Raw genomic sequence first — 57,671 nt, 5'->3', positions numbered from 1 at the left:
AAGCAAGGGCGTTGGCACAGGTGCGAAAAAAATATCCTGTTGAAGTATTGCTTCGCCTCGAGGGGCAAATGCAATCACCATCCTTTACATTCGATATCGTTGCACCGAATCTGCCGCAGAACATTGCAAACACGGAAGGCAACCCTGTGAACCTTAACCTTGCATTTACGGTATTTAAAAACAAACTCGATGAGCAAGAACTCTATCGACAAGTTTTTTCATTGATCGTACTACAGAAGTTTTCTCCGCCCGATGCTTTCGACGCTAGTGGTTCTGTGAGTAATAGCGTGAGCGAATTGCTCTCGAATCAGCTTAGTCACTGGATAAGTCAAGTGGATGAAAATCTAGAAGTAGATCTTGATCTTGGATCCTTTGATGAAAACGCGTTCAATACATTCCAGCTTCGGTTGTCGTATCCATTCGGAAGATTTAGGGTGACTGCCGATGGTACCTTTAACAACACCACCAGCACACCCACCAACAACGCAAATCCACAACGAAGTCCATCGAGTGTTGCGGGGGATATCACCATCGAGTACATGCTCACGCCTGACGGAAAGCTACGCGCGAAGATGTATAGTCGCGCGAATCAAAATTCAGTATTGAGTTCTGTGAACAATCAATCGACGATCACGACTGGAGCCAGCCTAACGCATACACAAAGCTTTAACGAGTTGAAGGACCTTTGGAAGCGCAGCCGAGAGAAGAAGCTAAAAGCAGAAGAAAAGAAAGCGCTGGAAGACGCGTCGGAAGAAAAACCTGCGGAAGAACAGAACCCAGGTGCGAACAAGGATGCAAAAAAGGAAGATGACGATGGCGGCAGCGAGTAAGTCTTTCATACTTTCCTTAATACTCTTTTCATCGTTTGCACTTACTGCGCAGCCTGTCGATACGGCATCCCATGTGAACAAGAAACGCCTCAAGCGACTTGTTTGGACATCGTCTGCTGCTTATGGCGTTACGCTCGTGGGACTTCACCAGTTGTGGTACAAGAACGCTGAACAACAATCGTTTCAATTCTTCAACGATAACCCTGAGTGGAAACAGGTAGACAAGCTTGGTCATTTTTTTTCAACATTCTATTTTAGTTACGGCACCGCGAAGGCATTGAAGTGGTGCAATGTGCCTGATAGAAAAGCAGACCTTGCAGGTGCGCTTACGGGTTTTACAGTTATGATACCCATTGAAATCATGGATGGATTTTCTGACGCTTATGGCGCATCGACGGGCGACCTGTTGGCGAATGCTTCCGGATCGTTGTTGTATTTTGGGCAATCGCGTTTATGGAATGAGATCAGAATTTATCCGAAATATTCTTTTCGGCCTACGGATTTCGCCAGAGAGCGTCCGAATGTTTTAGGTGATGGATTTTTTAGTGAAGCCTTAAAAGACTATAACGGGCAAACCTATTGGCTATCCATTGATGTGGACAAGTTTACAAAATTTCCGAAGTGGCTCAATATCGCTGTAGGCTATGGGGCGGAAGGAATGGTATACGCGCGCGATCAGCAAAACATCGAGCAAGGGTTTGGTGATCCATATCGCCAATATTATTTAGGTATTGACTTCGACCTCACGGCGATCCATACCCGATCGAAATTTTTAAAGACCGTATTGTTTCTCGTAAACATGTTAAAACTTCCATCCCCTGCTGTCGAGTACTCAAAAGGTAATTTTCGTTTTCGCCCGTTGGCATTCTGATTTTTTTAAGCTAACGTTTTGCGTAATTTCCCGCCCAATTTTTATAACTTGAATATGCCTAACAAATTAAAGGACCCTATGAGCATCATGAAACATATTCAGCAGTACGCTGATCAAATTGGTGGTCAGTTTACAGACTACGACCATACGCGTTCTGTAGTGGTGGTTCCAATCAATGGAAGCCGCTTTCAAACGGTTCTCGCCAGCACGCAAAAGAGTCCAGTCTCTGGACGTGACCAAGCGATCTTCTCTTCAAAAGTTTGTGAATTTAAAGATGGTCTTGATCTTAAAAATCTTCTCGAACAAAATGCTCACTTCGACTATAGCAAGTTTGTACTCGAAGACGGCTATCTAAAAGTTGAAGCATCATGCTTGGCCAATTCTGTATCGGAAGATCAAGTAAAAGAAATGATCCAAGAAGTAGCCCAGCTCGCTGATCATTACGAAGACAAACTTACCGGGAAAGATATTCATTAGGAGTGTTGACGTGTTGGGGTTAATACAAGTGTTCGAGTGTTCAAGTGTTCGAGTGTTCAAGTGTTCGAGTGTTCGAGGGAATGCAGGGAAAGCAACAGATAACAGATAACTTCTTCTCATAACCAGTTTCACCGGGTTTAAACCCGGTGAAACTGGGCAGTAACAGATAACTTCTCGTAACTCGTAGCTCGAAACTCGCAGCTATTTCCCGCACCTGTTTCCAGAACCAAAAAAGAATTAGCTTTGCAAGAGTAAGCCGTCTTATCGCCGTGAGTAATCAAGGAGGAAAGTCCGGGCAGCGTAGAGCAGTGTACTTCCTAACGGGAAGGCTTTCCTGAGTAATCGGGAAAGACAGAAAGTGCCACAGAAAACAAACTACCTCTGATCATATCGGAGGAAAAGGTGAAAAGGCGAGGTAAGAGCTCACCGGCTTGGTAGTGATACTGAGTGCATGGTAAACCTTACACGCTGAAAGGTCAAATAGGCCACGTTCTCTTCGGAGGTTTGCGGCTCGTGAATTGTTCCGGCTAGCTGGAACAGGCGTGGCGGGTAGACTGATTGATCCCATTAGTGATGATGGGGCTAGATAAATGATAAGAGTCCTTCGAGCAATCGCAGGAAACAGAACCCGGCTTATAGGCTTACTATTTTTAAACCTGATCGTTAGTGAAAGCGATCAGGTTTTTTTTATTTTTAGCGGTTAACAATTCCAAGCATGGCTAAGATACTCATCATCGAAGATGACAATAAAATCAGAGCAATCTTAAAAGAGATTCTCGAAGAAAAAGATCACGACGTTCAAGAAGCGGCAGACGGACAAGAAGGGTTCAAAAAACTTGAGCAAGGTGCATTCGACCTATGTCTTTGCGATATCAAGATGCCAAAAATGGATGGCCTTGAAGTGCTCGAAAAGTCGAAACAAGCTGAGATTCCCACCAACTTCATCATTATTTCTGCACATGGAACAATTGATGTCGCCGTAGAAGCCGTGAAGAAAGGGGCATTCGATTTCCTTCAAAAACCATTCGATCTTGGGCGCTTGGAAATAACGCTTCGAAACGCGCTCGAAAAAACAACGCTCGTTAAAGAAACAAAAACACTTCGTAAGAAGGTCTCTAAAAAATTCGATATGGTGGGTGAATCTGAACCCATCAAACAAATCAAAGAGATGATCGACAAAGTTGCCCCTACTGATGCACGCGTATTGGTCACAGGGCCTAATGGATCAGGAAAAGAACTTGTTGCGCGATGGGTTCACGAAAAAAGTAAACGTGCTGAGGGACCATTAGTCGAAGTAAACTGCGCGGCAATTCCTTCTGAACTTATCGAAAGCGAATTATTTGGACACGAGAAGGGTTCGTTCACATCGGCCATTAAACAGCGACTAGGAAAATTTGAACTAGCAGAAGGGGGCACTTTGTTCTTGGATGAAATTGGTGACATGAGTTTGTCCGCCCAAGCAAAAGTACTTCGCGCACTGCAAGAAAATAAAATTACGCGTGTTGGCGGAGACAAAGAGATCAGTGTAAATGTTCGCGTTGTCGCGGCTACCAACAAAGATTTGAAGAAAGAGATAGAAGAAAATAGATTTCGTGAAGACCTTTACCACAGGCTTAGTGTTATCGTCGTGAAGGTTCCGGCGCTAAATGACAGGAAAGACGACATCGGTCTTCTGAGCGACAAATTCTTAAATGATATCGCCGAAGAGTATGGCGCGAAAAAGAAAACGCTGCATACAAAAGCACTTACTGCTTTGAAAGAACACAACTGGACGGGTAACATCCGTGAACTTCGTAACGTTATTGAACGCCTGGTGATTATGAGTGGCGACGAAATTACGGGAGATGATGTAAAACGATATCTTTAATTATCTCAAGTTGATTTCGCTGTCATGATAAATAGCTTTGGGTAGTCTGTAACTAATCCGAAGTCGTCGACCTGGATATCGGCATCGAAGTCGTTCGGAATGTTTTCATAGTGATACACATGGTTCGAAGATCGTTTGTACTTCTGCTTGACAGCGCGGACTTCCTGGGCTAGCAAATCAAGGTATAGTACGTCAATCTCGGCCTCTTCACCATCCTTGAGTTCAAGTCTATTAATCGGCAATGTATTGGTGAAAGGCGTAAGCGGAATATCTATATCAACACAACCTTTGAATTGATCTAATGAATGATCGCGATCGTTCCAATTCCCTTTACCGTCTGAATAGAAAGAATATTCAGTAAGAACATTCTTTAGACTACTATTTATCTTGATTGATAATGTTTCCCAACGCTCATTCAACTCTAGATGATAATCCACTTTATAGATCGTATTCTGATAATAACCAACAATGGTTGAAGAAACTTCGAAGCCATCTTCGACCGATTGCAACGAGCAGTGCTCTATGGAATGATATTCCCTACCTGTCCAAAGGATATTTGTACGCATGATTATTCTAGTAGAAAAAAAAGGTACCAATACCGAACGAATTTTCGTCCTACTTGGCTAGCGAACAATACGCTTGCGCAGGACTAGCACGGACTATCGATACCCATCTGCCTAAAGTAACACGCATAGGTCATTTTATGAAAGCGCTCTATAACATGTTTATAAAATTCCTCGCGTAGGCCGGGCGGCAAGTCTCTACCGTGTTCATTAAGAAAAATCAACTCTGCCGAAATATAACGAGCGGCTTCATCGATCGACGTGTACGGGCTAAGTGCGGCAAATGCTTTCACTTTGAATACACGCAAAACAGTCCGCAATTCGTCATCCGTTCGTTCTTTGTCGATACAACTCAGTAGATACTTTTTAGCAGAATCAAGTTTCAAATTGCGTTCATAAAAATCCCTAAGAAAATGATCGTCGCTACATTCTGCATAAGACCTAAGTCGCTGCAATGTTAAAGCCATTTCATCAGCCATTTCTTCGTTACCATAGCGAAGTTCGCTTTCAACAGCAAGCCACTTTGATTCTGATTGACATCCTGTAATCACGATCGTAACAAGAACGCACCGTGAGATTTCACGCGTTTTGATGATTACAGCTTTCAAGATCATAAATCAGATTTGAGGCACTTGGTAATAAGACGTTACCGACTCCTGTCCTGTATAATTCGGACCATATGTATCGTCAGCGCCTAGATAACGAAGATCAAATTTAATGATTGCCTTCCCATTCTTCTTGACGATATGTGTACGCTGATCAAACTCAATTTTATTCTTCTTGAATTCCCTTTTAATAACAGAATCACCTTTTCGACCATTTACTGCAAAGTTGTTCAAGTCGAGATTACCGATAAAAAGACCATCGGGCATCAGAAAAGAAATTGCATTACTGATTACCTGAAGCTTATCACCTAAATAGTGCAGCCCATGAACGCAAGTGATCAGATCAAATCTCTCTTGCGTTTGAAATTCTAATATCGGCAAAACTTCATAGTGGAGGCATGTTATCTCTTGGCTTACATTTAAATCATTGGCCAAAAGATCAACACCAATAAGTCTAGCTTTATTCTGAATTTCCATGGTGCAGAATAATGAGGCTACTTGGGCAAGCGCTTTACCCTGTCCGCTGCACAGATCCAACCAAGAAGCGAAGCCCCGCTGCTGGATTCTTTCCTGAAGAAAATCTTGTGGTCTAAATCCAAACTCTTGTTCATAGCTATTCACACCGCTCGCGTTGCGCTCCCGGTTCATCCGAGTATTTGCAACAACCGGTGACCAAACTAATTTCTCTTCTGGAATCAAATTCATCGATGAATCGGTCTTAAATATATCAATAACGATCCAACGTATTCCACTAATAACTTAACGCCAACCAGCTTCTATTCTGCTCATAGGCATCAACAAAATCTCGCTTGAACAAATGGATTTGGTTGTGCCCCGATGGAGGAAATACTCTATTTTCAACACAACTCAAAGCATATTCAAAATCGTCGCGCGTTGTAAAATTGTATACGTCATCCGACATGAATCTTTTCCAGAATTTATCAGGCCTCATGCCTTTTCTTTGATAGCCAACCTCTAGGGAATAGAACCCGAATTTTGACTCATGATCATATAGATCAAACTGTGTCCAACCTAGCATATCGAAACGGTGACGCAGCAAATGACTCAAATGATTACGCTCAACGAACGCCTCCAATCTATCAACCATTTCGATTTCGTTTGGCACCAAAAGAATTTCACATTTATCGTCAATAAGAACAGATTTCTTTATCATATCCGCATAACGTGCACTTTTTGGAAAATAAATGGTCTTGCCAATCCTAGGCACGTCGATCATTTGACTAAATGGTGCGAAGTAATGAAAGTCGACATCGAAATAAGAATAATCTTCTTCAAGTATGTAAGCATCTCCAGCAAACAACGCACTTTCTTCTGGACGCTCTAAGGATGCTTTACAGTGATAAATATCTAGTCCCATATTCAAAAACGCTAACGTGCGTCTTTCTAAAAGTTATCCCATAATTTATCAGCATTATATCTGATCTGTCCATTTACTACCTCTAAAGGTGACGCGATATTGTTTTCATAGATTGCTCCCGTTCCAAGTCCTTGCGGAATGTTTGTGACATAATTGGCCGTAAACTGACAAATTGCGTTCAAACCAATATTAGATTCCAATGCAGATGTAATCCACCATCCTATTCCTAGGTGTTCGGCAATGGAAATCCATTCGGCACTTCCGCTTAAGCCACCATGAAGCGATGGTTTTAAAATGATGTACTGTGGCTTCAGTCGGTGTAGCAGTGAAATGCGTGCGGATGATTTTACGCCAATCAATTCTTCATCCAACGCGATGGCTATGGGCGACGTCCTACACAACACTTCCATTTCCGGCAAGCCAGGCTTAATTGGTTGTTCAATGGAATGTATATCGAACTTGCTCAGCGCCTTTAACTTGAGGAGCGCATCATCGACAGTGAACGCGCCATTAGCATCCAGCCTGAGCGTTATTTTGTGATTGGCATATTGCTTTCGAATGTAGGCCAATACGCCACACTCCTTGTCAAAATCAAGTCCACCAACCTTCAATTTAATGCAGGAGAATCCTTGCTGTACTTTCTTATCGATTTGACTAATTGTAAAATCCAGATCACCCATCCAGATGAGGCCGTTGATAGCGATGGGCGTACCACGATGAAAATCATTGTTAAAGATTGTACGTTGACCGCCGTTGACGAGATCAAGCCATGCTGTTTCAATGGCAAATCGAATAGAAGGAAATTCCTCCGGCAACAACGACATTACATCGTCCAATGTAGTTTGTTCAAAAGCACGACCTTCAAATTGCAATAACGTATTTCGTAGTATGCTATCAAGATCAGGTCTATCATCGACGCTTAGCCCCTGTAGCGGACCACATTCACCGATGCCGATTACATGATCTGCCGCGTCATCCCACAACTTGACAAACCACGAGACCTTTTCTTGCATTGCACCGCGCGACGTCCGTGCATTGAAATTGAAATGGAAGACCCTTTTATCAAGTGATGTTTGAAGCGCCATGGAATTAAAAAGAACGAAAATAATGTTTTCGCATTAACTTTGGAGCAAAGATTAAGAATCATATCGTCAGCCAAACATGAAGCCGCAGCTTTTCATAAAAGATTATACTTACGATCTACCACACGAGCGTATCGCCAAATTTCCGCTTGAAAAAAGAGATGATTCAAAGTTATTGGTATATCAGGCTGGACAAATTGAGCATGCTGCTTTCCGAAACATCCTAGACTTTTTACCGTCCAATAGTTTCCTTGTCTTTAATGATACAAAAGTGATCCCGGCGCGCTTACATTTCACAAAAGAGACAGGTGCGTCGATCGAAACTTTTCTGTTGCACCCGTTACTTCCGTCAACACTAGTCGTTGAAGCGATGATAGCACATCCATCGGCAACATGGCAATGCACGATTGGCAACTTAAAGAAATGGACAACAGGAACTATTCTTCAAAAGAAGTTGGGCAGTACGACACTTGAAGCACATTTGATCGATCGTGAAAAAGGTGTTGTTGAGTTTCGATGGAATAGCTCGCAGTCGTTCGCCGAGATTGTGTCGTTATCAGGAGAAACACCTCTCCCACCCTATTTAAAGCGTGATGTTGAGAGCAGCGATAAAGAGCGCTACCAGACTGTGTACGCGCATCACGACGGCGCTGTTGCTGCCCCGACGGCAGGCCTACACTTCACGGACAAAATTCTCTCCGCGATTCAGCAGCAAAAAATGAGTACAGACTTCGTCACGTTGCACGTAAGCGCCGGAACTTTCCAACCCGTTAAAGCTGAAGTTGCTTCTGAACATACGATGCACGAAGAGCAAATCATTGTGCGCAGAGAAACGATCATAAATTTGTTAAAGGCGAATCATTTTATTGTCCCAGTAGGAACAACGGCTATGCGCACGCTGGAAAGTTTATACTGGTTTGGTGTGAGGTTATTAAACGATCCCGCCGCTTCGTTTTCGATTCATCAAGATGAACCCTACACCATTAAACAAAGTGCGACTCGCACCCAAATACTAGAAAGAATTTTACAGCAAATGGACAAAAAAGGTATTGACATGCTCACAGGTGAGACATCCATTTTTATCATGCCGGGCTATCAATTCCGAATGTGTGATGGATTGATCACAAACTTTCACCAACCCGGATCTACATTGATATTGTTGGTAGCTGCGCTCGTCGGTGACGATTGGAAAAAAATATACCATGAAGCCATGACAAACGACTATCGTTTTTTGAGTTATGGCGACAGTTCTCTGTTACTCCCCAGCATATCCTCATAGTTTTGCGCAGCAACCCGAAGTTGGCGTAACGGCGTATTGGGTACGTTCATACTGAATCCGCACGGATAGTTCACCGTCGGCAATGCCTTCGATCACTTCACTCCACTGAATATGATTGTCGAAATATGACAAAGCTCCACCCAGTCCGTCTATCTCCAGTTTCGCATGATCCGGCAATTTTACATTACTATCATTCAGGTATATCCTACTGGCGTTCGCATCTTGACACAAACCTGGAACAACCTGCTGCCCATAGATTTTAAATTGTAATCGTCCCTCTTTCGTTTTCCACTCGCCGCAGCTGCCGTTACCAAGGTAAATCTTGGTATTGTCGGTAAATGTCAGGTATACGTCTTTCATGTCCGCGTCAGGCAACAATGTTTCCACGACGACACCATTTTCAATCACATCAGCTTGCTTCACCTTCCAGGTAGAGACACGCAGTGAGGTTGTCAACGGATCTGCGTGTTCTTTTTCTTTTTCATCGCAGGAAAACATTGCGACAATCAAACTAACGAGAAGTACTTTTTTCATAGTGCTGATCAAACATAAAAAAAGCCCGACTACATGTCGAGCTTTTTCTGTGAACAAATCCTTATTTCGCAACAGCGTTGAGATCTACAATACGAACCTCTACCCGTCGTCCTTCCTCCTTCGAGGTGGCCACATCTTTCGAAGCGCCATATCCTTTTGCCACGATGCGTCGACGAACAACACCCTTGTGGTTAAAGTAGTCAAGCACTGAGATCGCACGCTTGTTGGACAACTCACGATTCAAATCCTCAGAACCTTCCGCTGAAGCAAATCCCGATATTTCAACGCCGAGATCGGGATATTTTGCGAGTTCGGCAAGGATAACATCCAACGGCGCGTTGTACTGCGTTTTCAAATCACTCTTACCAGCATCAAAGTATATCTTCACAAACTTTGTAAGGGCTGCTTTATCGAAGTTTGACTTCTTCTGTCCTTGCGCTTTTTGTTTCTGAATCTCCTCTTTCACCATGAAAGTCGGCAATGAGAAGATCGTTTTCCCATCAACTTGCTTTTGCTCAAATTTACTTTCATCACTTTCGTCGTAGTAGTATGTTCTACTGGCTACTTCGATATTCGCGTTCTTAGATTCGTCAAAGTTTACTTCTTCGATAGGATCTTTCAAGTTGATGAGGTCTGTCAAATAATCAATACCTTCTTTATCATTGGCTGCCATCAGGTCGAGCATCATGTCATATACATCCACGTTGCCACCTTGCACCAGTTTAGCTTCATGTGTTTTACGAAGGTCGGCCTTTACATCTTGATCCGTGTCATAGAAGGCATTCTTTACTTGTACTTCCTGACCTACCACAACATCAAACTGTTTGATCGTTTTCAAATAGATCATCTGATACAGCTCATAGAAATACGTTTGATTCGGAACATTGATATTCAATGTATACGGCAAGAAACCTTCCGATTCAATGATCATGTCGTAATTCTTAGCGGGAGGAAGAATGATCAAGTAGTTACCTGTTTCCGGATCTGGATCATACACGAAATCCAACTTTTTGTCAGTCTCATTATCGATCAAATAAATCTTTGTCGGCATTGGCTTAAGGGTTTCTGCGTTCAGAATTTTACCCTTGATCATTGTGAGCGGAATGTTTGCAGATTCTGCTGGTAAGTCCAGATAATAAATATCCTGTCCACCATGACCACCTTTGCGATCGGAAGAGAAGTACGCGCGCGTACCGTCAGCAATCAACGTAAAGTAGTTATCGTTTGCTGTCGTGTTTACGGGATAGCCCATGTTCTCTGGCGACGTCCATTTTGTTCCCACAAGCTTCGTCATGAAAATATCACGACCACCCATCGAGTTATGACCATCCGAAGTGAAGAATAATGTCTTTTGATCAGGGTGAATGAAAGGTGCATCTTCATTGGCTTTCGAATTCACTTCCGGTCCGAGGTTTACAGGTGTAGACCAAGTATTGTTAGGCTGTAACGATGTTTTGTAAATATCCAATCCACCTTGACCTCCCAACCTGTCGCTGGCAAAGTAAATCGTTTTGCCATCGGGCGTAATGCTCGCTGTTGATTCCAGAAATTTTGGTGTATTGATAGTCGGCGCTAGAAGACTTGGCTTCGACCAGCTTTCGCCGGACCTGTTGATTTGAAATACGCCTCCCGGATCGGTCGCTCCTCCCATGAAGATTAGCATTTTCTGTCCGTCGGCAGAAATACCAGCAGTCCCTACGTTGTAATCGTGCGCGATAGGAATCACTTTCGGTTCAGACCAGGATCCATTGGTGTTATACGAAATGTAAATTTCTTCAATGAACTTATCACCTGTTCTGGTTTTGCCGGTGTTCGGGCGAAGCGCAGTGTAGGCCATGATACTTTCGTCGGCAGACACTACCGGGTTATACTCAGTGAATTTTGTATTCACCATCGCATTAAAGTAGTTCACTTTGAAGTTACGCGGAACAGACATCAAAGCTTGGGCATTGTTACACGTTCTGATCGCATCGTCGGCGAGCGCCATCACTTTCTTGTCGGCCTTGTTGCTCAGCTCACGAAACTTCGAAAAGTTTTCAATGGCTTTCTGAATGTTCTCATCTTTCAAGTATATGTCGCCAAGGTCGTAGTATAATGTATTAGGCAGACCTTGCGCATGTTGAAGGGCATGTTCATAATAAGGAATAGCTTTGATTTGCTCCGAAAGCTCTGGAGACTTCTGATAGCAGACGGCCACTTTATAATGGATCATTGGGTCTTTTTCCCCAGCCTGAATGGCTTCCAGGTATTTTGCCAGCGCGGCGTCATAACTTTTAACACCAAAAAGGCGATCGCCTTCCGCGACCGCTTTACCCCCTTGTGCGTATAGGGATAACGTTAAAAAAGTAAGAAAGAAAAGACAGATTGCATGCTTTACCATAAGGCAAATTTGATTTTGGATCAATACTACAAAGATTATGCAGGTTTAAAATAGCGATTTTACCCCTTAATATTACAAACACCAGAGGATCAATTCATTTGAACCCATCCAGTTACACCACATCTTTATGTACACCCTTAATAAGTGTTATGTCTACCTAAAATTAAACCGCTTTGTAGGATTTTCGTTGGAATATGTCGAATTTTAGCGTTATGAGGCGGATTTTATGAAGTCTTATATCTTAAGAACCCTAGATATTGAGCACCCTGAGGTAGGTCGTGTAGGCTTACTTCTTATCATGAGTTTTTTCATGGGGGTATTTTTAGCGACCCTTAGTGTGGCGTCGCAAGCTTTGTTTTTGAAACACTTCAACGAGGCGGAGTGGCTCGCCCCAGCGCTTCTCGTCTCCGGATGTTTCGGACTCCTTGTTACTATTCTCTATAACATCCTTCAAAACAGAATACCGTTTCAAGCCCTTGCTATCATCAGCCTATTGGTTGTTACAGCTGTTACAGCATTCATTGAATTTGGAGAAGGCTTTTTCAAAGATCCAGATACCATCTTTTTTGTGGGCTTCGTTGCGCTCATTCCGTTTACCTTTCTGTTGTTCTTAGTTTTCTGGGGATCGTTCTCCCGGATGTTTAACATCAAACAATCGAAACGACTTGTTGGAACCGTTGACTTGGGTGCGATGGTGGCTTCATTCTTGGCGTTTTTTTCGATCCCCCAAATCAACGAACTAGACTATTTCAAGAATCACGAAGAACATCTCTACACGATCAGCTTAGTAGCCGTAATTCTATTTCTTGTTACGTTCATCTACCTATCGATTCGACACCTTACAAAAGGAAAAACTTTCGCCCAGGAGAAAGCCATGTACCAAAAGCTTGGTGTAACCGACTTCTTTAAGAATCGCTACATCTTCTTTATGTCGTTCTTCATCATTGCATCGATGATTGCCATCAACTTCGTGGACTACTCCTATCTGACGGTAATCAACATGGAGTTCGCCGCCAATCCACAAGATTTAGCAAACTTCATCAGTTACTTCGAAGCAACGGTAGTTGTATTCGGTTTCTTGTTCCAGATTTTCGCGACCGACTATATCATCAAGCAATACGGCATGAAAGTTTCCCTCATGGTGAATCCCATTCTGATTGCACTATTTATCACGGTCGCACTGGTGCTTGGAAATGTTTTCGGATACACGAAATCAGCCGAGAACGAATTCTTCTTTTACTTTTTCATGACAATTGCGCTTTGCAAGTTGATCATTCGTTCGCTGAAAGATAGCTTGGACAACCCAACTTTTAAGCTCTATCTGCTGCCGATAGAATCTAATATTCGCATCGATGTTCAGACAAAAATCGAAGGTATTGTAACAGCATTCGCGAGCGTAATCGCGGGGGGATTGATCATCCTCATCACACGCGTTGATTTCTTCGACTTGATCTTTATCTGTCTCTTTACGTTGCCGATTCTGGTGGCGTGGTATTATTCCACAGGAAAGCTGCATACAAACTATCAGTATACGCTTCACGGCACATTGGTTCGCAACAAGCGGAAGACAGCATTAAAATCAGAGAAGGAGTACAACGTAAGTCGGGTACTTGAGAAAGAAGTCAACTCATCCGTAGAGGAAAAAGTTGTGTATGCACTGAAGCTCATGGAGAAACTCGAGCCTGCGTTGTTTGAGAACACCGTGACAAGACTTTCGTCGAGCGAATCAAAAACGCTCAAGGCATGGGCGGTGCGAAAAATTGAAGAGCTGGGCCTCACGCCTGGCACGGACAAATCAGAAATCCGCACATTAGCAGAACGAGCATCAGGAGAAATCGAAGACAGCGACGTGCTTTCAATTTCGCCAGAGAAACTGCTTCGCATGAGCAAATCGTCGAAGCAAAGCGATCGCATTCTTGCCGCGAAACTGCTCCGACGTTTACTCGGACCAAAGACGATATTTGTATTACTCGAGCTCTTGCGTGATGCAGATCCAAAAGTACGTTTCGAAGCGCTTCAGACGGCACGCAAAGTGAAGCGGAACGAAACATGGCCAATCCTCATAGAACTTCTTGGATCGCCTACATACAGTCACCATGCAGCAGCTGCCTTGAAGGAAGTAGGAGAATCGGTATTGCCAACGTTAGAAGCTGCGTTCCATAAGTCAGGACAAAACGAAATGGTGATGCTGCGGATCGTCCAGATCATGGGACGCATCGGGGGTCGCTACTCCCTACAACTACTCTGGAAAAAGACAGACTATCCGGATAAGCGCATTGTTAAACAAATCCTCTTCTCCCTACGGTTTATCAACTATCACGCGATGAATAGAGAAGCGCGTGATGTAGTGAACCTTCTCGAAAGTGAAATGAGTAAAGCCATCTGGAACCTGGCGGCTATCCATGAACTTCCGAATGAAAAGCATTTCGAATATTTAAAAGACGCACTCAAGGAAGAAGCAACAGAAAACTACGACCAGATTTACATGTTGCTGTCGATCTTATACGATCCTCAGTCGGTACAACTTGTGCGTGAAAATATTGAAACCGGAGATCCCGATAACATCGCGTTTGCCATGGAGCTTTTGGATCTTTTTATTGACCCAGAGCTGAAGCCAAAATTATTACCGCTCTTAGATGATCTGGACATCAATGAGAAGTTGACCCAGCTGCAAATTCACTTTCCGCGAGAAAATTATAATCCGATCCAGGTTATCAACTACATCCTGAATCGCGACTTCAACCTTAACAATCGCTGGACTAAAGTATGCGCGGTGCATGCTTCTGCATTTATTTCAGACTTTAGGGTAAGCCGCGGATTGGTCGCACAGATGTTCAATGCGGATCGATTATTACAAGAGACCGCCGCATGGGTAATCTACAACAAGGACCAAAAAGCATATCACGCTATCGCGGAACGTTTACCAGAACGCGACAAAAAATTCCTCGACTCTTCTATCGAAAATAACCAATTGCTCGATGGACTTGACGATGGTTTCTTCTTATGGATAGAACTGATACTTTTCATCAAGCAGATCCCCGCATTTAAGAACATCCATGGTTCATTAATCAGTGATCTCGCCGACAAAGTACACCCTATCGATCTTGAATTTTCAGAGACATTGAAGCTTACAGCCGATGATGAGATCAATACGCCAATATTGATTGTTGCACATGGTGAGGTAAGATTAAATTATAATGGTCTTGAGGTAACCACTTTGAAAAAAGGTGGCGTGTACGGCGAGCTTTTCCAGGATGGCGCGGTTTCAAAGATAACCACCATTACGGCGACAGAACGCTCCGTTGTGTTTAAGATTAACCTTATGGACTTTTATTTCGTAATGGCCAATCACCATGAATTGGTGCAGGGGCTCATCAAAAATATAACAGACAGACCTGAAGTAGTACAAGCTTAACCGGAAAAACCCATGGCATTTGAAATTGATGTTGTGATCGCTTTCGCAGATCGTGACAATGAGACTGCATCTAAAAACGAACTCGGCTGGGTATCGCAGTTCAAAAAATTCCTTGAACTGATGCTCACGCAAGTGTTAGGCGAAAAGCCACGCATCATGCTAAAAGGCGAGTTCGACAGTATGGTTTCTCCGAAAATGGATAACACCGCGGTATTGGTTTCAATCTTATCAAAAGACTTTATTCAGTCAGGTCAGTGCCTTGATCACGTCGAGACTTTTTACAAGGTTCTTGAATCAGCTCCGAAAAACAGAAATCGTGTTTTCAAAGTATTCAAAACACCACTCAACCTTCAGCAACAACCACCACGTTTGCGCGATTTGTTGGGATACGAAATGTACCAACTAGATCCAGACTCTGGTGAGATCCGCGAGTATACCGACTACTTCAGCACCGAAGCGGAACGTCAGTATTGGATGAAAATGGTTGACCTGGCATATGATATTTATGAAACACTGCTTTTCCTTCGCGATACTTCATCGCAATCGGAAGTAAGAAGCATTTACAAACGCAAAACAATCTACCTCGCGGAAACAGGTCACGACTTATCCGTGCAGCGAAATATCATCAAGCGAGAATTACAGCGACACGGTTATAGCGTACTTCCGAATCAAACACTTCCGGGAAATGCGAGCGAACTTGAACGACTGGTCCGTCGGGATTTAGAGGAATGTAATCTTTCGATTCACTTGATCGGCAGTGCCTACGGAGAAATTCCAGAAGGTGCCGATCGATCTGTTGTAGATCTTCAGAATAAGTTCGCTTCAGAAAAGTCGATTAAAGCCAAAGAAAATAAGCAAGAGTTTACACGTTTGATTTGGATCTCACCGAACATGACCCATGCCAGTGAGCGTCAGAAATCTTTCATTGATAATATCAAGCGAGATGTGGAAGCGCAAGAGGGCGCCGAAATTCTGCAAACGCCGCTCGAAGATTTCAAAAACATCATGCGTGAAGAGTTGTTGGAAGCCGGTGAGAAAAAAATCATCGATAGTAACACTGGCCGCACGATTTATTTAATACACGATAAGATAGACTTGGTTGCGATCAAACCTATTGTTGATTTGTTAGAGAAGTCTGGATTCAAGGTACTTCTGCCTTCATTTGAAGGGGAACTACTTGCCCTTCGTCAACAGCACATAGACAACCTCCGTTCACTCGATGCGGCAATCATCTATAAAGGAAAAGTAAACGAGCAGTGGGTGCGTATGAAAGCGCTGGATCTGTTAAAAGCACCTGGCTTTGGAAGAAAGAAACCAATCGTAGCGAAAGCGATTGTCGCGAATACGGGATCGAATTTAAATGTTGAGTCATTCCGGAGTCAAAACCTTCGCGTAATCGAAGGCGATGAGCAGCGCTCTATTGAATCATTGAAATCATTTTTACAGGAATTTAACGCCTAACCATGAGTGTGGTAATTGATAACCTCGTTGCAAACCCCTTCCCAGGACTGCGACCATTCAAGATAGAAGAAAGCCACCTTTTCTTCGGCCGTGAAGGACAGAGCGATGAAGTCCTCCTCAAGCTTTCCAAGAACCGATTCGTCGGCGTAATCGGTCCTAGCGGTAGCGGTAAGTCATCGTTTATTTATTGCGGCGTAATGCCCATTCTTTATGGAGGGTTCCTCACGGACGCTTCGCCGAATTGGGAAGTAGTGGTGACAAGACCTGGCGGTGGTCCCATCGACAACCTCGCAGAGGCACTGTTAAAAAATAATGATGAGTATAATCAGTCCGACACCGAAGAGAAAAAAATAAAGCGAACAATCTTCTCGACATTACTACGCAGTAGTTCATTGGGATTGGTTGAGGCGATTGAACAAACAAGAAAAGACAATGACGTAAACTACCTGATCTTAGTCGATCAGTTTGAAGAGCTTTTCCGCTTCAAGGAAGGTCATGATGCAAACTCAATCAACGAGACACTTGCCTTCGTAAACCTTTTGATGGAAGCGGTGAATTATCCTGATGCGCCGATCTATGTTGCCATCACAATGCGTTCTGACTTTATTGGCGATTGCGCACAGTTCCCAGAGTTGACGCGTAAGATCAATGACAGTCACTACTTGATTCCACAATTAACACGCGACCAAAAGCGCAAGGCAATCGAAGGCCCTGTAGCGGTAGGTGGCGCGAATATTTCTTCAAGACTTACACAACAGCTTCTCAACGACCTCGGCGATAATCCTGATCAGTTGCCAATCCTTCAGCACGCGCTGATGCGTACGTGGAACTATTGGGCTAACTATAAAGATTTCGACGACGAGCCTGTAGACCTCAAACATTATGAGGCGATCGGTACAATGTCGGAAGCGTTGTCGATGCACGCGAACGAGGCGTATGACGAACTCAACGAAGACCAGAAACGTGTCTGCGAGATGATGTTCAAAGCGATTACCGAAAAACGCGGTGAAAACTTTGGTATCCGTCGGCCGACAAAGCTCAATGAAGTAGCTGCTATCGCTGATGTATCGGAAGAAGAAGTCATTGCTGTACTCGACAAGTTTCGCGATCCCAGCAGATCACTCTTGACACCAGGATATGGATTGCCGATCAACTCAAAGTCGATGATCGATATATCCCACGAGAGTTTGATGCGTATTTGGGTACGATTAAAAAATTGGGTTGATGATGAAGCCGATGCGGTGCAGATGTATTCCCGTCTTGCAGAAGCTGCCTCGATGCACCAAGTGGGAAAAGCTGGTTTGTGGAGACCACCGGATTTGCAACTTGCGCTGAACTGGCAAGCGAAACATAAACCTACTTTGGTTTGGGGACAACGTTATCATCCCGCGTTCGAGCGTACCATTATCTTCCTTGAATATTCCAAGAAAGAATGGGAAACGGAGCAGCGTGTAAAAGAACTTGAGCAGAAGCGAAAACTTAGGCGTGCCCGCGTTGTAGCGCTCGTCTTGGCATCAGCTGTTGTTATTTGTCTTTGTTTCTTGTTGTATGCGTTCTATCAAAAAGCGCAGGCTGATACATTATTAAAACGTGCACAGTCTTCAGAAGCCGAAGCGAAGCGTGATCGAGATAAAGCTGTCGTTGCTCAAAAGGCCGCCGAACAGGCTCAGTTAGCCGCAGAAGCAGCGAAGAATGCTGCTGAAGAAGCCCAACTTGCCGAAGCAAAACAACGTGAACTTGCCGAAGCTGCAGAGAAAGCCGCGATCGCTAACGCCGAACTTGCTAAAAAGAACGCTGCCGAAGCGAGACGTAATGCGGAAGAAGCAAAACAAAACGCGTTACGTGCGCAAAACAATGAAGCGCGTGCAAAAGAGCAAGAACAGATTGCCATCAAGAACGCTCAAGAAGCACTTCGTCAACGCTACATCGCACAAGCAAAAGCGATGGCGGTTAAATCGCGCGAGTTGAATGATTCAGAACAAGAAGCACTCATCGCACAACAAGCGTTCAAATTTAATTCAGAGCATCAAGGGTACGTATATGACAATGACATTTACAACGGACTCTATACTGCTCTAAAGAAATTTGACCATCCATTAACGCTAAGCCTTGAAGCCCATGCAAAAGGTGCAGCACGCGCGATCGTTGCGCGTAAAGCAACAAATGAACTCTACTCTGCGGGTAGCGATGGAAAAATTATCCGTTGGAAAGGAGAAGGTCAACACTGGAAGTCGGAGGTTATTGTGAATAGCAACGACTACCAATACTATACGATCGATATCAGTCCAGACGGGAATTACCTTGTCGCAGCGGGATTGAGTGGCGGTAGCGAGGTAAATAACTTCGTCGAGCTATACAATTTCAATGCGATGAGTTCACCCAAGCGGATCGAAGGTTTTTCGTTCGGCATTGAGAACTTAAACTTCACACCAGACAATAAAGGATTCTTCGCACGTGATAACTCGGGTAGAAGCATTCGCTACTCGGATCTGAACACGAGCAAAGAAGTGATTCACTCCGAAGTTAAAATCAATGCAATCCATTTGAGCGCTGACGGCGGTAGACTTGCTGGCGCTGGTGAAGACGGCAGTTTATACCTTTGGGACGTCAAGAATAACTATGCTGTCACAGAGATTAAGAGTATGGGAGAATATCTCACCTCCGTTACGTTTGCACCGGAAGGGAGACGAATTATCGTTGGTGACGCTACCGGTATCGTGAAGATCTATGACAGCCAGAGCGGCATGGTCATCAGAACACTTTCGGGTCATACATCGGCGATCGAACAGATTGTGTTTAATCATGCCGGATCTTTCATGGCTACCGCGAGTAAAGACAAAACCGTTCGCCTGTGGAATTTGAATCGCTTGAAAGAACAGCCCATGGTATTGAGCGATCATAAAGATTGGGTATGGAGCGTAGCTTTCACCCCCGACGATGAACAACTTTTAGCAAGCGTGCACAGTGCTACCGAAACGGTAAAAGGTGTTGAGCACACGATCCGTGCTTGGCCAACAAAGATTCCAACGATGTCGGGTATCCTTTGTGAAAAAGTAAAACGAAACATCAACAAGGAGGAATGGGAAATCTTCGTCGGTGATGACCTTCCTTATGAGTCTACATGCTCATCGCTACCGGCAAACAATAATTGATCTGCATGAAAAGATTTTTACTCGCCTCTCTCCTATCGTTACTGGCTGCCAAGGGATATGGTCAATTGACGTCCTGTGCACAAACACTTCGTCTGGCACAATCTACCTATGAGCAAGGACGCCTACACGAAGTGCCTGTACTTTTGCAAAACTGTATTAACAGCGGCTTTAACAAACAAGAAAAAGTCGCCGCCTACAAGTTGCTCACGCTCTCTTACATTTATTTGGAAGAACCAGAGAAAGCGAATGAGGCGATGTTAAACTTGCTCCGTACCGATCATTATTTCGAAATCAATACATCGACAGACCCAGCGGAGTTTGTTGCCTTATATAAGACCTTCCGAACAAAACCAGTATATCGAATTGGTGGTAAGATTGGCGTCAATGCTACGAGCCCTAACGTTACAGAAAGTGTTGAAGCGAATGATGGCAAAAGTGAATACAAATATAAAATCGGTATTCAAGCACATGTCGTAGCGGAGATACCACTCAAGAACAATTTCGACTTGAACGTTGAGCTCGGATTACTTCAGCGAAACTTCAGTTACACCAATGCGGTAACATTCTTGGACACGACGTTTACTACTGACGCTACGGAGAAACAAACATGGGTATCGCTTCCGATATCTATTCATTACCAGTTTAGCCGAATAAAATTCAAACCCTTCCTTGCGTTGGGTATACAAGGAGACTTCTTGTTAGGCGCGAAGCTTGACGGCAGCAGAACACGCCAGGGATATCAGTTCATCGAAGAGAAGTCATTTGAGTTAAAACCACAACGTGAATCGCTCAACGTGAGCGCCATCGCTTCGGCAGGAGCACGTTTCGAATTGGGTGGTGGATTTGTGATTACAGAAGTTCGGTTTAGCTACGGCCTTCTGAATGTAAACAATTCTGAAGGCGCCTTTGCCAATAGTGATCTTGCTTTCGCATACGGCTACGCCGATAGCATTTACAAGGTGAATTCTCTTTCGATCACCGCTGGTTATGTCTACAACATTTTCAATCCTAAAAAACTGAATAAAAGAAAATGAGTTCTCGGTTACTTTTAATAGTGGCGGCATTGTGTTGCTGGGCGTGTCAAAACATCGAAGACGCCACGCCAGCCAAGCGGAACACTTTTATCCGTTTTTACGAAGCACCTCATAATTTATCAGGTGTACAGGCCGAACCTTACGAAGACGGCTATCTTATTCTTGGGAATGAAGAGTTGGCGAACGGAAACTTCAACACCGTCATTATCCGCACCAATGACCGCGGTGAACGTCTTGGTCAAGATATTGTTTTGCCTGATGGAAGTGCCAAAGCACTAAAAATAACGACGGACGGTTACTACGTCCTTGGCGATAGTATCAAAGTGAACATCGAGTCAGGCGACGGTTCCGTCTTTGATTTGATTGTTTCCTCTACCCGATTGTTCAAGCTTAATGCAAGCGGGAACATTATGAAAAAGATTGTGATCGCAGACCCCAGAAACCAAAACATCACCGACGTCTTTGGAAGTTCGCTTACAACCAATGCCGATGGCGATGTTATTGTTCTCGGAACATTCAAGGCGGCCGCCGCGAGTGCAACGGAAAAACCTTTTCTAGTTTCCCTCGACCCTGTGTCACTGGACACCAATTGGGTGAAGCGATACGAAGTTCTCGATCGCGATTATGTTAATTCGCGCGCCGTTCACATTAATCCTGATGGAAAAATTATTTGGGCAACAGCACTCTTGAAAGAGAGCGGAAATTTTGCACGCTCCTATATCGGCGTACCACTCATTCCTGAGAATTCCACGTTCGAAAACTTTTCGCAGTATGGAGAGCAGACCGATCAACAACTATATCCAAAAGATATCCAACCCTCTGCGGGAAACATCTACGGTGTCGTAGGATCTTATGCAACACCGGCCGGTGCGAATGGAAATTTGTTCTTCGTTCGTGTTAGTCAAAATGGCGATATCATTCAAGGGAGTGAACGCTACTTTGATGGCGAATCCTTGCTGGCAAACAACGACGACGTTGCAGCCAGTGCGTCTTCTAGCGATGACACGGGTGACGCGATTATTGCTACTTCCGACGGCGGATTCGTATTGGCTGGCTCGATGCTCACAACACCGAATCGCGGAAATGGCGGAAAAGATATTCTGCTTATCAAAGTGACATCACAAGGTGAAATTATTTGGAATAAAATATTGGGCGGTGCAGGAGACGAAACCGTGAGCAGCATTCGCGAGATGGCTGACGGTGGATTATTAATCTGCGGATCGAACAACGTATCAGGATTGTCGTCAATCTTTATGATCAAGACAACCGCTAATGGTGAATTAAAAGATTAAGAAGGATATGAGGAAGTTTTTACTAAATCTATTGCTATTACTTGGAAGCGTTGGCATTGCAGGGGCACAGACTATTTCGGTTAGTCACTTATCAGCGGCTGAAACACCATCACCATTGATCGCAGGATCTTCTAATAATGTCGTTTTCGCATTTACAGTGAGTAAGACTGGTGGTGGGGCGACAAACCTGACGAGCTTCTTTGTTGGCACAGGCGCTACAGATCCGAACAGTGTTTTTAGCAGTGTACAACTTTTTTCTTCAGCAACAACGTTGGGAGCAGGAAGTAACACCAATGCAACAGTAGCACTGAATACAAACGATATTACGTTTACCGGAAATCCAAGCAACATATTTGCTTTTGGCGGCGGCGCTGAAACAAGAAATTTTTACCTCGTTGCTACTGTAAAGCCAGGCGTTCCAACTACATTAGCCGGTATCCCTTCCGTGACTTTTACCTTGTACGATGCAAACACGACATTCAGTGCGGGCACCGAAAACGTTTTTAGTGTTGTTCGAACGAACATGGAATTCGAAGCGTTGAATGCTGAATTCACGCAAGCTACTGGCGGTGTGCCGGCATCCCTATCAGCGGGTTCCAACAATCAAGCTATCATCGGATTTAGAGTAGAGACAAATGGAACGCAATCATTGGAGAGCGTGAAATTTGATTTCTCTACCATTAATCCACAAACCGGTTCATTATCGGGATTTCAGATCGTCAACAACGGTGCTTCAGCTACTTATTCTGGAGGCGCTCCGTTGGGTGCGACACCGTCTACCTTAAACGGCACTACGGTTGAGTTCACGAATTTGGGGCAGTCTATCAGTGGTAGTGGAACGTATTTCTTTTTAATTGCAGATGTTGCTCCAGCTGCGGGTGCGCAAAATTTCTCGGTGGAACTCGATGCTGCCACCGCAGACGTGGGTGCTACTTCGGGGCTTACCTTTACGCAAGGCCCTACAGCGATCGCGTCGCTCACCACAACATTCGCATCCATTACCGGCGGCGTTGCAACTTCTCCACTGATTGAAGGAACGCAAGACCAAGCGATCCTTGGATTTTCGGCAACCTCTAATGGAAGTGCCACAATCACAGCGATTGAGTTTCCTATCTCTCCGACAGTAACAGACTTAGATGACTATTTCTCTAGCATCAAACTATACGAATCAACAAATGCAACCTTCGGAGGTGCCGATGTTGAAATCACCGACCCAAGTGGTTATTCCGTAGACCTCAGCAATACAGACAAGATCGTGATCACTAACCTTTCACAAACGATCACGACCACAACGCGTTATTACTTCGTGGTAGCGGATATAGCGAACGACATTTCGGCTATCCGCGGCAATAAGTTGCAACTTGAATTGACGAGCGCTGATATCACGATGGATGGAACAGCAAGCGTTCCTGCTGCGATTACCAGTGCTAATTTTAAGTTCTTGTATGCGATGTCGAGTGTTGTCACAGTATCTGACGACGGACAGTCTTCCCTCGATAGCACCGACTATGTATACCAAGGTGCACTCAATAACAGCGGTATGGGTGAGCGTGTTTTCGCGATACAAGTTGCTGATAGCGATCCTGACATGCGTGCTACAAAAGTAACGTCGCTTACTTTTGAATTTGAAGACCACCACAACCTTGACTCCGTAGCACTTTTTGTAAATGGTACGACTGCGCCACTCGTACGCGCAAAGGTATCAGACGTGATTAGCGCTAATCAAATCACATTCAACTTAACGCCGCCCAACGCTGATGCGGGTGATAACGGAAATCGCACGTATACACTGAACGTTTCTTTTCAACCTAATGTCACAGACGGAGACCGCATTACAGTTGAGCTTAAAGATGCTGTTGCCGACACAACGCAAGGGAGTGGCATCGCACCTTTTGGAACAATCAAGACGAATGCTACCGACAATGACATCACTGTTATTGCCGGAAGACTCGTGATCGATCCTTCCATCGTGTCAACTATTGCGCCGGGCGCCACCTTCACGGCAACTGTATCGGCTCAAGATTTCCATGGCAACATTGACAAAGACTTTTCACAAACGGTTGGCATATTCGCATCCGGTGGATCGGGTACACTTACAGGTGGTGCGTTAAAGGCCGGCTCTGCAGGTGTGTATACGTTCAATACATTGGCGATCGATGCCGCAGGAACTTATACGTTAACAGCGAGTGACGACCCCGCAGGTGATGATCTCTTCACCGACACAACACCGATCACCGTTAACAGCCCCGGCGTACTGATTACAAACGGCTACACAGGTGGTGTATTCAACCGCGATATATGCTTTGGATTAAAAACATATGATTCGCTTGGCACCATTAAATTTCAAGAACAAGATCGCGGCGATTTCGCAAGTGGCGGCTACTACATGTTTGAGCTTCCTCCTGGATTTATTTTCAACACAGCAAAAGCACCAACGATTACTGAAACAGGAAATGAAGTAACGATTGTCTCATTGGGTGCTACCGCTAACCACTATGTCGGAAGTAACATTTTCAGATTCCGTTATAACATTACCGGAACGACTGACGTGGTGAAAGATGCCATTACCATCAAAGGATTAGAAGTGATGCCAGATTCGACCTACACGGGCACTGCAGGCGGAGACGTAACTGTACTCGACGCTGGCGCAGTGATGGTGGGCAACGCAGAGGTTAATGCGATGTCACATGGTACTATTAATTTAACAAACCCTTCAGCGGCTGCTTTTGATTTTGAAGTTGCGGCTTTCCCAGGACAGACGCCTGTTGTACCTGAAGAAACCCAATTTAGTTATACGGTGTTCGGTGTTATCCTGAAGCCATCGCCATCGAATCCTGCGTCGTCATATCCAGTATTTCAAGGTAATGGTGTATCGCGATCGAATACGCAGAATGCCTATGTGTTCTCACCTTCGTCTGTGGGTGTAGGTAATAACTACAACATCTCTTTTACAACGCGCGTAACAAGCACCGGTTGTAAAGTAACGAGGACGAAAGTATTCACGGTGTACGCGACATCAATCTCTGGATTGTTGACTGAATATTGCGAGAACGACGACAACACAAAGTCTCTTAGTGTACCGAAGGATCGCTACAGTCCGGCAAAATATTATGCAAACTGGGATGCTAGCGCATTCTATATCGCAGGAAGTAGGGTAAATTACAATGGTGATGCCTTCCAATGCGTAACCCCAACAACGATCGCGCATGAGCCTCCGACTAATCCGACCTATTGGAAAGAGTTTGGGTACACTTTCACGAATGAGTATTCTATTTCTATTCCGTCGAACAAAACCATTAGCGCCGTAAATAACAACGGTTCTGGTACGATTACAATCACTTCACCTAACCACGGCTTTACAGCAGGCTCAAAACTCTACCTCGGATATTATGTTTATGATGCCAATTGGAATGTTGTGTTTAGCATCCCATATCCGACAGGTGATGAATCGACTTACTACACGATCGCTAACGTAACGACCAATACATTTACGATCAGCTACCTCAACCCTGCTGCAGGCGTTTACTCAGGTGGATACGGCTACATCTACATCCAGAATCCGCAGGTCACGGGTGTGACTTTCTTGAACAACGTCGTTACCGCGACAGTCCCTAACCACGGGCTCAGCACCGGTGCAACGGTTCGAATATATCTTCAAGGCTTATCTGGAAACGGCGTATCGAACGTCATCAACGATTGGTATACGATCAACAAAATAGATAACAACACCTTCAGCTTCACCACGGCGGTGAATGTTAGTGGCGTATGGAGCGGCTACGGTTTCGTTGACATCTTCAGCTACAAGATTACTTCATTCAGGCCTAGCATGGCATCGACACTGAATTCAAAATTCGGTACAGTCACAGATATATACGTTGGTTTCTTTGTAAAAAGTATTGGCTGTGTTGAGAACACATCGAACACATGTTCTTCGCTAATCTATTCACAAGAACCAGTTAAGCTCAATCAACTCGCTGAAGTAGATTTTGAAGGACTCAATGCTACTGGTGAATATTGTGCTAATTCAACTATCGTGACGCTTACCGGTAACCAAGTCGACGGTTCATTCAGCGGCCCTGGTGTTACAGACGGTGGTGCCAATAATAACGGCGGTACCTTTACGCCAAGTCCTGCACTGGAAGGAACCAAGTTCGTCATCACATACACCTTTACCGACAACAAGAACTGTACAGCATCTATTGCAGATTCTGTTCGTGTGAATGAAACGCCAGATCCGCCAACAGCAACACCGGCTTCATTCGGTTATTGCGTGGGCGACACACAACCACTCTATATCAAAACAAGTGGCACAGGTAATGAGTTTGCATGGTACAACAACGCAAGTAAAACAACATTCCTGGGTAACGGTCCAGTGTATGATGCCTCATCAGAGGGTACTGGAAGTCCAAAAACAGTTTCTTTCTTCGCTACTCAGTTCAGTGATGGATGTGAAAGTGCTACGCAAAAGATAGATCTTATTATCAACCAACCGCCAGATGCCGACATCACGAATATCGGTCAATGTGCAGGCGATACGATTACATTCAAAGGTTCACGTACAAATATTGCAACGTGGGATTGGGACTTCGGTGACGGCTCCGTGCATGGCACTGACAGTACGGTAACACACATCTTCGACGAGAGTAGAACATTTACCGTGAAGCTCTTGGTGAAGTCGACGACACTTCCCGGAAATACGACATGTACGAACTCATCATTCATCAACTTATTCGTGGGCTTCAACCCAACCATTGATGTGAAGTACCAACGTATTTGTGATGGCGATAACACGCTGTTCGCACACACAAGCTCACCACCACTTGATAATATCAGCTGGAATTTTGGTGACGCTACGCCAATCTTATCGGGTGACGCTACGCAAGCTACCTATAAGCATCCTGGCCACGTGTACGCTGCACCAGGAACATACAATGTAACGATCGTTGGAACGACGTCTATCGGCTGCGTTGACACGGTGAGAAAGGTTGTACCGATATTGGTAAAGCTTGCTCCAACGTCAGGGGCTCCATACTTAATGAAAACAGCAATGCCTGGTAATGAGAGCGGGTATTGGCAAATTGAAACGACGGTCGATTCGACATCAACGTGGGAATTCAACGTACCTGCAGGAACATCCATGCAGTGGGCCGATAGCGCTTGGGTAACAGGAGCTTCGACGGCGTATAAACCAAACGACGTGTCTTATGTGAACAGCCCTTGCTTTGACATCACAGGATTTGCACGACCATTGATTTCATTGAACTACATGCACGACGTACAGAATGGTCGTGACGGCGCCATCATCGAGTACTCTACCAATAGCGGCGTGACCTGGACAAAATTAGGAACACCGGAAACAGGGCTTGAGTGGTACAACGTTCCGAACCCTATCAACGCACTCGGTAACGTTTTTGGATGGACCGGAAGAGACACGACGGTACAGGCCGGATTCCACTCCCTAAGTGGTATACCGATGGCGGATAGAGACAACGTTCGCTTCCGCATTAAGTTTGCAAGTGATCAGGATACAGAATCCGAAGGGTTCGCTTTCAACAACGTGAACATCGTTGAGAAGAACAGACTAATTCTTGTTGAAAACTTCACGAACAACTCTAAGCCAGAAACGGTTAATCACAATACGATCTATAGAAACCTGGGCACCTATTTGTCGCCAACGGAATTTGTACCATTAGAATATCATATCGTTCCGGCAGGTTTCGGAGCAGATCCGGTAAACGAGTTAAACAAAGCTGATAACAATGCACGCGCCGCGTTCTATGGTATTACGCAAAACGTAACCAGTACGCAAGATGGTATCCTGATGGGTACGTTTAATGCGATCCCTGCAGCAACCAATCTGAAGCCGGCGTTCGAAGACGAATTTAACTTGAGAAGTTTGCGATCATCACCGATCTCGTTAGACATCGTGACTTCAAATGTTGCGAACGGTCAATATAAAATCGATGTAACCGTTACTGCACTAGAAAATATCGACACCGACGAACCTATCGCGTTGTACATCGCACTGGTTGAAAAAGTATTAGACGATCCGTCGCTCACAGGCGATAACGGCGAGACGCAATATCGTTATGTACTCCGGAAGATGTTACCGAGCGCAGTCGGAAAAAGACTTGCATTCCCGATGGCCGTCGGCGTACCGGCCACGTTTAGTGAAACCATCACGATCACGGATCAAATGTTCAGTGATATTTCTGAGATGGCCGTTGTCGCGTTCGTGCAGAACCAAAATATTGACAGAGACGGGCGTAAAGATGTTTGGCAAGCGCAACTCGAAGATACTCCGATTAGCCCTGCGATAATCACAGACATCGAGCCAACGTTTGGCGACCTTGTCAGTATCTATCCTGTACCTGCACGTGGAAAGCTTAACATTGAACTTGTTGAAAAACCAAAACGCGCAATGCCTGTAAATTTAGTTGACAACTTTGGTCGTGAAGTTTACGTAAACCAATTTAGAACAGGAGAACGCCTGAAGACGATTGAAACGAAAGAGCTCGCGTCTGGGGTTTACATCTTGCAGATATTGTCAGACAAAGGAGAATTACTACGACGAAAAGTAGTGATCACTAACGATTAATAACAAGAAGGCTGTTCAATTCGAATAGCCTTCTTTTTTTATAAAGACCCCGGATAAGTGGGTAGATCATTCAGCGACTGAACAACGCCAGATGACCAATCGGTAGAAAAGAAAAAATGAGAAAGCCCATTGGTAACAACGAGGAACTTTGCGCGCAACGTTGCGTTATAGGTAGAAGCTTGGTGCAGTGTTTCATTGCTCAGAATCTGATCAGGAGCTTTACATTCAATGACCATCCATGGTTTAGCATCACGATCGAAAACAACGATATCCGATCGCTTTTGCAACTGGTTGTACGACAGACCTCCCTCCAACCGAATTAATGCTTTGGGATATTTTAATTCCGTAACGAGGTAGTTTACAAAATGCTGGCGAACCCATTCCTCCGGCGTCAACACCAGATGTTTCTTTCGAAGTGGATCGAAGATCATAATCCTTCCCTCTACTTTAGAAAGCTTATAGGCATACTCAGGGAGGTTCAACTTGATCATTGTGAAAGGACTTCAAAAAAGCAATGGAAATTACGTGCAAGAATACTATATTATAAACTCATAAACAGAATCTTTACCGGAACCCATCCGATTTTTTAAAGATCAAAGTAACATCATTATGAAGACGAAACAGGAAATTGTGGAGAACTGGCTCCCGCGTTACACCGGACAACCCTTAAATCAATTCGGAGAATATATCATTTTAACCAACTTCGATAACTATGTAAAAATGTTTGCGCAGCTGCACAACGTACCCATTATCGGCGTTGACAAACCCATGCGCTGTGCGACGGCAGAAGGTATCACCATCATTAATTTTGGTATGGGTAGCCCCAATGCCGCCACCGTGATGGATTGTTTGAGCGCGATACAACCGAAAGCAGCGTTGTTTCTCGGCAAGTGCGGCGGACTAAAAAAGAAAAACGATCTTGGTGACTTGATTCTTCCAATTGCTGCTATCCGTGGTGAAGGTACTTCGAATGATTACTTTCCTCCTGAAGTGCCTGCCCTGCCCTCTTTTGCTTTGCAGAAAGCTATTTCAACAACAATCCGAGACTACGGCCAAGATTATTGGACCGGAACTGTCTATACAACCAACAGACGTGTTTGGGAATGGGATGAAGAGTTTAAGGCTTACTTACGAAAAATTCGTGCGCAAGCTATCGACATGGAAACAGCAACAATCTTTTCGACGGCTTTCTATAACAAAATTCCAACGGGAGCACTACTGCTCGTATCAGACCAACCCATGGTGCCTGATGGTGTAAAAACAGAAGTGAGTGATTTATCCGTTACACAACGGTTTGTTGACCTACACTTAAAAATTGGTATCGATTCACTCAAGCAGTTGATCAACAACGGAATCACCGTAAAACATCTTCAATACTAAACATACCGTAGCGAACGCGATCCAGGAGGTAGAGACTAAACATCTCATCTTCGCGGTTTGGCTATGCGTTACCGGTTGCCAACGCACGCTTTTGTTTCTTCCTGGCGATTCGTAATCCGATCAATCCAATCACGAAGAACACAATAAGCGACAATACTGAATTTTTCATACCGAAGAGTTCGTCGATGTATCCAAACGCGAAGATGCCGATGACAATCGCTATTTTTTCAGCTACATCATAAAAGCTAAAATATGAAGCAGTGTCTTCCGTGGCAGGCATAAGCTTACTATACGTACTTCTGCTGAGCGATTGAATTCCGCCCATCACCAACCCCACACCGATTGCCAATGCATAGAAATAATATTCTACGTTTTGTTGCGTCGTCTCTTTCAAATGCGCGACGAGATAAGCAGCGATACAAATGAAAATCCAAAACACAATCACGCCCATCAACACTTTTAGATTACCAAAACGGTGCGATAGCCTACTCATCACCATTGCCCCTCCTATTGCCACAAGTTGAATCAGTACCACGGTGACGATAAGGTTTGTATCGGGTAATCCGAGTACATCAGCACCAAACAATGTAGCGGCGAGCATTACGGTTTGTACGCCCATACTGTAGAAGAAGAATGCTAGCAAATACCATTTCAATACAGGCTGTGCATCAATCTCGCGACTTACTTTTCGGAGTTCACGGAATCCTGCGGTGAATGCACTGGTCTGGAATTTCACGCCGGTACTACGGGTCTTGGGCAATGTAAAAAACGTAATCTGCGCGAAGCCGATCCACCAGATGCCGACAAGCAGAAACGTCAACAGAGAACCTGCTTTCGAATCTACAAACACCACCAATGCGAAGCCTACAATTTGAAGGATCACGCTACCGATGTATCCCATTGCATAACCCTTTGCGCTGACGCGATCCTGATCCGCTTTCGCCGCGATCTCCGGGAGATAAGAGTTATAGAATACTAAACTACCGATATAACCGATGGCGGCCAGAATGAAACAAATCAATCCCCACTCAACACTCGGAGGAGATTCAGGCGATCCGTCGAACCAATACAATCCCATGCATGCAAAGCCGCCGAGGTAACAGAAAAATTGCATGAAGATTTTTTTATTCCCCCGCGAATCAGCGATCGACGACAAGATCGGAAGTAGTATTGCAATGGCCAGATACGCAAAAGCAAGGGCATAATCGTAAAGCGATGTCCCTTTGAAAGTTCTTCCTAGGAACGGTACCTTTTCACCATAGCTCGACTTCGTGATCGCCACAAAGTATATTGGAAAAAATGTTGTCGTAATGACAAGGTTATAAACTGAATTAGCCCAGTCATACATATACCAACCGCGTACCGTTCTCGGATTGCTTAGTGGTTGGGAGTCATTAGTCGGTGCGTCTACCGTTACGCCGCTCATAGCACAGTATTTTGAACATACAAGGTATGCATTCGCGCGGCAAATCAGACATCCGTAGCGTGAATACTTTCTATCCCAAGGGCAGGGTTTTGCCCGCAGGTCCGCATCCGGACGAATTGACATCCGATGTTTATTCGTACAGGCTTTTTTACTAATGTTGTTATATGAAAAAAGGAAAACTTTCCATCAACGATATCGCAGCCAAGCTCAATATTTCCAAAACCACGGTTTCGTTCATTCTGAATGGGAAGGCAAAAGAAAAGCGCATCAGTGAAGAGCTCACGAAGAAAGTACAAAATCTGGTCGATAAAGTTGGCTATACGCCAAGTCAGGCAGCACAAAGCCTTCGTACTGGAAGAACAGGCATCATTGGTCTGATGGTAGAGGACATCTCTGATCCATTCTTCTCGGGTGTTGCTAAACACATTGAAGACGAAGCCTTCTTGCGCGGTTATAAGATCATTTATTGCAGCACCGAAAACGACAAAAAGAGGACGCAGGAATATTTGCGCATGTTCAACCAATTGCGTGTGGACGGCTACATCATCACGGCACCCGATAATGCTGAAGACGATGTCGAAAAATTGTATAATGAAGGAAAGCAGATTATCCTATTCGACCGTAATTTCAAAGACATACCTTTAAGTTATGTCATGATCAACAATGAAAAGAGTACGATCGAGGGAACACGTCATTTGATCGAAAATGGATTTAAGAAGATTGCTTTTATTACGTTGGACTCAGATCAACCACAGATGGTCAGCCGCGGTAAGGGATACGAGAAGGCGATCAAAGAAGCAAAGCTTTCCAAGCACATGCTGAAGATGAACTATTCCCTTCATGCAGAAGACTACATCGAACAAATTACGACTTACCTTAGAACAACGTCATTGGATGCTGTATTCTTTGCTACTGGATATCTTGGCATCTGTGGCCTCGAAGCACTGAAGGGTTTGAAAATGTCCATTCCAAAAGACGTTGGCATGGTATCTTTTGATGATACTGACCTATTCCGAATTCATACACCTTCGATCACAGCGATACCACAACCCATCGCCGAGATGTCGACAACATTGATCAACACGTTACTTGACAATATTGAAAAGCCGACATCATCGCGTCAGAAAAAAGTACAGCATGAGATTGTGCTCGGAACTGCGATTATCGTGCGGGAGTCGAGTAAACGAAAATAGTTACGACAGGTGCTGCAGTGCGTGTACATATGCACCCAATGCAACGGCCTGGCTAGTGCCTAGTTTGGTTTTACAAATACCGATTCGCTTTTCTTCCGCATAAAACACTTTTCTCTTGGAAAATGGTACTTCTATCTCCACGCCTCGATAGGCAAGAAATTGTTCAAGCTGATGAGGATCTTCAAGGTTATAGACACGTTGGATCAATCGCGGAATTTCTGTTCCATCGGTCTTACAAATTGTTCCATTCATAGCAAGAATGATATCGGGAGCAATCAAGTCGAAAGCACCTGCTAAACCTCCACCAATCACGATTAAGCCATCGATCAGGGTGATCGCATTGCACAATGATTCGGCTATCACCAACGCCATCTCACGAAACGCCAGCAAGGCAGCTTGTTGATCGCCTTCTAAATTCCCTAAAGCAATATCATGAATATCCTTTGGTGTTAATGATGCATCATCTCTGCCGCTAAACTTTTGATAGTGATTTAACACCGGTCTTACACCGACGCTGCATTCTGAATACCAGTTCGTATTTCTGAAATTTCGCGTGAGCCATACTTCACTAGCTGATCCATTATCGCCCTCGTTGAGCCTGTTATTGATCACCATACCCGCGCCGAAGCCAGTGCCGAGCGTGATCCCAAAAAGGTTCTTGTATGCTTTATTCACACCATGTGCCGCGAGTTGTTCATTGATGAAGGGAACGACACCCGCCGCAGATTCTGCTAACGTGAAAAGGTCTCCATCATTACCGATAAAAACAGGAAGCTTAAAATGATCTTCCAACATGGGACCCAGCGCAACACCATTACTTTTATTAAATGCCGGTAGGTTTGGAAGTTTTCCGATGATGCCATTTTTATAATCCGCAGGACCAGGGAACGCGAAACTAATCGCAACGGGAGGCTGCGGCAATTTGGCTTTCACTTCTTCAAATCCTTTGATCAACGTTCGAAGACAAAGATCCAGATCATGTGCATTGGAAGGATGATGAATTGAATTTACGACTTCCTTTCCTCCCGACAATGCTGAAAATACAAAATTCGTCCCCCCTGCATCCAGGGTCATTACAATTCGTTTGTCATCTAAAATATTCACGACGATATAAATTTCTGCTGTTGACTATCTCGGTTTATACAATCTCCATCCAAACAACATAATCACAACGTAACAGATAATGGGCAAGTAATATGCTGCTGCAATATCATGATCGGCGATGAGCCCCATTAAAAATGGAAATATTGCACCTCCTACTACGCCCATGACGATATAGGATGATGCTTGCTTTGTATGTGGTCCCAAATTCTTTAAGCCGAGACTAAAGATGGTCGGAAACATGATACTGAAGAAGAAGTTGATTAGAATAAGTGCGATGAAAGATGGCCAGCCAAAATTCTGCGCGACAATGATGCACATTACAATATTCATAAACGCTGCAATCGCCAGCAACTTATTCGGCGGAATGAAGCGCATGAGGAACGTTCCTAAAAATCGCCCGACCATCATGAGCGCGGCACTTAATCCGAAATAGTAAGATGCCTGCTCATCAGGAAGGCCTTGCGTTTGCGCGCCATAATTGATAAAGAACGCCCACGTACCACCTTGTGCTGCGACGTTGAAGAACTGCGCAATGGCTGCCCATATAAAGTGTTTATGTTGCCATAGACTTCCATGAGATTTTGCAGCGACCTTATCATCGACTGCGTCATGATGATCTGTTAGCGCAGGGACCTTTACAAACGCAAAACTAATGGCTAACACAAAGATCACACTTCCGATGACAGTGTATAATATTTTGACACTCTCGAGACTTTGCTCCTGCGCAGTGCCCTCCAATATAATAAGCCCACCGAGTAAAGGCCCAATGACGGTTCCTAACCCATTAAACGATTGCGCAAAGTTTATGCGCTGATCACTTGTGTCTTGATGGCCCATGGACGCAATAAACGGGTGCGCTACGGTCTCAAGCGTAGCCAAGCCACAAGCCAATACAAACAAAGAGATTCTAAAAAACAGAAATGATCCTGCATTGGCTGATGGGATAAACATAAAGGCACCGACGGCATAAAGCAACAGACCAAATACAGCACCATACTTATAGCCGAAGCGTTTCATAAACAGTCCAGCTGGAATAGCCATGACAGCATATGCTCCAAAAATAGAGAACTGCACGAGCGCAGATTCGGATGGTTTTATTTTAAGAACATTCTGAAAGTTCCGATTGAGAGCTTCTCCGAGGGTGATGGCAATCCCCCACAGCATGAACAGGGAGGTTACAAAAATGAACGGTACAATATACTTTCGTTCTGTCAGCGAGGTCGTACTGGCCATAAAGGGGGCAAATTTAGTAAATCGATTTAGCAAATCTAACATAAATTCAAAATAATACAAGCGGTAGTATTCGATGACCAATTGTTTTTACATTGCAGCCATTGAAATCAATCATACCTAACATTATTTGACTATGAAAAACTACCTTCTATCGTTCGTGTTGCTATTCTTGACGATGCAGGTCACACAGGCACAAGACGGCTGGATCAGCCTATTCGACGGCAAATCTTTTGACGGCTGGAAAGCTGCGGAACGTCCCGGGACTTTCACAATCCAAGATGGCGCCATTCAAGCCTTCGGTGACCGTGCGCATTTGTTCTATATGGGCAGTGTTGGCAATCACAATTTCACAAACTTTGAATTCAAAGCCAAGGTGATGACTACGCCGGGATCGAATTCAGGGATCTTTTTTCACACGACCTATCAGGAAGAAGGTTGGCCAGCCAAAGGTTACGAAGCACAAGTGAATGCTACTCAGTCTGACTGGCGCAAAACAGCAAGCTTGTATGCTGTGCAAGATGTAAAAGAAGCAGCACACAAGGACAATGAGTGGTTTACCTATCACATCATTGTAGTTGGCAAAAAGATCACTATCAAAATCAATGATAAAGTAGTGAACGAATATACCGAAGGTGAAAACGGAAAATTATCATCTGGTACCTTCGCGTTGCAAGGTCACGATCCAAAAAGTAAAGTGTTGTACAAAGATATTTTTGTAAAGCTCCTCTAATAACAAAGAGTAGAATGCTGTGAAGTACTTATTCAAATTGCTTCACAGCTTTCTCAAGGCTTATCCCCTTTCCAAGTACTGGCTTAAAAAGGTCTCCTGTTTCTTTCACGCGATCGACTGCATTGAAAATAGTAAAGTCGGTAATCTTTAAACCAGGTTTCACCTCATCCCACGTCAACGGCATCGACACCGGCGCACCTGGCTTAGGTCGCAAGGAATACGCTGCAGCAAGTGTTGCCTGTGGTCTATTCTGTAAAAAGTCCAAATAGATTTTTCCGCCACGCTTAGAGACGGTGCGCTCAATACTTGTTGTCCGCGGAAGTTCTGCATTTACCATTGTCACTACTACCCGTGCGAATTCCTTCGACTGTTCATAGGTATATTTTGCGTTGAACGGGATATAGATATGTAGCCCGGTAGATCCGCTGGTCTTACAATACGAAGGCACTGCTAAACCATCCAATACTTGTTTAGTGACCAATGCTGCCTCGATCACCTTGTCGAAATTGTTCTTCGCTGGATCTAGATCAATGACACACCAATCAGGATGATCAGGCTTATGAACAGTACTGCTCCATGGATTCATTTCAATGCATCCCAAGGTAGCCATATAGAGTACGCTGGCTTCATTGGTCGCAACCATAAAATGTTTGTCTTGCTTCTCTCCTTCGCTGTGATATAAGTATTGCTCAACCCAATCAGGAACCTTTCCGGTAACATCTTTTTGGTAGAAACTCATTCCCTTAATACCGTTCGGAAACCTGTTGAGTGACTGTGGACGATCCTTCAAGTAGGGCAGGATGATCGGTGCCATTTGATAATAGTAATTGAGCATATCGCGCTTCGTCACTTTCTTATCTGGCCAATATATTTTGCTCAGGTTTGTGAATTTTATTTCGTGCGCGTTGATCTTCTTCACTTGCGTTTCTTCACTCGGATTGAGTAACGTGTGCCTGGATTTCGTCTCTGACTTCTTCAAAATCTTTTGACGATGGAGCGGACTCTCACTTTCCGCTATCTCCGCAACGGGCGTTTCTACTTCTGCCACCACCTGTTCAGCTTTTTTATCGATGCGCATCCCTTCAAATGACGGATGACGCATCACACCATCATTTGTGAGCTCTGTATAGCTTACTTCACAAACCAATTCTGGTTTCAACCACGTAGCCTTTGCGTGGGGTGGATCGGGGCGAAAACGCGAGGGTTTGTTTACGTCCGGTGCTTCGGTAAAGGGACAAGACTTCGAGATGAGCGGCTTGAATTGCTTCATCATTTCGCGTTGTGTCTTATCTGAAAAACCTGTCCCCACTTTGCCGGTATATTGCAATCGGCCATTATCGTAAACGCCTACAAGAAGGGAGCTAAACACTTTACTTGAATCGTCGTTGTTGGTAAAGCCGCCAATCACAACCTCTTGTCTTTTGTTTGTTTTGATCTTTAGCCACTCCCGTGAACGCTGTCCAGGATGATATTCGCTATCGGCTAACTTAGCAACAATACCCTCCAATCCCATCTTACCGGCAAGTGCATAGAACTCATCGCCCGTCGTATCAAAATTTTCACTATAGCGAATACTTCCGTTCTCGGGAACAATCGACTTCAGAATTGCGCGACGTTCGTGCATGGGCAACGCCGTTAAGTCGTGGCCATCGTACCATAAGAGATCGAACAAATAATAGAAGAGTTCACCATCGGCCTCGCTTCGCCAATTTTGCAGTGCATTAAAATCAGAAAGTCCTTTATCGTTCAACACTACAATTTCACCATCGACGACGGCAGACACGTTCCAGTCTGCAATGCCTTGATAAATTGGATAAAACTTTTCGTTGAACGACTTATCATTACGGGACCGCAATTCAGAATGCGCGCCATCTACAAATCCAATGGCGCGATATCCATCCCACTTAATCTCGTATTGCCACCCAGCTGTATTGATAGGCTTCTCTACAAGCGTTGCCAACATCGGTGCAAGTTTCTTTGGGAAGCTTGTTTTCTTGGCTTTATCGAGGAGAGCTTGAATAGTAGTGTCCGATTTTTTTCGCGTAGTCGACTTCTTCGGAATTTTAGCCTCCGTAGGCGCGGACTTTTTCTTCGCCGTTGTACGCTTCAAGGGCTTACGACTTCCGTTGGTTGGCTTCTTCTCTTTCGACTTTGTTACAACCTTGCTTAATTGCTCGATTGTCTTCCTTGATAGGACAGATTTATCTTTGTCAAGAATTTCTTCCGACGAAGCAAAATCATCTTTAAGTTTCATCAGCAGCCATGCGTTCTCCCCCCTACCACTTGACTTCACTAAGGCGAACTGTCCATTCAATTTTTTGCCATGCAATGTAAATTTCAGTTTACCTTGCCGAAGTTGCTTTCGTAAATCTTTGTCTTGCGTGAGTTTATCTTCGCCTGTAGTAGCCACCGATTCGTAGGTACCTTCATCCCATAACATCACGGTTCCTGCACCGTAGTTGCCTTCAGGTATTATGCCTTCGAACGTTCCATAATCATACGGATGATCCTCGACCATCATCGCGAGGCGTTTTGTCTTCGTATCCATCGACGGGCCTTTCGGCACTGCCCAGCTTTTCAACACACCCTCCATCTCCAATCTAAAGTCGTAGTGCAGGTGTGAAGCATCATGCTTCTGCACAACAAAACGCAACGTCTTTTTCAATGGCTTCCCGCCTACTGGTTCGGGCGTGCTCTTAAAACTTCTTTTCTTCTTATACTTCGACAGTGCCATAGCTTTCAAGATTTTATATAGCAATTTCTAATCTCGTGCCACGCGCATCAAACCAGCAAGGCAGCATGCTATGGCATCATATTTTGAAATGGGTTAACAAATATCAAGTTACTATGAAAGCAATTTGGAAAGGGGCCATCGGTTTTGGTCTCGTAAATATTCCTGTAAAACTTTATAGTGCTTCACAACGAAGCGAACTGGACCTGGACATGTTGGATAAAAAAGATCACGCGCATATTCGGTTTCGTCGTGTTAATGAAAAAACGGGACGTGAAGTAAACTATAAAGATATCGTGAAAGGCTACAAGTACCGGAATCAGTATATCATTCTCGAAGACAAAGATTTCAAAGCAGCAAGTCCGAAGAAGAGTTCGATCATCGATATCAGCGACTTTGTTATGCAGGAAGAAATAGAGCCGATGTTTTTTGAGAGTCCCTATTATCTCGTTCCCGAAAAATCAGGGAACAAGGCTTACACGCTGTTATTGGAAGCCTTGCAAAAAAGTGAGAAGGCTGGTATCGGGAGCTTTGTACTACGCAACAAGGAACACCTTTGCGTGCTATCACCCATGAAGAATGTAATCGTGCTGAACACCATTCGCTATGCAGAAGAAATACGCGATACAACAGAACTTGATTTACCGAAGCATACCAAGCCGAAGCCAAACGAACTGAAGATGGCCATGAGCCTTATTGATCAGTTGTCGACATCGTTCAAGCCCAATAGGTTTAAAGACACGTATTCGAGTGATCTGATGAAGATGATCAAATCAAAGGCGAATACCAAGGGCAAGAAAAAGAAAGTGGATGATGACTCGGCGACGATGAAAGTAACGCACCGCAAGAAGAAAGATGATGATATTATGGCTCAACTGAAGGCCAGTCTGAAGAAGGCCTCCTAAGAGGCCTCTCGTCAGAATGTTAAATTTATACCTGTAACCTTAATACAATACAATTGCTTAGGCTTTAATCTTTGCCAAAAGCGACGACAATGTAATCCAAGGAAGAAACTTATCGAGGTCGCCATATTCTGCGATGGTGATTCTTTCGATTTGTTTCGTATCGATATTATGGTACGCTTCAATCAGCAAAGAATCTAGAGCGTACAAGTGAATACGATGTTCGTAAAACTCAATTGATGCTAGTTCCTCAGAAAAATCCTCGATCAACACAATTTTGTGTTTCATCGCTAGCTCATTAAATGGTACCTGTTTCATACTGCCTACTTGTTTAGCTTATCTTTAAAAAATAGATGCCGCACTATTTATGTTCGACATTCAAGATGATGCAAATAACGAAACTATTGAACGCGTAGATGCAGTTGCCAATGTGCCTCCACACTTACGCGCCGTTCAAAAAACACCGTTACGCTTCAAGATTTTATATTTTCTTTCGCAGTAAAAATCAATACTGAGACAAGAACACGCTTAACTACAATTTTATGGAGCAGGGACGTTTGTATAGAAGCAATGGTGTTGGAAAAAACTTTTTTATTTCAAACGTGTGTTAAAAGGCCGATGTACAGTTCAAAAAACGCCCTATCATTTTGATAACTAATATTTTTCAAACCAGTGTAGATTACAAGAAACGTCTACTGCGTACAAGCACAATACTTTTTATAAGATGGGTTTCTATTGACCGTGTGGATCCGAAAAAAACTTTTTTTATTCTACAGTTACGTTCTGTATGATCGATGTAATGTTTCTAATCGTTCTCTAATATCAATATGGGGTTTAAATGCACGACCTGTTGACCTTGAACGCACCAACGTCAACAGGTCAGTACAAATATTACCCTATAAACGAATGTCACCTTCTACGCCATCGTCCATCGTTTTACCGGTGATCGCACCAGCAAACATCTTGATCAACTGAACAGCCTTGTTACTCTTAGTATCCCAATAGTGAGCATCTACTGGCGTTACCTTAATAAGCGAAATATCTGGGTCGTTTTTACCCTCGGTGAACCAAACTTTGGCAATGGGGGTCCAGAGCGCTTCAATTTTCTGGCGGTCATGAACAATCTCGGCGTGACCAAATACACTGAGGTACTCCGATTTACTATTTTGCGCATAGAACAGCTGTACATCTGGATCAGCTTCGATCTCATCGTTTTTGCCGCTGCTAATACTGCTAAAGAACCATATCGCCCCGCTGTCGTCAACTTCTAATGTACTCATTGGTCTAGCAGAAATAGGACGCTTATCAAGTCCTGTCGCCAGGTGGCATATCTTTGCATCGTTGGCAATCTCGCGGAGTTTCTCGATTCCTTTCGTTGATGTTAAATCCTTTGTAGTTCCCATAACAAGTTGTTTTTGGCTACCACTTGAAATCTTAGTACCACGTCCGTTCCTAGACGTTCTGAACGCGTTGGCGCGCGCCAATCGATCACGAAGAAGTTCCATGGTCATTTTGAGGACACAATCTCGCAGGCATGCGGCCGATTCCTGGACCTTGAAGGAGTTCATCCCGCTCAGTAGTCGCCTGATGGCATGTCTTTTTACGGGTTAAAACTTACCTGTATAAACCTAACTGCTATGACGCTCTTGTATGTCGACGACGACCCTGACGATCTTGATCTGCTCTACACGATTTTGATGGATATCGATCCTGATATCCGTTATATCCCCTTCCAAAAAGGAAAAGAGGCTATGAACTTCCTTGAACTCGCAACCGATCTTCCGGACATGATTTTCATGGACATCAACATGCCCATCATGAATGGTAAACAGTGTCTCACTGAGATTCGAAAGAGCAATAGACTGCGACATTTACCAGTCATTATGTACACAACCTCAAGCGAGGAAAGAGAGATCAAAGAATGCTACAAACTCGGCGCTACAGACTTCCTGATCAAGCCGAGCAATATTCAAGAATTTCATTCTGGATTAGTGGCGGTGCTCAACAACCAAAAGAATGAACGACTGAAGTTCAACTCCCCTATTGTATAAAAAAGAAGCTCCGCGATGAACGGAGCCCTTACAAATAAAACAATCTAAACCCGTCTTATTTTTTCAAAATCAAAAATGCGTAGGGTGCAAGTTCTACGGTTGATGATAATTCAACCGATGCGCCTGTCATGGCGTTAGTCCACGTTGAATTCTTAACCGAAGCCTCAAGTGTATGTATTTTTGCTTCGCCGCGAACGTTCGCGAGAATGAAGTATTGATCATCCTCAAGTGTACGCGTGAAGGCGGCAATGTCATTATCATTAAAAGACTGAAGACTACCGTCGATAAACACATCAGACTGATTGTATATCGCAAACAACTTCTCATAGTTGTCGAGCATGTCACTGTTAGCGGACCAGTTGATGGGATCGCGTGTGAAGAAAGCAAGCTTCTCTGCACGCCCCACTTCTTGACTTCCATACACTAACGGGACGGCGCTTGTAAATAGCGTTATAACCGATGCCGAGAGTGCACCATCTTCGCCTTTGAAGAACTCTATCGGCGTGGCTTCCCAGGCAGATTCATCGTGGTTCGTTGTATAGCGAAGCTTTACTTTTCCAGCGGGGATCGCGTTATATTCATTCGCATGCGTTGTAAAGATTGACGTTGCTGCTTTTCCTTTTCCGTACACGTCTTTGAGGTTATTGTAAAAATCCCAAGCGTAGTTCATTTGAAAGCCCGCGGTGAAATTATCGGCTTTACCACCTTCGGCTAGCAAAATCAGTTCGCGTCCCGGAATCGCATTCAACTGATCGATGGCTTGTTTCCAAAAATCAGTCGGAACAAAATCCACAGCATCACACCGGAATCCATCGATGTTGGCTTCGAGCACCCAATACTTCATGGCGGCAATCATGGCTTTGCGCATGTCTGCATTCGCGAAGTTCAACTCTGCTACATCTTGCCAGTTTGTACCTGGAGGGATGATGATATCACCATTGCCGTTTTGACTATACCACGTTCTATTCTTGATCCATGGATTATCCCATGATGTGTGATTGGCAACCCAATCGATGATGACCGCCATATTTCTTTCGTGTGCTTCATCCACGAGTTCTCGCAATTTATTGAGGTCACCAAATTCGGTGTTTACTTCGAGGTAATTTTTTACCGCATAAGGAGAGCCTAATCCGCCGGCAGATCTTTCGACACCCACAGGATGAATCGGCATCAGCCAGATGGTATTAATACCTAAAGATTTAATGTGATCAAGACGATCGATCACACCTTGAAAATTTCCAGATGCACTGAACGCACGCGTATTGACTTCATACAACACAACGTCTTTAGGCGCTGGTACAGCAGCGAATGGCGTTCCATATTGTTTCGGCTCATCTGGCGTCGTTGGTGTGACTGGCGCCGGATCACTTTCCTTCCCACTGCATGCAATCATGAGCATTGCTGCGAAATACATTTTCTTCATCATACTATACGATGCGAGGTTAACTAACATTACAAATCAATTATTAAGTTTCTACATCTGGATTATCCTTAGCGGAGAAGGCCTAGCCTTCTCCGGTTAAGGAACCCAAAATTTGGCAGTAACTACCTACCAAATTAATTCTTCGTCACCTTGTAGGCGTATTCATACGGTGCCACAGCACGACTGAAATCGAGTACGACTGTATAGTTACCATCTTCCGAAATGCTAATCGCACCATCGGTATGAATCAACTTTCCAGTAAGCAGATTGCTATTCTCCGGTCCGTAGTTTAACCCCCAGTCATTGTTTGCACGGAACTTCAATGCACCTGCTTTTAAGTCAAGGGTAGCCGTCCACTCATCGGTATCTTTGTTGTAGGTCATCGGTGTGCTCGCATCCCAATTGTTAGGCGTTGCCGTACCAATCATTCCCCACGTGGAAACAAGTTGAATTTCATAGGTGAGTTCTGCGATGTTTGCCTTCAAGCGGTAATAACCTTCTGTCTGAATAGACATCCCATCAGCGGCACCATCGGTGGTTAACTTCCCAGTCACGCCAGCGTAGCCGTAGTTGGTGTGAACCCAGTCGGGGTCGCTTGTAAACTTGAAGCCTGTACCTTCCTTGATGTACACATAGCCTTCGAACTCATCGCCGCCAATCGAGTAGATAACAGGTGCTGTTGCAGGATTCCAACCTTGATAGCCGCCCGGAAGCCACAGTGATGCAGGCTTTGCGTCTTCAGCTTTGTACGTTTTGATTTTGATTCCTACAGGGTTTGATTGTAAAGCGTACTTGCCACCGATGGAAGCCACAACCCGAAGTTGTAGCGATGATGTTTCGTTCGCAGGAAGCTCTAAGTCGTTCAGCAACTTTGTATTCAAGTCGCCAAGCAGAACTGCAAGCTTGTTCGTATTTGATGTTCCTACTACGGTAGGATTTTCAAACGCATCTGTCGTACCGATTTCAACCGTATACGTCACTTGTGTTTCTACACCATAGTTTGCTTCATTCCAGGTAAACTCAAGCGACTCCGCAAGTGTTTCCGGTGTGATCTCCTTTTCAAAACCGTTGGCTTGACTTGTGATGGTTGCCGGTGTCGAGTTTGGCGACAGTACGGCCTTTGTTTCATCTTTTTCGCAGGCACACAGTACCAGCAACATGAAAAATATGCTTAGGTATTTCATGATCGTGTTCGTTTAGTATCCAGGATTTTGATCAAGGTTTGTATTCACCGCGCGGTCTGACGCTGGCAATGGGAATATCGTGGTGTGTGCCGCTGTACTCGCACCGTCTTTCACGTTGCCTTTCCAGTCCCACACGTAGCTGTCGCCCGTAAACTTCTTGAAACGAATGAGGTCGGTACGTCTATGCGCTTCCCAATGAAGTTCACGCGCACGTTCATCGAGGATAAAATCAAGCGTAAGTGTCGCTGATGAAATGTTTCCGGAGTCATCGCCGTAAGCACGTTCGCGAATCGCGTTCACGTAATCAACAGCGTCATCGATAGAACCGCCTGTGCCATCTCGCTTCACTGCCTCGGCATACATGAGGTATACATCTGCTAGGCGGAACAGCGGAAAGTCTGTATCAACGAAAGTCGCGTTCTTGCCCTTTGCACCAGTCGATGTGATATTCTTAAACTTCGTGCTGAGATAACCTTCTGTGAACGTTGTTGGATGTTCGATCTCGAGGATCTGACCATCGGTAAAGAACATTGCACGCGTATCCGTTTCTCCTGATGTATCTGCAAATTTCTCAACGAATGTATTCGTGAATCTATTACCGTTCCATCCTCCTGAAGCAATTCCGAATCCATTATCAGCGTCCATTTGTCCACCGACAGCAGCGTGAATAACGAAGGTCATACCGCCGTAGTTTCTTGTATTGTCGCCATCCTCTGCAATGGGAAAGATGATCTCGTTGCGTAACGTGTGATTGTCTGCGAGAAAAAGATCTTCATAGCTGTCGTTCAACGTAAACTTTCCTGACGCGATGATCTTCTTACACTCGGCAATACACTCAGAATATTTCTTTGTTTCGGTGCCGAGGTAGGCTTCTGCATTCAAATACAGTTTCGCCAATAACATCCATGCTGCAGCTTTATCGGCGCGTGCATATTCGTTTAGGCCTGCGTCAGCAAGCATAGGCTCAATGGATTTCAACTCTGATTCGATGTATGCAAAAAGATTTGCTCTGCTAATCTGCTTTGGCAAGAACGCACCGGTCGCATCGGCTTCTGTAACAAAAGGAACGTTACCCCAAAGGTCGAGCGCAAAGTAGTAATACAACGCCCTTAAGAATCTTGCTTCGGCAACAAATCGTGTTACTTCCGGCTGCATGTCGGCAGATAGTCCGTCGATGCGCGGCGTTACTTCACGAATGTATTCATTACAATAGGCAATATTGATGAAGATGCGTTGGTACAAAAGTTCAACATAAGAATTTTGCTCTGACCAATTGTGACCGTGAAACTCAACGAGACCTGGGTCACCCCAAGCACTGATACACTCATCGGTTGTGATTTCCTGTGCACTCCAATACGTTCTTAAAAAAGATGTTGTGCCTTCATCAGGGGCGTTGATCTCGGGTTGACCAAACTCACCGCGCTGTCCTGTGAGTGTAAGTGCGCCGTATAACTTCGCCAAAAACTGCTTATACGATGCTGGATCTTTATAAACGTTGTTGGCCGTTGTGATCTTCTTGTTTAATGGCTCTTGGTTGAGATCATCCAAACATGAGGTTGCCGTGAACAACAACGCCAGCACTGTCAATGATATATTAATTTTCTTCATGATCGATTTCAATTAAAAGTCTAGGTTCACACTAAGGAAAAATGAACGTGTACGGGGGAAGAAATTGTTATCAATTCCGCCAGAGATCTCAGGATCTAGTCCGCTGTATTTCGTGATCACAAAAGCATTCTGAACACCGCCACCGATGCGAAGGTTAAGCTTGTTATTTGCATCGAGATTATTGAAAGTATATCCGACGCCGATGTTGTCCATTCTGAAGAACGATGCATTTTCAATGTAGTAATCTGAGAAGCGTGTGTTCAATGCCGTCGTAAACTTGGTGTCGTCAGCAAGCTTGCTCATGTTGCTGAGGAACTCCAGTGAGCTGTAAAGCGATCGGTACGTTGCACCAGAGGCTACGTTGTTATACACGTAGTTGTCGAAGCTTGCGCGACCTGCAAAAGAGAAATCCCAGTTACCATATTTAAGCGTTGAGTAAATACCCATGTATACCGTCGGATCTGGCTTCTTGTACACATACAAGTCTGCTGTGTTGATAACACCATCGTTTGTACGATCTACATAGGCATCTTCGATCGGATTTCCATTGTCGTCGTAGATCTGTTGATACACCAAGAACGACTGACGTGATTCGCCCACTTTGTGTACTTGTATTGTACCTGAAGTCGTGCCTCCTACACCACCGAGTGGCACAAGGAATTTCGGATCGTTGCTCAGGTTGAGGCGTGTGATCTTAATCTTATTGTAGGTTACGTTGTAGCCTAATGTCCAACTTAACTTGTCAGTTTCAATCAACGAAGCATTCAAGCTTAACTCGACACCATTGGTTTCCATGCTCCCAACGTTCGTATCAATTTTGCTCGCGAAGTTTGTTCCCACAGGGACCGGTACATAGCCAAGCAGATCTTTCGATTCTTTCTTGAAGACGTCGAATGAACCCGTAAGCCTGTCGTCCAGAAATCCAAAGTCAAAACCTCCGTTGATGGTTGTTGTCTCTTCCCACTTGATGCGCGCATCATAACCGTCAGGACGAAGCGTGTTGTAGTACGTGTTTCCAAATTGGTAACGCGCTGCGTTGTCACTGGTCGTATAAGTAGGAATGTATGGATAGTCTGCAGCAATTCCCTGCTGACCCGTGATACCCCATCCTAAGCGAAGTTTCAAATCAGAGATCACACGGCTTGATTGCAAGAAAGGCTCTTCATTGATTTTCCATGCAAAGGCTGCTGCCGGAAATTGTCCCCAACGGTTATCGGGATTAATCTTCGACGATGCATCACTACGCCACGTTGCTGTAAACAAATACTTGTCTTTCAACGTGTAGTTCAAGCGACCGAAAAATGAGATGAGTACATATTTTGACTCATACAAATTCACACGTGTAACGCCCTCTCCTTTTCTGTTCATGGTAGAGTCTCCTCCCTGAATGTAGAAGCTACTGTAAGAATATCCGCCCATCAGTTCTACTTTACTCTCAAGCTTTTTCATTTCGCGTTGATAGTGCAAGTAGAAATCCAACACTTTGTTTTTCGTTTGTGATTCGTATGGATTCAACCTTCCTCCTCCTACTGTCGGCAAGTAGATCCATTGTGTTTTCTCGGCAACGTTGTTGTGTCCTTCCGACTCCGCATAATCATATCCTAAATTCAAGTTTGCATCAAGACCAGAAACGAAAGGCAAATCGTATTTAAAGTTGATATTACCGATGCTACGCTTCGATGTCGACGTATTATCGGTAAGCTCCAAACGTGCTACAGGATTACCTGGTGCAAGTCCGATACTCGTTCCGTCCGACACCCTTGTCCACGTCGTATATCCCAACCATTCTGTATTACCATTGCGCACAGGCTTTGTCGGATCATAAGCAATCGCATCACCAATAGCACCTTGATCTGCGAAGTTGTTATTGTTGATAACACCTTTCACATTGACATTCACCTTGAGCTTGTTATTAAAGAATGAAGGATCTAATCCAACACTGGCTGTCGTTCTTTCGAAATTGTATGTCTTTAAAATACCGTCGGTGTTGTTGTATCCTACCGACACACGGTAAGGCAATGACTTATAAGTTCCGCTAGCAGTAAGGTTGTGATCTTGTCCGTAGGCTTCTCGATAGATCTCATCTTGCCAATCGGTGTTAGCGTCGCCGAGTAATGAAAGCACGGCATTGTTTCCAGCATATTGCTCGTTGACTAATGCGCGGAATTCGTTACCGTCGTACACGTCAACTTTCTTGGGCGTTGTATAAACAGTACCCGTACCGTTGTAATTCAATTTAAATTTCTTGCTGCCACGTTTCGTCGTAATTTGAATGACACCGTTCGACGCTCGTGATCCATAGATCGCCGTGGCCGACGCATCTTTCAAAACCGTGTACGTTTCGATATCGTTTGGATTGAGTGTCGACAAAAGATTAGGAGAACCGCCAAGGTTGGTGTTGCTCATCGGTACACCGTCTATCACAATCAATGGGTCGTTGCTAGCATTCAGGGATGCGCCACCACGAATTCTGATGGTCGCGGCATTACCCGGAGCGCCACTGTTTGTAGTGATCGACACACCGGCCATTTTACCCATGATCATCTCTTGCGGCGAAGCAACAACACCTTTGTTGAAGCTTTCGGTATTCACCGTTGTGAGCGAACCTGTAGCATCTGACTTTTTGATGGTACCATAACCGATTACCACGATCTCATCGAGCGTGGCGATATCGGGTGATAGTGCTACGTTAATATTCGATTGCGCGGCTACAGCAACTTCTTGAGAAGCATAACCGACAAAAGAAAAGACAAGCGTTGCGCCAGCCCTCACTTCAATACGATAGTTTCCTTCGCCGTCAGTTACCGTGCCCTGAGTGGTACCTTTTTCAAGAATACTCACGCCGGGTAAAAAAGATCCGTCGTCCGTGGTCGTGACCTTACCAGTCACCACCTGGGTTTGTCCCCAAGCCTGGCTGACCAGGAGGCTGAGGAGAATCAACAAGCTGATTCCTTTGATCCGATAGAGTTTTGTCATAAGCGTTTAGTTTGGATGGGTTAGGACCGCGGTTATGGTTTGGTTGAATTACAATCAATCGATTGCGGCCTTGAACAAAGGAAGCTGATGCCATGGGCGAAATTCAACCCATCTGATGAGAATCTAGAAAAAAGAAGGGGTTGATAATTGACAACAAACTGTCAATCAATCGATTGAAAAGAGTGGCACGAGCGGTTTGTCTCAGCCTTTTCGGCGGTTATCAACACGCATTTTCGTGATTTCAAGCGTTTGAAATCGCTTGCAACGGCAATCGCAACAACCATCGCAACTAGATTGCGCGAATCGTCATGATTTGTTTATCGAATGTGTCGTTGGGCAGAATAGACTTGTTGCGGAGACGCGTTTTATAAGTGTAGATCGTGGTAACAGAATAGTCGAGGATCTTTGCAATCTTTTCGTTGTCGTTAATCCCCAGACGCACCAGCGCAAAAATCCTAAGTTCGGTATTCATCAATTGCCCCTCTTTCAAAACAATCTGATCTTCCGGATTAAAAAAGGAATTAAAAACCTGGACAAAGTCGGGAAACAGTTTCAAGAAAATCTTATCGAAATTGTGGTAGAGATCGTCGCGCTCTTTTCGAATGTTAATACTATCGACAGTAAACTTCACATCGTCGAGCTTTTTCATGGTAAGCTTTAATTCCAACGACTTCTTGAGGCTATCCAACTTCGAGATGCTGTCTGCCGTGGTGTTGAAATAATACCAGAGATACTCTTCTTTGATCTTGTTGGCGTCGCCCAACTGATGATTGGTTTCTGTCAAACTATCATTCGCTTTGGAGATGATGCCTTTCGCGACCTGAAGCTTTTGGAATTGTTTATAAAAGATGAATCCAAAACCGATAATGAGTACGGACAACAAAGTAATGCCCCATGCATACACCATCAGAATTTTTCTTTTCGATTCCACTAAGCCTAACTGCTGCCCCTCAATGATGGGATAGATCGCGGCGACTTGAATTTTCCGATGACGTGCACCGTAGAAATTCGCATCTTCCATCGAGATCTTAACATACTCATAAGCCTTCTCGATGTTTCCTTCTTGATAAAGTAAATCAGCAAGATGAATCGTCGCGAGTGTCTCCTTTGTGGATGAACGTATATCGGCGATTGCCGCCCGAATCAACATCTCTTTCGACAACGCCTTGTTATTCGTATATAAATAAATGAAGCTTAATGTACTGGCCGCCACAGCAAAGTCATGATCTTCTAAATCGAAGTCGTGAATCATCTTTTCGAACAACGATCGCGCCGTGGGCATGTCGCGCAGGTGCAGATGCTTTAGTCCTTTTATCTGCAAAAAATCTCGCGAGTTTTCGGGCATCAGCAACATCGCCGAATCGATAAATGCGTTGCCTTGTGTCGCGTACTTCGGCGCATAGTACGCATCGCGATTAAAATCGGCAAGGTCATAGCAAGCACGCGCCATCAGGTATAGGTAATCAAATCGCTCGCGCGCAGGAAGCTTCGTCGATCGCACCTGCATGAGCGTATCAATCGCCTCTTTAAAAAGACCGGACGACACCAAAACAAATCCCAGTTTCATGCGGGCAATTTCAATCTTCAGCGGATCACCCGACGCGACGGCAAGCACATGAAGTTTCTGCGCATAACTGAACGCCGAATCGTATAGAAAAGATTTGTACTCTTCGTATATCGATACGTATTGCTCAAAAAGCCCCTCCCCTTTTAAAGACTTTACATTAGACCTGAGCTTTTCAATACGCGCAAGTTTCGCTTGATGAATTTGCTCCCGTTGCGCAATCGTCTTATCGAGTTCGCGCAATAAGCTGTCTGCATTCTGGCCTATGGCTGTCGCTGCATACAAAACGAAAATCATCAAAAAACTATACTTCATGGGCTGGATAAACGGAATCAAGATAGCGAAAATCGGAATTTGTTGTCAGTTGCAATAATGGTTCTGCCGCTATTCAATCCCAGAAGAGAAAAAACTATCTATAGTATTCAAAAATTAGCGCTTTGCACGCCGTTGGCACGTCATTATTTAAAGCTTGTCACAAATAGGCAACCATGAATCAGCAAACAGAATGTCCGCTTCAAGAAGCAGAAAATCATCCAAAGGCGGAAGCATTGTTAGGTAAAAGTGACGATCCTCGGGTCGTCATCATCGGCGGCGGATTTGCTGGCGTTGAACTCGCCAAATCGCTCGCCAATACCAAGGTTCAGGTTGTCATGATCGACAGGCTCAACTATCACACCTTCCAACCATTGCTTTATCAAGTTGCTACAGCCGGCATCGAACCATCGTCGATCGTATATCCGTTTCGCAAAATATTTGAATCGCAGTCTAATTTTTTCTTCCGAATGGCCGATGCACTCGCCGTCGATACGAAACTTCAAATGGTTGAAACGTCCATCGGCTTTGTCCATTACGACTACCTCGTGATTGCCAGCGGCGCCACAACAAATTTTTATGGCAATCAAGAAATTCAAAAGAAAGCTATCGCCATTAAAAACCTCGACGATGCACTCGCCTTACGCAACACGATCCTTACCAACTTCGAGAAAGCCCTTCAAATTCGTGATGAAGTACACTTGAACAGCTTAATGGATTTTGTCATTGTCGGTGGTGGCCCTACCGGTGTCGAGATTGCTGGCGCTTTAAGTGAACTGAAAAAATTTGTATTCCCTAAAGACTATCCTGAATTGAACTTTGTCAACATGGATATTCATCTTATTCAAAGTGGCCCGCAATTGTTGAAAGGAATGTCCGATGAAGCGGCTTCAAAAGCGAAGACTTTCCTTCAAGATGCCGGCGTGAAATTATGGTTGAATTGTCGCGTAAAATCATACGATGGATTTAAAGTTGAACTCGACACCGGCGAAAGTCTCTGCACGCGTACCCTCATTTGGGCTGCAGGCGTTTCTGGAAAAGTAATTGACGGACTGGCTGAATCATCCATCACCGGCGGCAACAGACTTATCGTCGATGACTACAGCGTTGTACACGGATACGAAAACGTATTTGCTATCGGCGACATTGCCGCCATGAAAACAACGCTGCACAAAGATGGTTTACCCATGATGGCGCAACCGGCAATGCAACAAGGCGCGTGGCTTGGAAAAAATATTCAACGCCTACTCGCGAAAGAAAAACGCAAGCCCTTCCACTATCGCGATCAAGGATCGATGGCAACAATCGGAAGAAACAAAGCCGTGGCAGACTTGAACATCTTCGGAAAAACTTTTCGAACACAAGGTTTCAAAGCATGGTTCATTTGGATGTTCGTGCACCTGATATCACTTATCGGTTTTCGAAATCGCCTCATGGTGATGATCAACTGGATGTGGAGCTACTTCACCTACGACACCGGCATTCGTTTGATCATCGGCAAGAAGAAAGAAAATACGCCGGTAGAGAAGATGACGGAGAAGGTGGAGATTTAGGTATTGGGTGTTGGGAATTGGGTATTAGGTATTAGGTATTAGGTATTAGGTATTAGGTATTAGGTATTAGGTATTAGGTGTTGGGCATTCCCCGAAGCGCATAATTCGTAGCGTGCAGCTTTCTAACAAGCGCATTTCTCGCAACTCGTAGCTCTTAACCAGTAGCTTTCTCACAAGCGCATTTCTCGTAACTCGCAGCTTTGACCGCATGTACCAGAAAAAAATATCAACGTATTATGAAGAAAATCAATTAAAACACGCGATTTTCGACACTAAAGCGCGATACACTGCGATAAGGGAATATCAGGTAATTGCATATATTCGGACGTTGTGTGCAAGCGCTCTTGGACAGTTTAGAACATGAACAAAGAATTGAATTTAGATTTTTCCGGTGGACCAAAGAGTTGGTTTGACCTTTGGCATACCCATGTAGACTGGGACGGCAAAGGAAACAAAGACTGGAAGACAAGAACAAGATATCTCGAACAAATCTTGGAGACATTTGACCAGTTGAAACAAAAATTGCAGACTTACCCTCACGCCTTTCAGTTATGGATAATGATTGACGAAAACGACAGCGGAGAGGACTGCGTTTACATTCATACCAAAAATCCCAACGCGGACAATTTTCCGATAAAAGTAACGCCTGACAATAAAAATGAAATTAAGGACAAGGAGTTAAAGCAATTCGTGGACTCGTTAAACTTTGAAAGAGTTCGAGTGGAAACAAGTGACGGAGATCTTTACTACTTGTTTGACAAGGGAACTGGAATTAGTTTGGTGTAGAGCGCCTTCACACAATCGCGTAGACGGCCCGTCACTAAATAGCAGCGAGGTTCGCCTCTTACTACTGTACGTACGGGCCTCGTATACAGCGGTTCATTAAGTTGTGGAGATACTTTTTCTCTTCGCCAGCACCAGAATTTGTAGTTTCGCTTCCTTCAGTGCAAACCACCTTGCGACTTACTAACTGGCTTCACCAATTCGCCAATGAGAGACTTTCACCCTCTGGAATATTAAAAGTATCTTCCATACCTTGCGCATGCTGGCGCACACAATGCATATAAATCATGCCGACAGAGTTTGATGATTGATTATTAAATTTGGTCTGCCGGCACGCTTTATATCCGAACGTTAAGCGTAATTCTTCATAAATAAAACTTTAAAAAGATGGCTGAAACACTTACAATACGGCGACTCGTTGACCGAATAATAAGCGGTGAAATCCGAATTCCAGCATTTCAAAGAGAGTGGGTGTGGACGCCACAACAAGTGAGCTTTCTATTGGATAGCATCCATAAGGGGTTTCCTGTAGGAATGGTTTTTTTGTGGAAGACAAATACGAAATTGGAGTCAGAAAAAGATTTAGGGAATTATACAATACCTGAACCGCGCAAAGAACATCCAGTCTACTATGTGCTAGACGGACAACAAAGATTGACTTCGCTTTTTAGTGTCTTCCAGACTGAATTGGCATCTTCCGACAACTATGAATGGCTTGATATTTACTACGATTTTGAGGCCAGTGACGGTATCCAAGACAGTAAATTTGTCTCTCTTGCTAAAGCAGATGTAGTATCCAATAGGCATTTTCCCATGGCTGTAGTTTTTGACGCCGGAAGATTTTATGAAGAAGTGAACAAATTGGACCCAACGAAGCGAGATCAAATATTGAAGGTGCAGCAGATGTTTCAAGAGTATTCCTTGCCAGTACAAGAATTTGAAACCGATAGTAGAGAAAGTATTGCTATTGTTTTCGAAAGGATAAACCGAGCTGGAACGCCTTTAAATACATACCAACTTTTGACAGCATGGAGTTGGAGTGCAGACTTCGATCTTCAAGAGGAGTTTTCCGAACTCGCTGAAGAACTTAAGTTATATGGTTTTGGCAATCTCGCCCAGGACAAGGATTTACAGTTAAAATGTAGTAGCGGAATTATTAGAGGGGAAACATCGCCTGCAATTATCATCAGTTTGACAGGCGAAGAGGTTCGAGGAAATTTCAATCAAATTCGAAATGGTATTAAGGGTGCCATTGAATTTCTAAGAGACCAATTGAAAGTACATTCGCTTGAATGGCTACCCTATCCATCAATGCTTATCTCATTGTCAGCATTTTTTGCAACGTCACGAGAATCAGGTCAACCATACACAGACAAGCAAAGGAAAGAATTAATTCGATGGTTTTGGAAGTCCAATTTTTCGAGGAGATACAATGCCGGCGTACAAGACAAGCATAAGCTCGATATCGCTGCTATGCGGGAATTGGCAAAAAATGAGGATGTCGTGCTTTCCAATTTTGATGTTAGATTAGAGGAATCGTTCTTTTTGGATACGCCATTTAACGTTGGCTCGGTAAACACCAAGACGTTTGTTTTGATGTTGGCCAACAGAAGCCCTCGGTCATTTATCTCAGGGGCAAATGTTAGATTAGGCGATGTTTTGAAATCAGTTAACAGAAATGAGTTTCATCACATTTTTCCTAAGAAGCATTTAGAGCGACAAGGTGTCGATAAAAAGAAAATAAATTGCTTAGTGAATTTTTGCTTCCTCAATAATGCCGACAATCAGAAGATTAAGGACAAGGATCCTAATGTATATAAGTCCTTGCTTCCTTCTCAATCAGTTGACAATATACTTTCAAGCGCAATCTGTCCTTCGAGCTCGCTAGATATGAACTTTGATCAATTCTTGAACGAACGAGCAAGATTGTTGGTTTCTGTTGCCAATGACCTATCACAATAACTACGCTTAACAAAGCCCAGAGTTTGATGATTAATTATTAAATTGGACTGCCGGCACGCTTTATATGCGAACGTTAGCGGCAAGCACTTATGATAAGAATTAAACAAATAGCAATTCTGACAATTGGACTACTTTTTTACTCTTGTGAAGGACAGAAAACAGACACAATTGACATCAGCCAAAGAGCTAACGAATTTATTACTGAAATTGACTCTGAAAAGTTAGAGACGCTCCAACACCTACATTTTATCTATAGGGGACAAAACGGGTTCTGGCAAAATGACTCAATCGACTCCGCATGGTACAATCTTCGTATATCTCACGCAGGTGACACAATACACTTAAGGGTCGACAGACCGGAACAATTTATCAAGGACTTCGGTATCAACTTAGCCTACGACACATCGATTTCCAAATTAGGACTGATTAAAGCCGGCAACAAAGTATGGTTGCGCAAGAATTGGGATAACAAGCCATTTAAAGTTTTATCCGCGGACTCTTTAAGCAAAAAAGACCCATTTAAAATCATGGTAGACTTAAACGCGCTAAAGAATAAATACGAGCTTATTAACATTGCTCACTATAGTCACTTGGGACAATTTGTTGAGTTCTATTTTACAACTACGGACGTATTAACATACATACCAGACTCTTCCAAAATAAATTCGCAATTCAAAAGCCATTGGACAAAGAAATGGGACGAAGGACAATGGATAAGTAAAAATTGGAATTTGAGGAAACTTGAGAAACCAATGGACGCTGGCGGATAAGTGCCAGCCGCTAATCGAGTAGACGGCCCGCCACTAAATAGCAGCGAGGTTCGCCTCTCACACCATCCCGAGTACTCGGGACGGTTCATTAAGTTGTGGAGATACTTTTTCGTAATACGAAAGCAAAGATTCGTAACCGCGTTTTGCTAGTCGCTCTACCGTGATCGTCGTTCCAAGTATCGGGCTTTGAGCCACTGCCCAACCGCCCATTCTTGTTCTGCTCCATGCATAAGCTTGACCTGCACGTATGCCCAACCGAATCAGATTCTTTCTTCTTCGTTCAGGTTTCTTCCAGTCTTCCCAGATACAATACCTCAATCTGTTGCGCAGCCAGCCATCAAGCTCTTTGAGTTTAGTTTGCATATTTGCCATGCGGAAATAATTAATCCATCCTCGATAGAGTTCTTTTAGCTTAGCAATGCGCTCAATGAATGTATGGGCACTAGTTTTCTTTGTGATCAGTTTAAGCCCTTGCTTTAACGTCTTCCATTTCTTTTCCGAAATCACAATCTGGTACTTGCCTTTCACGCCCTTCTCATATACGGGATTTATATGCATTGTGTGCGCCCAGCATGGGCAAGGTATGGAACGCGTGATTCAAAAGAAGGGTAAAAACTGAAGCTAACGATGTGTTCCATGAATAATCCCTTTTGCTAACGTTGAGACGAATTTAGTGTTTCTATTCTCAGGATTCATATTAAGTTTCATTTTCCTACAAATGCTGTATTCGAAAAAATGAACGCTCTGTCAAGGGTGGCGCGTAATTCGCCTGGGCGATATGGAGCGTCCATTCAACATGCCGTTGAAAGGGGTTCATCTTTTTGTAACTTTCATTTGAAGAAAAATCAAAACTGCCATGCTTCGCATTTGGATGCTTTGTCGTTAACGCTGCAATTTTTCAGCGCGTTGGGCGAAGGCGGTTGCGTGAAGGTGCGATGATGTGCAGCCTCTGTGAAGATGCTGACACTCCACTGTTTTTTTTATACGTCAACACCGACATACAATTTGAATAGATGTTGAGAAAGTGTTTCCATATCTCCGGTGTTTTGAACAAATTTACGAACGCACAAACGGAGCCGGGATGATTACATGGGAACTATGTGCCATTGTGGAGGTTCAGAGTAGTGTTTCAAACACCGTTCGGTCACGGTTGACAGTGACGGAGCAGGTCGCCAAAGTCATTCCTGCGGTCATTAACTTTGGCCCTTGTGTTGGATTAGGATGCAGTGTGTCGTATTTTCTAATCTATGACGTTGCGACCAAATCAAAAAACTTCTTCGGAACATTCAGAAATAATGAAAGCTTAGAGCTTTTCGATTTTCTAAATGACAGCAAAGTTGATTATGTTTCTAAGACATTTAACGGGGACGCGCATGGTTCATCACCGATGGAATTTATATATGAGCTTTATTCAAGAGAAGCCAATGGAAATTTTACTGAGCAAAAGGACGATAACGGAAGGGCATATCAAATCAAACATATAACTTACCCAAATGACTCAACTAAGACAGAGGAATTGGAAGAGCATTGGATAAAATAACAGCTCACAATCGACTAGACGGTTCCGCCACTCAATAGCAGCGAGGCTCCTCTCGCACCACCACTGTACGTACGGGGCAACTACTACGACCTCTGCTGACTTCTCTTATGCCACACGTGACACAAAGACCTCTCATGCAGGGCGTGCACACAAATGTATAATCCATGGCGCTGATAAGGAGGACCCACTTTCGCTTCGGCGGGCAAGCATTTTTTTTTACTTTTGCTTAGCGCCACGGGTTATACATAACATTGGCGGTAATTTAATATGACGAGATATCTGCTGATTCTATTGGTGGTAGGGTACCTGGCTGGTTTTTTAGAACAGGTTAAAATTAGAGTTTTTAACTTTAACCATCTGAAAAAGCGTTATGAAAAAAACAAGATTCACAGAAGCACAGATCATTGGGATCTTAAACGAGCAGGAAC

At 44.2% G+C, this 57,671-nt stretch carries 41 protein-coding genes and 1 other RNA gene (1 of these 42 running past the window's edge); 22 read left to right on the top strand and 20 right to left on the bottom strand.

From position 1 onward, the window contains the following. The 5 genes from DQQ10_RS20050 to DQQ10_RS20030 form a co-directional block, all read left to right on the top strand. A protein-coding gene (locus DQQ10_RS20050) for a translocation/assembly module TamB domain-containing protein (RefSeq protein ID WP_112748710.1) crosses the window boundary here: on the top strand, positions 1-830 show its 3' end. It extends 3,796 nt beyond the left edge of the window; the window shows 830 of its 4,626 coding nt (coding positions 3,797-4,626); its start codon lies off the left edge, out of view; its stop codon occupies positions 828-830. Then, entirely contained in the window at positions 793-1,701 is a 909-nt protein-coding gene (locus DQQ10_RS20045) for a DUF2279 domain-containing protein (RefSeq protein WP_245970479.1), read from the top strand. Before DQQ10_RS20050 ends, DQQ10_RS20045 begins: the two co-directional genes overlap by 38 nt. Positions 1,702-1,779: 78 nt before the next feature. Further along, the gene (locus tag DQQ10_RS20040; RefSeq protein ID WP_112748708.1) at positions 1,780-2,178 is read left to right on the top strand and encodes a T3SS (YopN, CesT) and YbjN peptide-binding chaperone 1; all 399 of its coding nucleotides are present in this window, start codon (positions 1,780-1,782) and stop codon (positions 2,176-2,178) included. A 248-nt stretch (positions 2,179-2,426) separates the two neighbouring features. Next, positions 2,427-2,830: RNase P RNA component class A (rnpB, locus tag DQQ10_RS20035), an RNA gene on the top strand. A gap of 63 nt (positions 2,831-2,893) precedes the next feature. Beyond that, positions 2,894-4,045 (top strand): sigma-54-dependent transcriptional regulator, encoded by a 1,152-nt coding sequence (locus DQQ10_RS20030; RefSeq protein WP_112748707.1) that lies wholly within the window; start codon positions 2,894-2,896, stop codon positions 4,043-4,045. 5 nt (positions 4,046-4,050) lie between these two features. Here DQQ10_RS20030 and DQQ10_RS20025 read toward each other — a convergent pair whose 3' ends face one another. The 5 genes from DQQ10_RS20025 to DQQ10_RS20005 all read right to left on the bottom strand — a co-directional run bounded on the left by DQQ10_RS20025 (position 4,051) and on the right by DQQ10_RS20005 (position 7,676). Further along, entirely contained in the window at positions 4,051-4,611 is a 561-nt protein-coding gene (locus tag DQQ10_RS20025) for a putative glycolipid-binding domain-containing protein (RefSeq protein WP_112748706.1), read from the bottom strand. An 83-nt stretch (positions 4,612-4,694) separates the two neighbouring features. Beyond that, the gene (locus DQQ10_RS20020; protein ID WP_112748705.1) at positions 4,695-5,222 is read right to left on the bottom strand and encodes a hypothetical protein; all 528 of its coding nucleotides are present in this window, start codon (positions 5,220-5,222) and stop codon (positions 4,695-4,697) included. Between the two features lie 3 nt (positions 5,223-5,225). Further along, entirely contained in the window at positions 5,226-5,918 is a 693-nt protein-coding gene (locus DQQ10_RS20015; RefSeq protein ID WP_112748704.1) for a class I SAM-dependent methyltransferase, read from the bottom strand. A 46-nt stretch (positions 5,919-5,964) separates the two neighbouring features. Beyond that, positions 5,965-6,591 (bottom strand): hypothetical protein, encoded by a 627-nt coding sequence (locus tag DQQ10_RS20010; RefSeq protein ID WP_112748703.1) that lies wholly within the window; start codon positions 6,589-6,591, stop codon positions 5,965-5,967. Positions 6,592-6,617: 26 nt separating this feature from the next. Further along, complete coding sequence (locus DQQ10_RS20005; RefSeq protein ID WP_112748702.1) at positions 6,618-7,676, bottom strand: o-succinylbenzoate synthase; 1,059 nt, start codon at positions 7,674-7,676, stop codon at positions 6,618-6,620. Between the two features lie 76 nt (positions 7,677-7,752). Here DQQ10_RS20005 and DQQ10_RS20000 point away from each other — a divergent pair, with 76 nt between their 5' ends. Beyond that, positions 7,753-8,952 carry an S-adenosylmethionine:tRNA ribosyltransferase-isomerase gene (locus DQQ10_RS20000; protein ID WP_112748701.1) on the top strand — a complete coding sequence of 400 codons (1,200 nt, stop codon included), beginning with the start codon at positions 7,753-7,755 and terminating at the stop codon, positions 8,950-8,952. Here DQQ10_RS20000 and DQQ10_RS19995 read toward each other — a convergent pair. Both DQQ10_RS19995 and DQQ10_RS19990 read right to left on the bottom strand, forming a co-directional pair. Next, the gene (locus tag DQQ10_RS19995) at positions 8,947-9,486 is read right to left on the bottom strand and encodes a hypothetical protein (RefSeq protein WP_112748700.1); all 540 of its coding nucleotides are present in this window, start codon (positions 9,484-9,486) and stop codon (positions 8,947-8,949) included. The genes DQQ10_RS20000 and DQQ10_RS19995 overlap by 6 nt on opposite strands. A gap of 61 nt (positions 9,487-9,547) precedes the next feature. Continuing rightward, positions 9,548-11,866, bottom strand: coding sequence for an OmpA family protein (locus DQQ10_RS19990; RefSeq protein WP_112748699.1), 2,319 nt, complete (start codon positions 11,864-11,866; stop codon positions 9,548-9,550). Positions 11,867-12,092: 226 nt separating this feature from the next. Here DQQ10_RS19990 and DQQ10_RS19985 point away from each other — a divergent pair, with 226 nt between their 5' ends. From DQQ10_RS19985 to DQQ10_RS19960, 6 genes are read left to right on the top strand one after another with little or no spacing between them, the layout of a single operon-like run. Further along, positions 12,093-15,281, top strand: coding sequence for a HEAT repeat domain-containing protein (locus DQQ10_RS19985; RefSeq protein ID WP_112748698.1), 3,189 nt, complete (start codon positions 12,093-12,095; stop codon positions 15,279-15,281). Positions 15,282-15,293: 12 nt separating this feature from the next. After that, positions 15,294-16,742 carry a DUF4062 domain-containing protein gene (locus DQQ10_RS19980; RefSeq protein ID WP_112748697.1) on the top strand — a complete coding sequence of 483 codons (1,449 nt, stop codon included), beginning with the start codon at positions 15,294-15,296 and terminating at the stop codon, positions 16,740-16,742. Between the two features lie 2 nt (positions 16,743-16,744). Continuing rightward, entirely contained in the window at positions 16,745-19,894 is a 3,150-nt protein-coding gene (locus DQQ10_RS19975) for an nSTAND1 domain-containing NTPase (protein ID WP_112748696.1), read from the top strand. 5 nt (positions 19,895-19,899) lie between these two features. Beyond that, positions 19,900-20,928: a porin family protein gene (locus tag DQQ10_RS19970; protein ID WP_112748695.1), complete on the top strand. Its 1,029-nt coding sequence runs from the start codon at positions 19,900-19,902 to the stop codon at positions 20,926-20,928. Next, positions 20,925-22,220 (top strand): hypothetical protein, encoded by a 1,296-nt coding sequence (locus DQQ10_RS19965; protein WP_112748694.1) that lies wholly within the window; start codon positions 20,925-20,927, stop codon positions 22,218-22,220. The genes DQQ10_RS19970 and DQQ10_RS19965 overlap by 4 nt, the downstream gene beginning before the upstream one ends. A 7-nt stretch (positions 22,221-22,227) precedes the next feature. Further along, positions 22,228-28,818, top strand: coding sequence for a PKD domain-containing protein (locus DQQ10_RS19960; RefSeq protein WP_112748693.1), 6,591 nt, complete (start codon positions 22,228-22,230; stop codon positions 28,816-28,818). Positions 28,819-28,856: 38 nt separating this feature from the next. On the opposite strand, the gene DQQ10_RS19955 is transcribed toward DQQ10_RS19960, so the two are convergent. Beyond that, positions 28,857-29,309 carry a type I restriction enzyme HsdR N-terminal domain-containing protein gene (locus DQQ10_RS19955; RefSeq protein WP_112748692.1) on the bottom strand — a complete coding sequence of 151 codons (453 nt, stop codon included), beginning with the start codon at positions 29,307-29,309 and terminating at the stop codon, positions 28,857-28,859. A gap of 118 nt (positions 29,310-29,427) precedes the next feature. On the opposite strand from DQQ10_RS19955, the gene DQQ10_RS19950 reads away from it, so the two are divergent. Then, positions 29,428-30,198, top strand: a complete 771-nt coding sequence (locus tag DQQ10_RS19950; protein ID WP_112748691.1) for an AMP nucleosidase — start codon at positions 29,428-29,430, stop codon at positions 30,196-30,198. Between the two features lie 61 nt (positions 30,199-30,259). On the opposite strand, the gene DQQ10_RS19945 is transcribed toward DQQ10_RS19950, so the two are convergent. Next, positions 30,260-31,624 (bottom strand): MFS transporter, encoded by a 1,365-nt coding sequence (locus DQQ10_RS19945; protein ID WP_112748690.1) that lies wholly within the window; start codon positions 31,622-31,624, stop codon positions 30,260-30,262. Between the two features lie 164 nt (positions 31,625-31,788). Here DQQ10_RS19945 and DQQ10_RS19940 point away from each other — a divergent pair, with 164 nt between their 5' ends. Then, complete coding sequence (locus DQQ10_RS19940) at positions 31,789-32,817, top strand: LacI family DNA-binding transcriptional regulator (protein WP_112748689.1); 1,029 nt, start codon at positions 31,789-31,791, stop codon at positions 32,815-32,817. On the opposite strand, the gene DQQ10_RS19935 is transcribed toward DQQ10_RS19940, so the two are convergent. Together DQQ10_RS19935 and DQQ10_RS19930 are read right to left on the bottom strand one after the other, a co-directional pair. Beyond that, positions 32,818-33,921 carry an ROK family protein gene (locus DQQ10_RS19935; RefSeq protein WP_221409758.1) on the bottom strand — a complete coding sequence of 368 codons (1,104 nt, stop codon included), beginning with the start codon at positions 33,919-33,921 and terminating at the stop codon, positions 32,818-32,820. Positions 33,922-33,945: 24 nt separating this feature from the next. After that, a complete protein-coding gene (locus tag DQQ10_RS19930) occupies positions 33,946-35,154 on the bottom strand; it encodes a sugar MFS transporter (RefSeq protein ID WP_112748687.1) in 1,209 nt (402 codons plus the stop codon). 133 nt (positions 35,155-35,287) lie between these two features. On the opposite strand from DQQ10_RS19930, the gene DQQ10_RS19925 reads away from it, so the two are divergent. Beyond that, positions 35,288-35,884: a 3-keto-disaccharide hydrolase gene (locus DQQ10_RS19925; protein WP_112748686.1), complete on the top strand. Its 597-nt coding sequence runs from the start codon at positions 35,288-35,290 to the stop codon at positions 35,882-35,884. A gap of 28 nt (positions 35,885-35,912) precedes the next feature. On the opposite strand, the gene ligD is transcribed toward DQQ10_RS19925, so the two are convergent. Continuing rightward, positions 35,913-38,618: a DNA ligase D gene (ligD, locus tag DQQ10_RS19920; RefSeq protein WP_112748685.1), complete on the bottom strand. Its 2,706-nt coding sequence runs from the start codon at positions 38,616-38,618 to the stop codon at positions 35,913-35,915. 113 nt (positions 38,619-38,731) lie between these two features. On the opposite strand from ligD, the gene ku reads away from it, so the two are divergent. Beyond that, the gene (gene ku / locus DQQ10_RS19915) at positions 38,732-39,520 is read left to right on the top strand and encodes a non-homologous end joining protein Ku (protein ID WP_112748684.1); all 789 of its coding nucleotides are present in this window, start codon (positions 38,732-38,734) and stop codon (positions 39,518-39,520) included. 57 nt (positions 39,521-39,577) lie between these two features. Here the strand turns inward: ku and DQQ10_RS19910 are convergent, their stop codons facing one another. Further along, a complete protein-coding gene (locus DQQ10_RS19910; protein ID WP_112748683.1) occupies positions 39,578-39,835 on the bottom strand; it encodes a hypothetical protein in 258 nt (85 codons plus the stop codon). Between the two features lie 578 nt (positions 39,836-40,413). Further along, entirely contained in the window at positions 40,414-40,920 is a 507-nt protein-coding gene (locus DQQ10_RS19905; RefSeq protein ID WP_112748800.1) for a pyridoxamine 5'-phosphate oxidase family protein, read from the bottom strand. A gap of 234 nt (positions 40,921-41,154) precedes the next feature. Here DQQ10_RS19905 and DQQ10_RS19900 point away from each other — a divergent pair, with 234 nt between their 5' ends. Beyond that, positions 41,155-41,568 (top strand): response regulator, encoded by a 414-nt coding sequence (locus DQQ10_RS19900; RefSeq protein ID WP_112748682.1) that lies wholly within the window; start codon positions 41,155-41,157, stop codon positions 41,566-41,568. A 55-nt stretch (positions 41,569-41,623) separates the two neighbouring features. Here the strand turns inward: DQQ10_RS19900 and DQQ10_RS19895 are convergent, their stop codons facing one another. From DQQ10_RS19895 to DQQ10_RS19875, 5 genes are all read right to left on the bottom strand, one after another. After that, positions 41,624-42,994, bottom strand: coding sequence for an alpha-amylase family glycosyl hydrolase (locus DQQ10_RS19895; RefSeq protein WP_165824024.1), 1,371 nt, complete (start codon positions 42,992-42,994; stop codon positions 41,624-41,626). Between the two features lie 131 nt (positions 42,995-43,125). Next, complete coding sequence (locus DQQ10_RS19890) at positions 43,126-44,175, bottom strand: SusE domain-containing protein (protein ID WP_112748680.1); 1,050 nt, start codon at positions 44,173-44,175, stop codon at positions 43,126-43,128. 12 nt (positions 44,176-44,187) lie between these two features. Then, entirely contained in the window at positions 44,188-45,783 is a 1,596-nt protein-coding gene (locus DQQ10_RS19885; RefSeq protein WP_112748799.1) for a RagB/SusD family nutrient uptake outer membrane protein, read from the bottom strand. A 12-nt stretch (positions 45,784-45,795) separates the two neighbouring features. Further along, positions 45,796-48,759, bottom strand: a complete 2,964-nt coding sequence (locus DQQ10_RS19880) for a SusC/RagA family TonB-linked outer membrane protein (RefSeq protein ID WP_112748679.1) — start codon at positions 48,757-48,759, stop codon at positions 45,796-45,798. 289 nt (positions 48,760-49,048) lie between these two features. Further along, positions 49,049-50,638, bottom strand: a complete 1,590-nt coding sequence (locus DQQ10_RS19875; RefSeq protein WP_112748678.1) for a DUF6377 domain-containing protein — start codon at positions 50,636-50,638, stop codon at positions 49,049-49,051. Positions 50,639-50,811: 173 nt separating this feature from the next. Between DQQ10_RS19875 and DQQ10_RS19870 the strand changes: the two genes are divergently transcribed. The 4 genes from DQQ10_RS19870 (at position 50,812) to DQQ10_RS19855 (ending at position 55,703) form a co-directional block, all read left to right on the top strand. Further along, entirely contained in the window at positions 50,812-52,188 is a 1,377-nt protein-coding gene (locus tag DQQ10_RS19870; protein ID WP_112748677.1) for an NAD(P)/FAD-dependent oxidoreductase, read from the top strand. 360 nt (positions 52,189-52,548) lie between these two features. After that, complete coding sequence (locus tag DQQ10_RS19865) at positions 52,549-52,974, top strand: hypothetical protein (RefSeq protein ID WP_112748676.1); 426 nt, start codon at positions 52,549-52,551, stop codon at positions 52,972-52,974. A 384-nt stretch (positions 52,975-53,358) separates the two neighbouring features. Beyond that, positions 53,359-54,933, top strand: a complete 1,575-nt coding sequence (locus DQQ10_RS19860; RefSeq protein WP_112748675.1) for a GmrSD restriction endonuclease domain-containing protein — start codon at positions 53,359-53,361, stop codon at positions 54,931-54,933. An 89-nt stretch (positions 54,934-55,022) separates the two neighbouring features. Further along, a complete protein-coding gene (locus tag DQQ10_RS19855; protein WP_112748674.1) occupies positions 55,023-55,703 on the top strand; it encodes a hypothetical protein in 681 nt (226 codons plus the stop codon). 57 nt (positions 55,704-55,760) lie between these two features. Here the strand turns inward: DQQ10_RS19855 and DQQ10_RS19850 are convergent, their stop codons facing one another. Next, positions 55,761-56,261: a group II intron maturase-specific domain-containing protein gene (locus tag DQQ10_RS19850; protein WP_112748673.1), complete on the bottom strand. Its 501-nt coding sequence runs from the start codon at positions 56,259-56,261 to the stop codon at positions 55,761-55,763. Positions 56,262-56,784: 523 nt separating this feature from the next. Between DQQ10_RS19850 and DQQ10_RS19840 the strand changes: the two genes are divergently transcribed. After that, positions 56,785-57,243, top strand: a complete 459-nt coding sequence (locus DQQ10_RS19840; RefSeq protein WP_112748671.1) for a hypothetical protein — start codon at positions 56,785-56,787, stop codon at positions 57,241-57,243. Positions 57,244-57,671: the final 428 nt, after the last annotated feature.

Source organism: Pseudochryseolinea flava, from assembly GCF_003286915.1.
Lineage (GTDB): Bacteria > Bacteroidota > Bacteroidia > Cytophagales > Cyclobacteriaceae > Ohtaekwangia > Ohtaekwangia flava.
Note: the sequence above shows the minus strand (reverse complement) of the source record. Positions and strands in the feature narration are given on the sequence as shown.

What these genes read in the sequence shown, in the direction of transcription:
- DQQ10_RS20045 (WP_245970479.1), top strand. Translation starts at nt 793, where the DNA reads ATGCAAAAAAGGAAGATGACGATGGCGGCAGCGAGTAAGTCTTTCATA.
- DQQ10_RS20040 (WP_112748708.1), top strand. Translation starts at nt 1,780, where the DNA reads ATGAGCATCATGAAACATATTCAGCAGTACGCTGATCAAATTGGTGGT.
- DQQ10_RS20030 (WP_112748707.1), top strand. Translation starts at nt 2,894, where the DNA reads ATGGCTAAGATACTCATCATCGAAGATGACAATAAAATCAGAGCAATC.
- DQQ10_RS20025 (WP_112748706.1), bottom strand. Translation starts at nt 4,611, where the DNA reads ATGCGTACAAATATCCTTTGGACAGGTAGGGAATATCATTCCATAGAG.
- DQQ10_RS20020 (WP_112748705.1), bottom strand. Translation starts at nt 5,222, where the DNA reads ATGATCTTGAAAGCTGTAATCATCAAAACGCGTGAAATCTCACGGTGC.
- DQQ10_RS20015 (WP_112748704.1), bottom strand. Translation starts at nt 5,918, where the DNA reads ATGAATTTGATTCCAGAAGAGAAATTAGTTTGGTCACCGGTTGTTGCA.
- DQQ10_RS20010 (WP_112748703.1), bottom strand. Translation starts at nt 6,591, where the DNA reads ATGGGACTAGATATTTATCACTGTAAAGCATCCTTAGAGCGTCCAGAA.
- DQQ10_RS20005 (WP_112748702.1), bottom strand. Translation starts at nt 7,676, where the DNA reads ATGGCGCTTCAAACATCACTTGATAAAAGGGTCTTCCATTTCAATTTC.
- DQQ10_RS20000 (WP_112748701.1), top strand. Translation starts at nt 7,753, where the DNA reads ATGAAGCCGCAGCTTTTCATAAAAGATTATACTTACGATCTACCACAC.
- DQQ10_RS19995 (WP_112748700.1), bottom strand. Translation starts at nt 9,486, where the DNA reads ATGAAAAAAGTACTTCTCGTTAGTTTGATTGTCGCAATGTTTTCCTGC.
- DQQ10_RS19990 (WP_112748699.1), bottom strand. Translation starts at nt 11,866, where the DNA reads ATGGTAAAGCATGCAATCTGTCTTTTCTTTCTTACTTTTTTAACGTTA.
- DQQ10_RS19985 (WP_112748698.1), top strand. Translation starts at nt 12,093, where the DNA reads ATGAAGTCTTATATCTTAAGAACCCTAGATATTGAGCACCCTGAGGTA.
- DQQ10_RS19980 (WP_112748697.1), top strand. Translation starts at nt 15,294, where the DNA reads ATGGCATTTGAAATTGATGTTGTGATCGCTTTCGCAGATCGTGACAAT.
- DQQ10_RS19975 (WP_112748696.1), top strand. Translation starts at nt 16,745, where the DNA reads ATGAGTGTGGTAATTGATAACCTCGTTGCAAACCCCTTCCCAGGACTG.
- DQQ10_RS19970 (WP_112748695.1), top strand. Translation starts at nt 19,900, where the DNA reads ATGAAAAGATTTTTACTCGCCTCTCTCCTATCGTTACTGGCTGCCAAG.
- DQQ10_RS19965 (WP_112748694.1), top strand. Translation starts at nt 20,925, where the DNA reads ATGAGTTCTCGGTTACTTTTAATAGTGGCGGCATTGTGTTGCTGGGCG.
- DQQ10_RS19960 (WP_112748693.1), top strand. Translation starts at nt 22,228, where the DNA reads ATGAGGAAGTTTTTACTAAATCTATTGCTATTACTTGGAAGCGTTGGC.
- DQQ10_RS19955 (WP_112748692.1), bottom strand. Translation starts at nt 29,309, where the DNA reads ATGATCAAGTTGAACCTCCCTGAGTATGCCTATAAGCTTTCTAAAGTA.
- DQQ10_RS19950 (WP_112748691.1), top strand. Translation starts at nt 29,428, where the DNA reads ATGAAGACGAAACAGGAAATTGTGGAGAACTGGCTCCCGCGTTACACC.
- DQQ10_RS19945 (WP_112748690.1), bottom strand. Translation starts at nt 31,624, where the DNA reads ATGAGCGGCGTAACGGTAGACGCACCGACTAATGACTCCCAACCACTA.
- DQQ10_RS19940 (WP_112748689.1), top strand. Translation starts at nt 31,789, where the DNA reads ATGAAAAAAGGAAAACTTTCCATCAACGATATCGCAGCCAAGCTCAAT.
- DQQ10_RS19930 (WP_112748687.1), bottom strand. Translation starts at nt 35,154, where the DNA reads ATGGCCAGTACGACCTCGCTGACAGAACGAAAGTATATTGTACCGTTC.
- DQQ10_RS19925 (WP_112748686.1), top strand. Translation starts at nt 35,288, where the DNA reads ATGAAAAACTACCTTCTATCGTTCGTGTTGCTATTCTTGACGATGCAG.
- ligD (WP_112748685.1), bottom strand. Translation starts at nt 38,618, where the DNA reads ATGGCACTGTCGAAGTATAAGAAGAAAAGAAGTTTTAAGAGCACGCCC.
- ku (WP_112748684.1), top strand. Translation starts at nt 38,732, where the DNA reads ATGAAAGCAATTTGGAAAGGGGCCATCGGTTTTGGTCTCGTAAATATT.
- DQQ10_RS19910 (WP_112748683.1), bottom strand. Translation starts at nt 39,835, where the DNA reads ATGAAACAGGTACCATTTAATGAGCTAGCGATGAAACACAAAATTGTG.
- DQQ10_RS19905 (WP_112748800.1), bottom strand. Translation starts at nt 40,920, where the DNA reads ATGGGAACTACAAAGGATTTAACATCAACGAAAGGAATCGAGAAACTC.
- DQQ10_RS19900 (WP_112748682.1), top strand. Translation starts at nt 41,155, where the DNA reads ATGACGCTCTTGTATGTCGACGACGACCCTGACGATCTTGATCTGCTC.
- DQQ10_RS19895 (WP_165824024.1), bottom strand. Translation starts at nt 42,994, where the DNA reads ATGATGAAGAAAATGTATTTCGCAGCAATGCTCATGATTGCATGCAGT.
- DQQ10_RS19890 (WP_112748680.1), bottom strand. Translation starts at nt 44,175, where the DNA reads ATGAAATACCTAAGCATATTTTTCATGTTGCTGGTACTGTGTGCCTGC.
- DQQ10_RS19885 (WP_112748799.1), bottom strand. Translation starts at nt 45,783, where the DNA reads ATGAAGAAAATTAATATATCATTGACAGTGCTGGCGTTGTTGTTCACG.
- DQQ10_RS19880 (WP_112748679.1), bottom strand. Translation starts at nt 48,759, where the DNA reads ATGACAAAACTCTATCGGATCAAAGGAATCAGCTTGTTGATTCTCCTC.
- DQQ10_RS19875 (WP_112748678.1), bottom strand. Translation starts at nt 50,638, where the DNA reads ATGAAGTATAGTTTTTTGATGATTTTCGTTTTGTATGCAGCGACAGCC.
- DQQ10_RS19870 (WP_112748677.1), top strand. Translation starts at nt 50,812, where the DNA reads ATGAATCAGCAAACAGAATGTCCGCTTCAAGAAGCAGAAAATCATCCA.
- DQQ10_RS19865 (WP_112748676.1), top strand. Translation starts at nt 52,549, where the DNA reads ATGAACAAAGAATTGAATTTAGATTTTTCCGGTGGACCAAAGAGTTGG.
- DQQ10_RS19860 (WP_112748675.1), top strand. Translation starts at nt 53,359, where the DNA reads ATGGCTGAAACACTTACAATACGGCGACTCGTTGACCGAATAATAAGC.
- DQQ10_RS19855 (WP_112748674.1), top strand. Translation starts at nt 55,023, where the DNA reads ATGATAAGAATTAAACAAATAGCAATTCTGACAATTGGACTACTTTTT.
- DQQ10_RS19850 (WP_112748673.1), bottom strand. Translation starts at nt 56,261, where the DNA reads ATGCATATAAATCCCGTATATGAGAAGGGCGTGAAAGGCAAGTACCAG.
- DQQ10_RS19840 (WP_112748671.1), top strand. Translation starts at nt 56,785, where the DNA reads ATGATTACATGGGAACTATGTGCCATTGTGGAGGTTCAGAGTAGTGTT.